The 57671-nt window shown below is 60.8% G+C and carries 48 protein-coding genes (2 of these 48 only partly in view); 20 read left to right on the plus strand and 28 right to left on the minus strand.

Features of this window, described 5'->3' with window-relative positions:
- From MST27_RS09355 to MST27_RS09380, 6 genes are all read right to left on the minus strand, one after another.
- Positions 1–70, minus strand: partial view of an EamA family transporter gene (locus MST27_RS09355; protein WP_243605689.1) — the 5' end (the start) only. It extends 839 nt beyond the left edge of the window; 70 of the gene's 909 nt are visible here — the first part of the coding sequence; it begins with the start codon at positions 68–70; its stop codon lies off the left edge, out of view.
- A 166-nt stretch (positions 71–236) separates the two neighbouring features.
- On the minus strand, positions 237–1517 hold the full coding sequence (locus tag MST27_RS09360; RefSeq protein ID WP_243605690.1) for a TRAP transporter large permease: 1281 nt from the start codon (positions 1515–1517) through the stop codon (positions 237–239).
- Entirely contained in the window at positions 1517–2044 is a 528-nt protein-coding gene (locus MST27_RS09365) for a TRAP transporter small permease (protein WP_243605691.1), read from the minus strand. Before MST27_RS09365 ends, MST27_RS09360 begins: the two co-directional genes overlap by 1 nt.
- Positions 2045–2102: 58 nt before the next feature.
- Positions 2103–3077 (minus strand): TRAP transporter substrate-binding protein, encoded by a 975-nt coding sequence (locus MST27_RS09370; protein WP_243605692.1) that lies wholly within the window; start codon positions 3075–3077, stop codon positions 2103–2105.
- A 79-nt stretch (positions 3078–3156) separates the two neighbouring features.
- Positions 3157–4050, minus strand: a complete 894-nt coding sequence (locus tag MST27_RS09375) for an SMP-30/gluconolactonase/LRE family protein (RefSeq protein WP_243605693.1) — start codon at positions 4048–4050, stop codon at positions 3157–3159.
- Between the two features lie 38 nt (positions 4051–4088).
- Positions 4089–4913 (minus strand): NAD-dependent epimerase/dehydratase family protein, encoded by an 825-nt coding sequence (locus MST27_RS09380; RefSeq protein ID WP_243605694.1) that lies wholly within the window; start codon positions 4911–4913, stop codon positions 4089–4091.
- A 424-nt stretch (positions 4914–5337) separates the two neighbouring features.
- Here MST27_RS09380 and MST27_RS09385 point away from each other — a divergent pair, with 424 nt between their 5' ends.
- Complete coding sequence (locus tag MST27_RS09385) at positions 5338–6489, plus strand: L-talarate/galactarate dehydratase (RefSeq protein ID WP_243605695.1); 1152 nt, start codon at positions 5338–5340, stop codon at positions 6487–6489.
- A 161-nt stretch (positions 6490–6650) separates the two neighbouring features.
- Here MST27_RS09385 and MST27_RS09390 read toward each other — a convergent pair whose 3' ends face one another.
- The 4 genes from MST27_RS09390 to MST27_RS09405 form a co-directional block, all read right to left on the minus strand.
- A complete protein-coding gene (locus MST27_RS09390; protein ID WP_243605696.1) occupies positions 6651–8174 on the minus strand; it encodes a tripartite tricarboxylate transporter permease in 1524 nt (507 codons plus the stop codon).
- 9 nt (positions 8175–8183) lie between these two features.
- Positions 8184–8672 carry a tripartite tricarboxylate transporter TctB family protein gene (locus MST27_RS09395; protein WP_243605697.1) on the minus strand — a complete coding sequence of 163 codons (489 nt, stop codon included), beginning with the start codon at positions 8670–8672 and terminating at the stop codon, positions 8184–8186.
- Between the two features lie 66 nt (positions 8673–8738).
- On the minus strand, positions 8739–9707 hold the full coding sequence (locus tag MST27_RS09400) for a tripartite tricarboxylate transporter substrate binding protein (protein ID WP_243605698.1): 969 nt from the start codon (positions 9705–9707) through the stop codon (positions 8739–8741).
- Between the two features lie 49 nt (positions 9708–9756).
- Positions 9757–11151: an enolase C-terminal domain-like protein gene (locus MST27_RS09405; RefSeq protein ID WP_243605699.1), complete on the minus strand. Its 1395-nt coding sequence runs from the start codon at positions 11149–11151 to the stop codon at positions 9757–9759.
- Positions 11152–11680: 529 nt separating this feature from the next.
- Between MST27_RS09405 and kdgD the strand changes: the two genes are divergently transcribed.
- The 7 genes from kdgD (at position 11681) to MST27_RS09440 (ending at position 20777) form a co-directional block, all read left to right on the plus strand.
- Complete coding sequence (gene kdgD, locus MST27_RS09410; protein WP_243605700.1) at positions 11681–12592, plus strand: 5-dehydro-4-deoxyglucarate dehydratase; 912 nt, start codon at positions 11681–11683, stop codon at positions 12590–12592.
- A 90-nt stretch (positions 12593–12682) separates the two neighbouring features.
- On the plus strand, positions 12683–14125 hold the full coding sequence (locus MST27_RS09415; RefSeq protein ID WP_243605701.1) for an aldehyde dehydrogenase family protein: 1443 nt from the start codon (positions 12683–12685) through the stop codon (positions 14123–14125).
- Between the two features lie 109 nt (positions 14126–14234).
- Positions 14235–15575, plus strand: coding sequence for a glucarate dehydratase (gene gudD, locus MST27_RS09420; RefSeq protein WP_243605702.1), 1341 nt, complete (start codon positions 14235–14237; stop codon positions 15573–15575).
- A gap of 105 nt (positions 15576–15680) precedes the next feature.
- Positions 15681–17234, plus strand: coding sequence for a galactarate dehydratase (gene garD, locus MST27_RS09425; RefSeq protein ID WP_243605758.1), 1554 nt, complete (start codon positions 15681–15683; stop codon positions 17232–17234).
- Positions 17235–17327: 93 nt separating this feature from the next.
- Positions 17328–18740, plus strand: coding sequence for an FAD-binding oxidoreductase (locus MST27_RS09430; RefSeq protein ID WP_243605703.1), 1413 nt, complete (start codon positions 17328–17330; stop codon positions 18738–18740).
- Positions 18741–18799: 59 nt separating this feature from the next.
- Positions 18800–19729: a 2-hydroxyacid dehydrogenase gene (locus tag MST27_RS09435; RefSeq protein ID WP_243605704.1), complete on the plus strand. Its 930-nt coding sequence runs from the start codon at positions 18800–18802 to the stop codon at positions 19727–19729.
- A gap of 133 nt (positions 19730–19862) precedes the next feature.
- The gene (locus MST27_RS09440) at positions 19863–20777 is read left to right on the plus strand and encodes an aldose 1-epimerase (RefSeq protein ID WP_243605705.1); all 915 of its coding nucleotides are present in this window, start codon (positions 19863–19865) and stop codon (positions 20775–20777) included.
- A gap of 200 nt (positions 20778–20977) precedes the next feature.
- Here MST27_RS09440 and MST27_RS09445 read toward each other — a convergent pair whose 3' ends face one another.
- The 5 genes from MST27_RS09445 to MST27_RS09465 all read right to left on the minus strand — a co-directional run bounded on the left by MST27_RS09445 (position 20978) and on the right by MST27_RS09465 (position 29709).
- Positions 20978–22231: an OprD family porin gene (locus MST27_RS09445; protein ID WP_243605706.1), complete on the minus strand. Its 1254-nt coding sequence runs from the start codon at positions 22229–22231 to the stop codon at positions 20978–20980.
- Positions 22232–22491: 260 nt separating this feature from the next.
- Complete coding sequence (locus tag MST27_RS09450; protein WP_243605707.1) at positions 22492–24750, minus strand: ATP-dependent DNA helicase; 2259 nt, start codon at positions 24748–24750, stop codon at positions 22492–22494.
- Positions 24747–26378 carry a VRR-NUC domain-containing protein gene (locus MST27_RS09455; protein ID WP_243605708.1) on the minus strand — a complete coding sequence of 544 codons (1632 nt, stop codon included), beginning with the start codon at positions 26376–26378 and terminating at the stop codon, positions 24747–24749. The genes MST27_RS09450 and MST27_RS09455 overlap by 4 nt, the downstream gene beginning before the upstream one ends.
- A gap of 142 nt (positions 26379–26520) precedes the next feature.
- Positions 26521–27909 (minus strand): oxygen-independent coproporphyrinogen III oxidase, encoded by a 1389-nt coding sequence (gene hemN, locus MST27_RS09460; RefSeq protein ID WP_243605709.1) that lies wholly within the window; start codon positions 27907–27909, stop codon positions 26521–26523.
- A gap of 177 nt (positions 27910–28086) precedes the next feature.
- Positions 28087–29709: a methyl-accepting chemotaxis protein gene (locus tag MST27_RS09465; protein WP_243605710.1), complete on the minus strand. Its 1623-nt coding sequence runs from the start codon at positions 29707–29709 to the stop codon at positions 28087–28089.
- 553 nt (positions 29710–30262) lie between these two features.
- On the opposite strand from MST27_RS09465, the gene galU reads away from it, so the two are divergent.
- A complete protein-coding gene (gene galU, locus MST27_RS09470) occupies positions 30263–31102 on the plus strand; it encodes a UTP--glucose-1-phosphate uridylyltransferase GalU (protein ID WP_243605711.1) in 840 nt (279 codons plus the stop codon).
- 49 nt (positions 31103–31151) lie between these two features.
- Here galU and MST27_RS09475 read toward each other — a convergent pair whose 3' ends face one another.
- Positions 31152–31574, minus strand: a complete 423-nt coding sequence (locus MST27_RS09475; RefSeq protein WP_243605712.1) for a VOC family protein — start codon at positions 31572–31574, stop codon at positions 31152–31154.
- Positions 31575–31645: 71 nt separating this feature from the next.
- Between MST27_RS09475 and gorA the strand changes: the two genes are divergently transcribed.
- On the plus strand, positions 31646–33004 hold the full coding sequence (gene gorA / locus MST27_RS09480; protein ID WP_243605713.1) for a glutathione-disulfide reductase: 1359 nt from the start codon (positions 31646–31648) through the stop codon (positions 33002–33004).
- Between the two features lie 52 nt (positions 33005–33056).
- On the opposite strand, the gene MST27_RS09485 is transcribed toward gorA, so the two are convergent.
- A complete protein-coding gene (locus MST27_RS09485; protein ID WP_243605714.1) occupies positions 33057–33545 on the minus strand; it encodes a copper chaperone PCu(A)C in 489 nt (162 codons plus the stop codon).
- Between the two features lie 149 nt (positions 33546–33694).
- Here MST27_RS09485 and MST27_RS09490 point away from each other — a divergent pair, with 149 nt between their 5' ends.
- From MST27_RS09490 to MST27_RS09505, 4 genes are all read left to right on the plus strand, one after another.
- Complete coding sequence (locus MST27_RS09490) at positions 33695–34063, plus strand: YidH family protein (RefSeq protein ID WP_243605715.1); 369 nt, start codon at positions 33695–33697, stop codon at positions 34061–34063.
- A gap of 2 nt (positions 34064–34065) precedes the next feature.
- Complete coding sequence (locus MST27_RS09495) at positions 34066–34440, plus strand: DUF202 domain-containing protein (RefSeq protein ID WP_243605716.1); 375 nt, start codon at positions 34066–34068, stop codon at positions 34438–34440.
- Between the two features lie 28 nt (positions 34441–34468).
- Positions 34469–35521 (plus strand): threonine aldolase family protein, encoded by a 1053-nt coding sequence (locus tag MST27_RS09500; RefSeq protein WP_243605717.1) that lies wholly within the window; start codon positions 34469–34471, stop codon positions 35519–35521.
- Between the two features lie 422 nt (positions 35522–35943).
- On the plus strand, positions 35944–36204 hold the full coding sequence (locus MST27_RS09505; RefSeq protein WP_243605718.1) for a DUF2790 domain-containing protein: 261 nt from the start codon (positions 35944–35946) through the stop codon (positions 36202–36204).
- A 706-nt stretch (positions 36205–36910) separates the two neighbouring features.
- Here the strand turns inward: MST27_RS09505 and MST27_RS09510 are convergent.
- Together MST27_RS09510 and MST27_RS09515 are read right to left on the minus strand one after the other, a co-directional pair.
- Positions 36911–37483: a helix-turn-helix domain-containing protein gene (locus tag MST27_RS09510; protein ID WP_243605719.1), complete on the minus strand. Its 573-nt coding sequence runs from the start codon at positions 37481–37483 to the stop codon at positions 36911–36913.
- A gap of 355 nt (positions 37484–37838) precedes the next feature.
- Positions 37839–38465: a LysE family translocator gene (locus tag MST27_RS09515; protein ID WP_243605720.1), complete on the minus strand. Its 627-nt coding sequence runs from the start codon at positions 38463–38465 to the stop codon at positions 37839–37841.
- A 99-nt stretch (positions 38466–38564) separates the two neighbouring features.
- Here MST27_RS09515 and pdxR point away from each other — a divergent pair, with 99 nt between their 5' ends.
- Positions 38565–40037, plus strand: coding sequence for a MocR-like pyridoxine biosynthesis transcription factor PdxR (gene pdxR, locus MST27_RS09520; protein WP_243605721.1), 1473 nt, complete (start codon positions 38565–38567; stop codon positions 40035–40037).
- 117 nt (positions 40038–40154) lie between these two features.
- Positions 40155–40778 carry a helix-turn-helix domain-containing protein gene (locus tag MST27_RS09525; RefSeq protein WP_243605722.1) on the plus strand — a complete coding sequence of 208 codons (624 nt, stop codon included), beginning with the start codon at positions 40155–40157 and terminating at the stop codon, positions 40776–40778.
- 87 nt (positions 40779–40865) lie between these two features.
- On the opposite strand, the gene MST27_RS09530 is transcribed toward MST27_RS09525, so the two are convergent.
- The 9 genes from MST27_RS09530 to MST27_RS09570 all read right to left on the minus strand — a co-directional run bounded on the left by MST27_RS09530 (position 40866) and on the right by MST27_RS09570 (position 52229).
- On the minus strand, positions 40866–41312 hold the full coding sequence (locus MST27_RS09530) for a Rid family hydrolase (RefSeq protein ID WP_243605723.1): 447 nt from the start codon (positions 41310–41312) through the stop codon (positions 40866–40868).
- A 103-nt stretch (positions 41313–41415) separates the two neighbouring features.
- The gene (locus MST27_RS09535) at positions 41416–42078 is read right to left on the minus strand and encodes a response regulator (RefSeq protein ID WP_243605724.1); all 663 of its coding nucleotides are present in this window, start codon (positions 42076–42078) and stop codon (positions 41416–41418) included.
- Positions 42018–44936, minus strand: a complete 2919-nt coding sequence (locus tag MST27_RS09540; protein ID WP_243605725.1) for a sensor histidine kinase — start codon at positions 44934–44936, stop codon at positions 42018–42020. Before MST27_RS09540 ends, MST27_RS09535 begins: the two co-directional genes overlap by 61 nt.
- Before the next feature lie 243 nt (positions 44937–45179).
- The gene (locus tag MST27_RS09545; RefSeq protein ID WP_243605726.1) at positions 45180–45932 is read right to left on the minus strand and encodes an alpha/beta hydrolase; all 753 of its coding nucleotides are present in this window, start codon (positions 45930–45932) and stop codon (positions 45180–45182) included.
- A gap of 13 nt (positions 45933–45945) precedes the next feature.
- Positions 45946–47556 (minus strand): MFS transporter, encoded by a 1611-nt coding sequence (locus MST27_RS09550; protein ID WP_243605727.1) that lies wholly within the window; start codon positions 47554–47556, stop codon positions 45946–45948.
- 2 nt (positions 47557–47558) lie between these two features.
- Positions 47559–49541, minus strand: coding sequence for an amidohydrolase (locus MST27_RS09555; protein WP_476756131.1), 1983 nt, complete (start codon positions 49539–49541; stop codon positions 47559–47561).
- The gene (locus MST27_RS09560; RefSeq protein WP_243605728.1) at positions 49531–50121 is read right to left on the minus strand and encodes a putative antibiotic biosynthesis monooxygenase; all 591 of its coding nucleotides are present in this window, start codon (positions 50119–50121) and stop codon (positions 49531–49533) included. Before MST27_RS09560 ends, MST27_RS09555 begins: the two co-directional genes overlap by 11 nt.
- Before the next feature lie 186 nt (positions 50122–50307).
- Positions 50308–50994: a hydrolase gene (locus tag MST27_RS09565; RefSeq protein ID WP_243605729.1), complete on the minus strand. Its 687-nt coding sequence runs from the start codon at positions 50992–50994 to the stop codon at positions 50308–50310.
- Between the two features lie 251 nt (positions 50995–51245).
- Entirely contained in the window at positions 51246–52229 is a 984-nt protein-coding gene (locus MST27_RS09570) for an alpha/beta hydrolase (RefSeq protein WP_275973161.1), read from the minus strand.
- 389 nt (positions 52230–52618) lie between these two features.
- Here MST27_RS09570 and MST27_RS09575 point away from each other — a divergent pair, with 389 nt between their 5' ends.
- The 4 genes from MST27_RS09575 to MST27_RS09590 form a co-directional block, all read left to right on the plus strand.
- Positions 52619–53266, plus strand: a complete 648-nt coding sequence (locus tag MST27_RS09575; protein WP_243605731.1) for a hydrolase — start codon at positions 52619–52621, stop codon at positions 53264–53266.
- A 499-nt stretch (positions 53267–53765) separates the two neighbouring features.
- Positions 53766–54659, plus strand: a complete 894-nt coding sequence (locus MST27_RS09580; RefSeq protein ID WP_243605732.1) for a pirin family protein — start codon at positions 53766–53768, stop codon at positions 54657–54659.
- Between the two features lie 603 nt (positions 54660–55262).
- Positions 55263–55913 (plus strand): hypothetical protein, encoded by a 651-nt coding sequence (locus MST27_RS09585; protein ID WP_243605733.1) that lies wholly within the window; start codon positions 55263–55265, stop codon positions 55911–55913.
- Positions 55898–57671, plus strand: the 5' portion of a protein-coding gene (locus MST27_RS09590) for a hypothetical protein (RefSeq protein ID WP_243605734.1). Its footprint extends 185 nt past the window's final position; only the first 1774 of its 1959 coding nucleotides appear in the window; the start codon lies at positions 55898–55900; its stop codon lies beyond the right edge, outside the window. The genes MST27_RS09585 and MST27_RS09590 overlap by 16 nt, the downstream gene beginning before the upstream one ends.

Consider the following 57671-nt stretch of genomic DNA (forward strand, 5'->3'; position numbering starts at 1 on the left):
CGAACGAGCAGGCCAGGGTTGCCAAGATCAGCACGGCGATATGGCGGGGAAAGGGCGCGGCAGTTTGCATGGAAAACCAATCCTTCTAATGCCTGTACTGAGTGCTACGCGTTTGGTTGCAGGATGGCTCGGCGTTAGGCGGCCAGTTCAAGGTCGGAGTTTGAGAATGCTCGTCAATGTGCAAAGTAAAACGCCGCCCGGGTGGGGCGGCGTCCTCGTACCCTGCCTGTCTGCGTTCAGAGCACCACGCTAGGCAGCCACAGCGAGATCATCGGGATATAGGTCACAGCCATCAGCACGGCGAACAGCGCCGCGTAGAACGGCAGCAGGGCTTTGACCGTGCTCTCGATACTGACCTTCCCGATGGCGGCACCGACGAAGAGTACCGCACCTACCGGTGGTGTGATCAGGCCGATACCCAGATTGACCAGCATGATCATGCCGAAGTGCACCGGATCGACGTCAAACGAGGTCACCACCGGGAGCAGGATCGGCGTGAGGATCAGAATCAGCGGCGCCATGTCCATCAGCGTGCCCAGTACTAGCAGCATGAAGTTGATGCACAGCAGGATTACGTAGCGGTTGTCCGACAGGGTCAGGAACAGGGTGGTGATCTTCGACGGTATCTGCATCAACGTCATGATGTAGCCGAAGCTGGCGGCGAAGGCGATCAGGATCATCACGATGGAAAGGGTGCGCACCGTGCGGTGCAGCATCTTCGGCAGCTCGCGCCACTTGTAGTCGCGGTAGATGAACATGGTCACGAAGAATGCCCAGACCACTGCCACGGCGGCCGACTCGGTGGCAGTGAACACGCCGGAGAGGATGCCACCAAGGATGATCACCATGGTCATCAGGCCCCAGAGCGCCTCGACGCAGATCTTCAGCGCCTGGCGCAGCGGCACCACTTCGCCCTTGGGGTAGTTGCGCTTACGGGCGAACAGCAGGCAGAGCGTGGCCATGGCGGTGCTGAGCAGCAGGCCCGGGCCGATGCCGGCGACGAAGAGCGCGGAGATCGACACGGTACCGCCGGCCGCCAGCGAGTAGATCACCGAGTTGTGGCTGGGCGGAGTCAGCAGCGCCTGCACCGAGCCGCTGACGGTCACGGCTGTAGAAAACTCCCGCGGGTAGCCCTTCTTTTCCATTTCCGGGATCAGCACCGAGCCGACCGAAGCGGTATCCGCCAGGGACGAGCCGGAGATGGCGCCGAAAAAGGTCGAGGCGGTGATGTTGACCAGCGACAGCCCGCCGCGGACGAAGCCGACCAGCACCCCGGCGAAGGCGACCAGGCGGCGAGCCATACCGCCTTCGGCCATGATCGCGCCAGCCAGAACGAAGAACGGAATGGCCAGCAGGGAGAATTTGTTCACGCCGCCGGCGATCTGGATCATCACGGCGTGCAGGGGAATATCGATCCACCAGGCGCCGGCCAGGGTGGCCAGGCCGAGGGAGTAGGCTACCGGGACGCGTAGCAGGATGAGGACGATGAAGCTGCCCAACAGGACGACGGCATCCATTACACGGACTCCTTGGACTCTTCGCGGGCTTCGTAATCGACGACCGGACGCTTGCTCTGGTCGCCGTACAACAGTTGCTCGATGACGAACAGCAGGGTGATGAAGCCGCCCAGCGGAATCGGCGCGTAGCTGACACCGACGCGCATCCAGGGCAGGGTGCTGAGGTACTGGTTCCAGGTGGCAATGCACAGCTTGTAGCCCCAGATCAGCATGAACAGGCTGATGGCCGCCATGGCCAGGCGCACGAACAGGATGATGAAGGGCTGGGCCATCGGCGGCAGGCGATCGCTGAGCACCTGCACGGCCATGTGCGCGCCGGCGCGGTAGCTGGCGGCGGCGCCGACGAAGGTGAACAGCACCATCAGCAGGATGGCGATGGGCTCGGGCCAGCCGAGGCCCTGGCCCAGAGCGTAACGGCTGAACACGCCCCAGGGGATGATCGTCGCCATGATCACGATCGCCAGGGCGGCAACGATGACGCAGGCGCGATAGATGGCGTCATTGACGCCCAGAACCAGGTTTTTCATGAAATTCCACCGGTTGCATCGCGACGGCACGGGCCGCCGCGATGCGCTTGCACGAGGATTACTGAACGGCTTCGATACGCTTGATCAGTTCGGCGTACGGCGCGCCGTACTTCTCGCGAACCGGAGCAGTCGCATCGTAGAAGGGCTTCTTGTCGACCTCGATGAACTCGACACCTTCTTCCTTGAGCTTGGCTTCGCTGCTGGCGGTCTTCTCGTCCCACAGCTTGCGCTCTTCCATCTGCGCTTCCTTGGCGTACTTCTTGACGATGTCCTGCTGTTCCGGGGTGAGCTTGTTCCAGGTGGTCTTGGAGATCACGATCGGCTCGGGCAGGATCAGGTGCCCGGTCAACGAGTAGTGCTTGGCGGCACGGAAATGGTTGTGCTCGAGCATGGTCGGTGGGTTGTTCTCGGCACCATCGACCACACCGCTCTGCAGTGCGCTGAAGATCTCGCCGGTGTCCATCGCCACACCCTGGGCGCCCATCGCATTGAGGGTGTCGATGAACAGGGGGTTGCCCATGACGCGGATCTTCATGCCCTTGAGGTCTTCCAGCTCGCGAACCGGCTTCTTGGTATAGAGGTTGCGCACCCCGCCATCCATCCAGGCGAGCCCGACCATGTTGAATTCGGAGTTGGTGATCTTGTCGAGGATCTCCTGGCCGATCTCGCCGTCGATGACCTTGCGCATGTGTTCGTTGTCACGGAACACGAAGGGCATGTTGAACGCGTTGACGTCCGGTACCACCGGCCCCAGGGTGCCGAGGCTGACACGGGTCATCTGCACCGCACCGATTTGCACCTGCTCGACCACTTCCTTCTCCGAGCCCAGCACGCCGCCGGAGAACATGCGGAACTTGAGTTCGCCGTTGGTGGCTTCTTCGATCTTCTTGCCCATGTTTTCCTGAGCCACGACGGTCGGGTAGCCGGCCGGATGGATTTCGGCGATCTTCAGGGTCATGGCTGCCTGAGCGGCGCTAGACAGGCAGAAGGCGAGGGGGAGTGCAGCGATGAGCAACTTGCGTTTGAAGTTCATGTGAGTCTCCGTCTTGTTGTTGTTGGTATGCAGCGTTGCGAGGGTCAGGCGAATGCCAGCATGACCTTGGGTAAAAGCCTTAGCGGATCTGTGGCTCCTCCAGTCCGGTGACACCGGCTTGCAGGGCGAATACGCCACCGGCCAGCGGCTGGTCGGAGAGATCGCCGCCCGGGCGAATGGAGGTCACGAACAGGGTGTCCAGCCTCGGCCCGCCAAAGGCGCACATGGCGGGTTTCTTGACGGGCACTTCAAGCGAGCGATCGAGGCGGCCCTTTGGGGTGAAGCGATGGATCAGCCCGGCGTCATTGCCGCAGATCCAGTAGCAGCCGTCGCTATCCACGGCTGCGCCATCGGGGCGGCCGGGGTACTGATTCATGTCGACGAACAGACGGCGATTGCTGGGCGTGCCGCTGTCGACGTCATAGTCGAATGCCCAGATGCGCTGCACGCTCGGATGAGAGTCGGACAGGTACATGGTGCGTCCGTCAGGGCTGAACCCCAGACCATTGGGTACGACGAAGTTGTCGAGTTGCACCGTGAGCGGCGTTGCGGCGACCTGGCCATCGAATCGGTAGAGCGCGCCGGCCGGAATACCAGCCGCCATGTCCATGACCATGGTTCCCGCCCAGAAACGTCCCTGGCGGTCGCAGCGCCCGTCATTGAAGCGCATGCCAGCGTGGCTATGTTGCACCGCGGCCAGGCGTCTGGCGTTCAGGCGGCCGTCGTCCTGCGGGGCGAGGGCATAGATGCCATCTTCCATGCCGGCAACCCAGTGGCCTGCATCCTGGCGAGCGATGCACGCGATCATCTGGTCGCCGACCCAGCGGGTGACGGAGGCATCCGACGCCTGCCAGCGCAACAGCTGGCGATTGGGGATATCCACCCAGTAGAGTGCCTGTTCGGATGCGACCCACACAGGGCTTTCACCCGTGGCGTTCTGCGCGTCGACTATCAATTCTGCTTTGCTTGCCATGGCGATTCTCTTGTTGTTGTTCGCGGCGTGGCGGTCAGTCAGTCATCGAACGGGCCGGCTTCGCAGAAGGCGCCGCCCTGGTAGATCAACGCCGGATCATTAGGCGCGTAGGGGGGCTGCTTCTCGATCTTCTCGCGGAACACCTCGGAGCTGTCCTGAGGCTCGAACCCGAGATGAGCGGCCATGTGGTTGTCCCACCAGACGTCCCGGTTCGCCGACGCGCCATAGACCACGGTGTGGCCGACATTGGGCGTGAACAGCGAGCGCTCGATGAGGCTGGTCAGGTCGCGGTAGCTGAGGTAGGTCGACATCATCCGGCGGTTGAGCGGCTCGGGGAACGAGGAGCCGATGCGGATGCTCACCGTCTCGATGCCGTAGCGATCGAAGTAGAAGCTGGCCATGTCCTCGCCGTAGGACTTGGACAGGCCGTAGTAGCTGTCCGGGCGGCGAGCCACGCTGGCGTCGATTTTTTCGGTCTGCTTATAGAAGCCGATGACATGGTTGGAGCTGGCGAAGATCACACGCTTGATGCCGTGCCGCCGTGCCGCTTCATAAATATGGAAGACGCCCTTGATATTCGCTTCGAGGATTTCCTCGAAGGGCCGTTCGACCGATACGCCACCGAAGTGCGCGATTGCGTCGACACCTTCGCACAGGGCGTGGACCGCAGCCTTGTCGGCGAGGCTGCATTGCACCACCTCTTCATGGTCGCCGGCAGCGGGCTCCATGGGGGCAATGTCGGAAAGGCGGATGATGGTGGCGTAGGGGCGAAGCGTTTCGCGCAACACCTTGCCCAGCCCTCCTGCGGCGCCTGTCAGCAGGAGGCGATTGAAGGGTGTGGGAGCGGTCGTCGTGCTTGTCATTATGGTCTGCCCGTCGCTTATTGTTTTGATGTCATCTGTTGTCGGATGACTTGGCTCGATTATTTGTAGCGAGCTGTTACTTGTCAAGCCGAACTTGGCCCTTTCAACAAGCGACTCGGGGCTGGCTGGCAGGCCGCAGAGGCGTGCAAAATCGCTCCTTCGTTCGATGAAGCCGCTATAACACGGCCTTTTTGCGGAGCCGCTCGTTATCCTGAGGCGCCGTGGCGTTTGGACGATATAGAACTAAAGTCGGGTGACGCCTGGGACGCATCCAGAACGCTCTCGGCCGGGATCATGGTCTATGGTCGTATGACGACTAGTCGAATCGTTCGGCTGGCATCTGCTTGCGCGTTCAGCAGTTTGGCGACTCGCGACATGCTCTTGCTCGCAGGGCAGCGCGCAGCAGAACCATACGGGAGGTTACATGAACGATGCGTTTTCCTGCGGCGATGGCGACCGTATCGCCTGGCTGCGTCTGAGAACCGTGGCCTTACCGCTACCCAACCCGATCAGCGACGCCAAGGTGCTCACCGGGCGGCAAAAGCCGATGACCGAAATCGCCATCCTGATCGTCGAGATCGAAACCCGCGACGGCTACCAGGGAATGGGGTTCAGCTATTCCAAGCGTGCCGGTGGGGCCGGTCAGTTCGCTCATGCCTGCGAAGTGGCGCCGAACCTGCTTGGCGAGAACCCCAACGATATCGCGAAGCTTTGGGACAAGCTCTGTTGGGCGGGGGCTTCGGTCGGGCGCAGCGGCCTCGCCACCCAGGCCATCGGTGCATTCGACGTTGCGCTGTGGGACATGAAAGCGCGGCGTGCCGGGCTCTCGCTGGCACGCCTGCTCGGCGCTCATCGCGACTCTGTACGCTGCTACAACACCTCCGGCGGCTTCCTTCACACGCCGCTGGATCAGCTGATGCGCAACACCGACGCCTCACGGGAGCAGGGTATCGGTGGAATCAAGCTCAAGGTCGGCCAACCCGATTGGGCGCTGGATTTGCTTCGGGTCGGTACGGTGCGCAACCACCTGGGCGACGGCTTTCCGCTGATGGTCGATGCGAACCAGCAATGGGATCGCCCCCAGGCGCGACGGATGTGCCGACGCCTGGAGCCGTTCGACCTGGTGTGGATCGAGGAGCCCCTGGATTGTCATGACGCCGAAGGGCATGCCGAGCTGGTTCGCCAGTTCGATACGCCGATCGCCACGGGTGAAATGCTCACCAGCCCGACCGAGCACTGGGAATTCATACGCCTGCGCGGCGCTGATTACCTCATGCCGGACGCACCGCGGGTAGGCGGCATCACACCCTATCTGCGGGTACAGACGCTGGCCGAGCAAGCCGGTATGACGCTCGCGCCGCATTTCGCGATGGAGTTGCATGTGCATCTGGCTGCCACCCATCTGCGCGAGCCGTGGATCGAGCATTTCGAATGGCTCGAGCCCCTGTTCGAAGAGCGGCTCGAAATCCGCGACGGTCGCATGTTGGTTCCCGGTCGCCCCGGGCTCGGGCTGACCTTGAGCGACCGTGTGCCCGGCTGGACGCTGCAACACGCCGAAGTGGGGCAGCGCGCCTGATCGCCCGCGCCGTGCTTCACATGCGAGTGCCTGTGTGTGAGGCGGCGTTGCGGAAGCGACCCCGGATCCAGGCCGGATCGTGCGACGCCGGTTGAGCGCGGCGGCCCAGGCGCAACGTGCACAGGGGCCTAAGCCCCTGTGCACGTCGAGCCGGCGCGCCATCAGGTACCTTGCAGTTTGCCGACGGCTGCCTTCTTGCGGCCGCGTAGGGCGCTGAACAGGTGCCAGAGCACCGAGGCCAGGGCGAGCATCAGGAAGGTCGCCGCGATGGGGTTGCTGAGGAACCCCATGAAATTGCCATCCGACAACATCAGGCCGCGCCGGAAATTGGTTTCCGCCATGGGCCCGAGAATGAAGCCGATGATGAAGGGTGCCGCCGGCATCCCACCTTTGACGAAGCCGTAGCCGATCAGGCCGAAGAGCAGGATCGTCCAGACATCGAACACGCGGCTGCTCAGGCCGAACGCACCGACTACACAGAGCACCAGGATGATCGGTAGCAGGATGTGCTTGGGAATCGCCAGCAGCTTAATGAAGATGCGCAGCCCGTAGAACTCCAGAACCAGCATCATCACCGAAGCCAGGATCAGCGCCGCGAAAATGGTGTAGACGAGCGCACCCTGGCTGACGAACAGCAGCGGGCCCGGCTGGATGCCATGGATCATGAAGCCGCCGAGCAGGATCGCGGTCACGGTGTCGCCTGGGATCCCCAGCGTCATCAGCGGAATCATGGCGCTGCCGATACCGGCGTTGTTGGCCGTCTCGCTGGCCACCACGCCCTCGACTGCGCCCTTGCCGAACTGCTCGGGATGCTTGGAGCGCTTCTTGGCGATGATGTAGGAAACGATGTTCGAGGTGCCCGCGCCGATGCCCGGCAGGATGCCGATCCCGATACCGATCAGGGAGGAGCGGAAGGCATTGGGAATCTGACCGAAGAATTCCTTGATCGAGAAGCCGAAGCCCTTGACGCCTTTCATGCTGACCGAGCCAACCTTGGTCTTGTGCATCGAGCGACCCGTCTCGGCGATCTTGATGACCTCCGCAACCGCGAACATGCCGATCATCACGGTCAGCATCGCGAAACCACCGTTGAGGTTGGGCGAGTCGAAGGTGAAGCGGCGAATGGCATCGACCGGTGCGATGCCGACGGTGGAGAAGGCGAAACCCAACGTGCCGGCGTAGATGCCCTTGAGCAGCGAGCCAGTGGACAGGGTGGCGATCAGGGTCAGCGAGAAGATCGCGATGGCGAAATATTCATGCGGGCCGAAGCGCAAGGCAACCTTGGCCAGCGACGGCGCGATGGACATCAGCGCCACGATACTGAACACGGTGCCGATGAAGGAGAACACCACGCCGATGCCAAGTGCCTTGATCCCCTGGCCCTTTTCCATCATGGGGCCGCCATCGAAGGTGGTGGCGATGGAGGCGGGCGTTCCGGGAATCTTCAAGAGGATGGCCGAAATCAGGCCGCCCGAGGTCGCACCGATGAACAGTGCGACGAGCAGCGAGAGGCCGGCGGCCGGGCCCATGGTGTAGGTCAGTGGCAGGCAGAGTGCGATCGCCATGGTCGCCGACAGGCCGGGCACCGCGCCGAACACGATGCCGACCGCCACGCCCAGGGTGATCAGAATGAAGATGTACGGTGAAAACACCGCGCCGAAACCGGCCTGCAGAAGTTCGAACATGGCCGCCTCCTAGAATTTCAGAAAGCCGGTGGGGAGCATCAGATCGAAGCCCTGCCGGAAGGTGAAGAAGATGGCGGCGGATGCCACGACCGCGATGATGACGTAGGTGATGTGATTGACCTTCTGCTCGCGTGGCGTGATCACGATGAACTGCACGTAAAGGTACAGCGCCGTCATGATCAGGAAGCCGACCTTCTGCAGAAGCGCGACGTAAATCGCGATCAACGCCAGCGTCTTGAACACGGTCGGGTAGTCGGGTGGGCTTTTTTCCTCCCCGGCGGCTTCGTCGTCAGGGTCGCTCGCCGGCGGGGTCGCGGTACGGGCAGCGAGCAATTGCAGAACGCCCAGCAGGCACAACCCGATGGCAAGGATGTAGGGCACCGTGGAGGCGTCGATGAAACCTTTGCGCGGAAGATTGATCGTGAGGAACAGGTAGAACAGGCCGGCCGCCAGCATCAGCGCACCGACCAGTAACTCCTTTCTCTTGTAGGTATCCATGGGGCGAGTCTCGTATCGGAAGGTAGTGGCCGGGCGGATGACAACGCCCGGCACCGGGTGCGAGGCTTATTTGCTCTGGCGCAGCTCATCCTTGTATTGCATGAAATCCTCGCGGGTCTTGCTCAGGCGCTCCTGTGACTCCTCGGTACCGTAATAGCTCACCGGCTGCTTGAACGTCTTGCGCAGCTCTTCAGCGTACTCGGGCATCTCGGTGATCTGCTTCACGATGCCCGCCATCTTTTCGATGATTGCCGGGTCGGTGCCATCCGGAAAAGCGACCACGTAGGGCTTGTCCATGACGAAATCGACGCCCTGTTCCTTGAAGGTCGGGATGTCGCCAAGCAGCTCGTTGCGCTCGTCGTTGGGCTGGCCGAGGGCGACCATTTCGCCGCTGGTGACGTAATCCTGCACCGAGCCATAGCTGATGGCCGCGAGGTCGATGCGGTCGCCCAGCAGGGCGACGACCTTCTCGGACACGGTCCCGGCGTCGACCATCTTCAGCTTGGTATCGGTCAGGCCTTCGAACATCAGGCCCTGCAGGTGGGAGTAGCTGCCCATCTCGGTGCCGTAGGTCACGCTGCTGGGTTCGGCCTTGGATTTGGCGATCAGGTCCTCGAGCGATTTCAGGCCAGAGCTTTTCGAGGCAACGAAGACCGCGCCCTTGTCCACGCCGGCGATGCAGCAGATATCGAAGGCATCGAGGCTGTCTTCGGTCAGGCCGGCCACTTCGTTGACGATCAGCTGGCCGGTGTGGGTGAAGAGAATGGTGTTGCCGTCCGGATCGGCCTGCTTGACCTGCTCGGCCGCCAGGGTGCCGCCGCCGCCAGCGACGTTGGTGATGACCATCGCCTCGCCGGTGAGTTTGGTGAAGTATTTGGCGATGGTGCGGGCGTTGAAGTCGGTATCGCCGCCGGCGTTGGCGATGACCACGACCTGTACCGGGCGGTTGGGCCAATCGGTCTCGGCGGCGAACGCACCGCTGACGGCAGTGGCCAATAGGGCGGAAACGAGGGAGGCGCTCAGTGCTTTTTTCATTGTTTGTCTCTCCGGTGGTTGGGGTTGCGTCGTCGATCGCTGCTTCTTCTTATGTGCGTCCCAGGCTTGGTCGCTTGGGGTCGTATGCCCAGCCGGGCACCAGGTACTGCATGGCCATGGCGTCGTCACGGGCACCGGTGGCGACCTTGTTGTAGAGGTCATGGGCGGCCATGATCCGGTCCATGTCCGGCTCGATGCCCAGGCCCGGTCGATCAGGCACCCGGATCTCGCCCCCGACGATCTGTAGCGGCTCGCGCGTCAATCGCTCCTGGCCTTCCTGCCATATCCAGTGGGTGTCGATCGCGGTAATGGCCCCCGGTGCGGCGGCGGCGGCGTGGGTGAACATCGCCAAGGACACATCGAAGTGATTGTTCGAGTGCGAGCCCCAGGTCAGGCCGAACTGCTCGCACATCTGGGCCAGCCGTACCGAACCTTGCATGGTCCAGAAGTGCGGATCGGCGAGGGGGATGTCGACCGACTCGAGGCGCAGCGAGTGGCCCATCTGACGCCAGTCGGTGGCGACCATGTTCGTCGCCGTGGGAATTCCGGTGGCGCGCTTGAACTCGGCCATGATCTCCCGACCGGAGTAGCCGTTCTCCGGGCCGCACGGATCCTCGGCGTAGGCAAGGATATGGCCCTTGCCTTTGCACAGCGCCACGGCTTCGGCCAGCGACCAGGCGCCGTTCGGGTCCAGGGTGACGCGCGCGTCGGGAAAGCGGCCCTTGATCCCGGCGATGGCCTGCATCTCCTCTTCGCCGCGCATCACGCCGCCCTTAAGCTTGAAGTCCTTGAATCCGTAGCGGGCACGAGCGGCCTCGGCCAGGCGAACGATGGCCTCGGGCGTGACGGCCTCCTGATGGCGCAGGTGATACCAGTCGTCCGGCGTGCCGTTGCCGGCGAGGTAGGGCAGGTCGGTCCGGGTGCGATCACCGATATAGAAGAGGTAGGCCAGCATGGGGACGCTGTCGCGCTGCTGCCCGCTGCCGAGCAATTCTGCGACCGGCACCTCGAGATGCTGCCCGAGCAGGTCGAGCAGCGCCGCCTCGACAGCGGTGACGACGTTGTCCAGGCGCAGATTGATCTCGTGGGGCTGCTTGAGCACGGCGGCTTCGGCGTCGGATGTCACCTGATGCTGGGTGTTCTGCGGACCACCGGCGCCACCCCCAATGATCGCCCGCCGCAGGGCGTTGAGGATGCGGTTGTAGCGCCCGATCTGCTGGCCTTCGACCAAGCTGCGCGTACGTTCGAGGGCTCGCCTGATGCCTTCACCGCCGGGCACCTCACCGAGTCCTGTCCGGCCAGCGCTGTCTTCGAGGATGACGAGGTTGCGGGTGAAATAGGGCGCGTGGGCGCCACAGAGATTGAGGAGCATGCTGTCGTATCCGGCCACCGGGATGACCTGCATTCGGGTAACGACGGGCGTAACGGAATTGGCGTCTGACATCGAGTCACGGGCTCCTGATTATTCTTGTGAGCGGTATCGACGGGAGGTTTCGATTACTGGGGTGAGCACCTGTCCAGGTGCGAGCCCGGGGCCGGTGCGCTCGGCGCCAACCGGCCGGAGCGCGAGAAGAGGCGAGAAGGTCTTCGAAGGCCAGGCAGTGTCGCGCTGAAGGGTGCGGAGTAGGTCATGGCTTTTTAAGCTCTGGTTGTTTTGTCATACGTCGTCGTATGACTTGCAGGGATTTTTAACAGCGTGGTTTCGGGATGTCAAATCGACGAAACATATGGGTCGGGCGCTGTGACCGATCAGTCGAACGTTGGTTCGCTCTCATCTGAAGCGGCGTCTATAAACAAGGTAGGACGCTTATCAATCATGTGTGGCGCCGCACGCTGGGCCGCCCGTGAGCGGGCCACAAGCCGCCGGGGAGAAAAATGCACAAAGCGGTAGCGTCCTGTTTAGTTGTACGATAACGTATCTCGAAGGCTGCGGCCCTACTCACACCCCGATAGCTTCATAGGATGTTCATACAATGAATCCACAAGAACTGAAGGCCATCCTCTCGTCTGGTCTGTTGTCTTTTCCGGTCACCGATTTCGACCAGCAAGGCAATTTTCATCGTGCCGGCTACATCAAGCGTCTGGAATGGCTGGCGCCCTACGGCGCGACGGCGCTGTTCGCCGCGGGCGGTACTGGCGAGTTCTTTTCGCTGACGCCGCAGGAATATCCGGAGATCATCAAGACCGCCGTCGACACCTGCGCCGGGCAGGTGCCGATCCTGGCGGGCGTTGGCGGCCCGACCCGCGTGGCCATCCAGATGGCGCAGGAAGCCGAGCGCCTCGGCGCCAAGGGCCTGCTGCTGTTGCCGCATTACCTGACCGAGGCCAGCCAGGAAGGGGTGGCCAAGCACGTCGAAGAGGTATGCAAATCAGTCGATATCGGTGTGGTCGTCTACAACCGCAATGTATGCCGCCTGACGGCGCCACTGCTCGAGCAACTGGCCGAGCGCTGCCCGAACCTCATCGGCTACAAGGACGGTCTGGGCGATATCGAGCTGATGGTCTCGATCCGTCGTCGCCTCGGCGACCGCCTGAGCTACCTTGGCGGCCTGCCGACCGCGGAAGTCTATGCCGCTGCCTACAAGGCGTTGGGCGTGCCGGTCTATTCCTCGGCCGTGTTCAATTTCATTCCCAAGACGGCGATGGATTTCTACAACGCCATCTCGCGTGACGACCACGAAACCGTCGGCAAGCTGATCGACGATTTCTTCCTGCCGTACCTGGACATCCGCAATCGCTGCAAGGGCTACGCCGTCAGCATCGTCAAAGCGGGCGCGAAGATCGCTGGCTTCGACGCCGGCCCGGTTCGCGCTCCGCTGACCGACCTGAGCCGTGACGAATACGAAGCGCTGGCCGCATTGATGGCCAAGCAGGGTGCTCAATAACGGCACGCCCGACCGACCCACTCGCCCATCCGCCACGCGCGACGGCTCATGCCTGCGCGTACCAGCGGACAACACGAAGGAGAGCGTTACGTGGCAGACGCAAAGCGTTATGACAACTACATCGATGGCCAATGGGTAGCTGGCAAGCAGTACCAGGCCAACGTCAATCCATCCGACCTGTCGGATGTCATCGGTGAATACGCCCAGGCCGATGCGGCTCAGGTCGACGCCGCCATCGCCGCCGCCCGCAAGGCCTTCCCTGCGTGGTCCACCTCTGGCATCCAGGCGCGCGCCGACGCACTGGAGAAGGTCGGCCTGGAAATCCTGGCGCGTCGCGAAGAACTGGGCGCCTTGTTGGCCCGCGAAGAGGGCAAGACCCTGCCGGAAGCCATCGGCGAGGTCGCCCGCGCCGGCAACATCTTCAAGTTTTTCGCCGGGGAATGCCTGCGTCAGGCGGGCGAGACCCTGCAATCCGTCCGTCCCGGCGTGAGCGTCGAAGTCACCCGCGAGCCACTGGGTGTCGTCGGCCTGATCACGCCCTGGAACTTCCCGATCGCCATTCCGGCCTGGAAGATTGCACCCGCGCTGGCCTACGGCAACTGTGTCGTCATCAAGCCGGCTGACCTGGTCCCGGGCTGCGCCTGGGCACTGGCGGAAATCATCTCGCGCGCCGGGTTCCCAGCGGGCGTGTTCAACCTGGTCATGGGCAAGGGCCGCGAAGTGGGCGAGGCGATCGTCAACGACACGCGCGTCGAAGCGGTCAGTTTCACCGGCTCCGTTGGCGTCGGTCGTGGCATCGCGGCGACCTGCGCGGCACGCCAGGCCAAGGTTCAGCTCGAGATGGGCGGCAAGAATCCGCAGATCGTGCTGGACGACGCCGACCTCAACGTTGCTGTCGAACTCTGCACGCAAAGCGCGTTCTACTCGACCGGCCAGCGTTGCACCGCGTCCAGCCGCATCATCGTCACCGAGGGCATCTACGATCGTTTCGTCGAAGCCATGATCGAGCGCGTCAAGAAGATCAAGGTCGGCTCGGCGCTGGAGCAGGGCGTGGACGTCGGCCCCGTGGTATCCCAGGCCCAGCTCGAGCAGGACCTGCGGTATATCGAGATCGGCAAGCAAGAGGGCGCTCGCCTGGCCTGTGGCGGTGAGCGTGTCAGTTGCGGCACCGAGGGCTACTTCCTCGCGCCGACCCTGTTCGTCGACAGCACCGCCGACATGCGCATCAGCCGCGAAGAGATCTTCGGCCCAGTGGCCAACGTGGTGAAGGTCAAGGACTACGACGCTGCGCTGGCGATGGCCAACGACACGGAGTTCGGTCTCTCGGCCGGCATCTGCACCACCTCGCTGAAGTATGCGAACCACTTCAAGCGGCACTCCCAGGCGGGCATGGTGATGGTGAACCTGCCGACCGCAGGCGTGGACTACCACGTGCCGTTCGGTGGCCGCAAGGGTTCGTCCTACGGGTCACGCGAGCAAGGCCGGTACGCCCAGGAGTTCTACACCACGGTGAAGACCACCTACATCGGCTGATCGACCGAGGTCGACCGGGGCGGGTGCGCTTCATGGCCAGCGCCCCGGTTGGCCACTTCGATTCGCTCCACCCGCAACGCGGACCATAAGAACAAGTAGAGAGACGCATATGAACAACGCAAATCAGGGTGCACCGGTCATCACCGAACTCGAGGTGGTTCCGGTTGCCGGTCAGGACAGCATGCTGCTCAACCTGAGTGGCGCTCATGGTCCGTATTTCACCCGCAACATCCTCATTCTCAAGGACAGCGCCGGCCACACGGGGGTCGGTGAAGTCCCGGGTGGCGAGGCGATCCGCAAGACACTGGAAGATGCCAAGTCCATCCTGCTCGGCCAGTCCGTCGGCAACTTCAACGCACTGCTGAACCAGGCGCGCAAGGCGTTCGCCGATCGCGACGTCGCTGGCCGCGGCCTGCAGACCTTCGACCTGCGCATTGCCATCCACGCCATCACCGCCATCGAGTCGGCGCTGCTCGACCTGCTCGGCCAGCACCTCGAGGTTCCAGTTGCCGCTTTGCTTGGCGATGGTCAGCAACGCGACGAAGTCGAGATGCTCGGCTACCTCTTCTTCATCGCCGATCGCAACAAGACCGACCTCGGTTACCGCGATGAAACCGGCGCCAGCGACACCTGGTTCCGCGTGCGCAACGAAGAAGCGCTCACGCCGGAAACCATCGTGCGCCAGGCTGAAGCGGCCTATGAGCGTTACGGCTTCAAGGACTTCAAACTCAAGGGCGGCGTGTTGCCGGGCCAGGAGGAGGTCAAGGCAATCCGCGCGCTGGCTGAGCGCTTCCCCGACGCCCGTATCACCCTCGACCCCAACGGCGCCTGGTCACTGGCTGAGGCGATCGACCTCTGCAAGGACCTGCATGGCGTGCTCGCCTATGCCGAGGACCCCTGCGGTGCCGAGAACGGCTATTCCGGCCGCGAAGTCATGGCCGAGTTCCGCCGCGCCACGGGGCTGCCGACCGCGACCAACATGATCGCCACCGACTGGCGGCAGATGGGCCACACCATTCAGCTGCAATCAGTCGACATTCCACTGGCGGATCCGCACTTCTGGACCATGAGCGGCTCGGTGCGCGTGGCGCAGATGTGCAACGACTGGGGCCTGACCTGGGGCTCGCACTCGAACAACCACTTCGACATTTCGCTGGCGATGTTCACCCACGTGGCCGCCGCCGCACCGGGCAGGATCACCGCGATCGACACCCACTGGATCTGGCAGGACGGCCAGTACCTGACGCGCGACCCGCTGAAAATCGTGGGCGGCAAGGTGGCAGTGCCGGCCAAGCCGGGGCTCGGCGTCGAGCTGGACCGCGACGCACTGCAGCAGGCGCACGAGCTGTATCTGTCGAAGGGCCTGGGTGCCCGCGACGATGCGATCGCCATGCAGTACCTGATCCCGGACTGGACGTTCAATAACAAGCGGCCCTGCATGGTTCGCTGACGGAATGCAGGCTGCCCGCGGCGGATGGCTTCGGCCGTCCACCCCTCGGCGGCAGGTCGCTCACAACAACAACCGGGCCAACCGGAGACCGAGATGAACGAAAGCGTGCAACTGATTCCCCACCAGGATTCCCCCCGCTGCATCCGTTTGAACGAGGCGGACAACGTCGCCGTGGTGGTCAATGACGGCGGCGTGCCGGTCGGTGCGCAGTTCGAAGGCGGGCTGGTCACGGTCGAGGCGGTGCCGCAGAGCCACAAGGTCGCGCTGGTGGACATCGCCGAAGGCGAAGCGGTGCGCCGCTACGGACAGATCATCGGTTATGCCCTCGAACCCCTGCGTCGTGGCAGCTGGGTCAAGGAAACCCAATTGAAGATGCCAAGCGCACCGCCGCTGGACAGCCTGCCGCGCGCCACCGCCGTGCCGGCCGGGCTCGACCCGCTCGAAGGCTACACCTTCGAGGGTTACCGCAACGCCGACGGCACCGTCGGCACGCGCAACATCCTCGGCATCAGCACCACGGTGCAGTGCGTCACCGGTGTGCTTGAACACGCGGTCAAGCGCATCCGCGCCGAACTGCTGCCCAAGTATCCGAACGTCGATGACGTGGTCGCGCTGACCCACAGCTACGGCTGCGGCGTGGCGATCAACGCCCGCGACGCCTACATACCCATCCGCACCGTGCGCAACCTGGCGCGCAACCCGAACCTCGGCGGCGAAGCGCTGGTCATCAGCCTCGGCTGCGAGAAGCTGCAGGCCGAGCAGGTGATGCACGAGGGCGATCCTTCGGTTGACCTGCGTGACCCCTGGCTGTACCGCCTGCAGGAATCGAACACCGGCTTCGGCGAGATGATCGAGCAGATCATGGCGCTGGCCGAAATGCGACTGAAGAAGCTCGATCAGCGCCGTCGCGAAACGGTGCCGGCGTCTGAATTGGTGTTGGGTATGCAGTGCGGCGGCAGCGACGCCTTCTCCGGCATTACCGCCAACCCGGCACTGGGCTATGCCGCGGACCTGCTGGTGCGCGCCGGGGCCACGGTGATGTTCTCGGAGAACACCGAGGTGCGCGATGCGGTGTACATGCTCACCGCCCGCGCCGAAACGCCGGAGGTCGCCGACGCGCTGATCGCCGAGATGGACTGGTACGACCGTTACCTGGAGCGCGGCGCCGCCGACCGCAGCGCCAACACCACGCCGGGCAACAAGAAGGGCGGGCTGTCGAACATCGTCGAGAAGTCCCTGGGCTCCATCGTCAAATCAGGCAGCGGCGCCATCAACGGCGTGGTCGGGCCGGGCGAGCGGGTCGAGCGAAAGGGCCTGATCTTCTGCGCCACCCCGGCGTCCGACTTCGTGTGCGGCACGCTGCAGCTGGCCGCCGGGATGAACCTCCACGTGTTCACCACCGGGCGCGGCACGCCTTATGGCCTGGCGATGGCGCCGGTGGTCAAGGTGGCGACGCGCACTGAACTGGCCGAGCGCTGGCCGGACCTGATCGACATCGACGCCGGGCGCATCGCCAGTGGGCGGGCGAGCATCGAGGAGCTCGGCTGGGAGCTGTTCCACTACTACCTGGACGTCGCCAGCGGCCGCAAGAAGACCTGGGCCGAGCAGCACCGGCTGCACAACGACATCGTGCTGTTCAACCCGGCCCCGATCACCTGAGGTGGCGCCACAGAACCCATCGTCAAGGGCGTTCGTCCAACGCCCCGACTCCATGCCAGGAACGCCTTCCAGGCGGTTCCAGTCGGAGGTGCCATGAACGCCCAGTCCCTCCTGCACGCCCTTGAAACGGTCGTCGGCCCTGCGGGAATCGTCTGCGACCCCGAGCAGATGGCCAGTTACCTCAGTGACTGGCGTAACGCGTACCGGGGCGCCGCAGCGCTGGTCGTGCGGCCGGCGACGACCGAGCAAGTGGCCGCGGTGGTGCAGATCTGCCACGCGCACCGCGTCGCGCTGGTTCCGCAAGGTGGCAATACCGGCCTGTGCGGCGGATCGATTCCGGACGACAGCGGCACCCAGGTCGTACTGTCGCTGACCCGCATGACACGCATCCGCGAGATCGATACGGCGAACGAAACCATTACCGTCGAGGCTGGCGTCCTGTTGCAGCACCTGCAGGAGGCGGCAGCGGCGGTCGACCGACTGTTTCCGCTGTCCCTCGGTGCGCAGGGCAGTTGCACGGTCGGCGGGAACCTGGCTACGAACGCCGGTGGCACGGCCGTGCTGCGCTACGGCAACATGCGCGACCTGGCGCTCGGGCTCGAGGTCGTGCTGCCTGATGGTCGAATTTGGAACGGCCTGCGCGGACTGCGCAAGGACAATACCGGCTATGACCTCAAGCATCTGTTCATCGGCTCCGAGGGCAGCCTGGGCATCATTACTGCCGCTGTGCTGAAGCTCTACCCGGCGGTGCGCAGCATCACCACCGCCTGGGTCGCCTTGCCCGACGCGCGTTCGGCCGTCGAGCTGATCGGGTCGATCCGCGCGCTCTGCGGGGACCGGCTGACCGGCTTCGAGCTGATGTCACGACAGAGCGTCGATTTCGTCCTGCGCCATGTCGGCCGGTGCAGCGACCCCTTCGCCGAGGTGCATCCCTGGTACGTTCTGATCGAGCTGAGCGATACCCAGCCGGATGCGCCGCTCAACGACCTGCTCGAAGCCGGGCTCGGCGCGGCGCTTGAACGTGGCTGGGTGCTCGATGCCGTGCTGGCTGGTAACGAGGCGCAGGTGGCGGCGCTGTGGGCGATGCGCGAGGGGATTTCCGAAGCGCAGAATCACGAGGGGCCGAGCCTGAAACACGACATCAGTGTGCCGGTCAGCCGCATTCCCGCCTTCATCGAACGGACCGACGAGGCGCTGCTCGAGCGATTTCCCGGCGTGCGGATCGTCGCCTATGGGCATGTCGGCGACGGCAACCTGCACTACAACGTCAGCAAGCCGCCGGGCAGCGACGACGATGCGTTCAAGGCGCAGCAAGCGGCGATTTCCGAGATCATCTACGCGGCGACGGCGGCGTTGGACGGCAGCATCAGCGCCGAGCATGGGATCGGACAGGCCAAACGCGACGCGGCAAGACGCTACAAGGACCCGCTGGAGCTCGAACTGATGCGCGCCCTCAAGCGCACGCTCGACCCGGAGGGTCTGATGAATCCGGGCAAGGTGTTCTGAGACGCACCCCGGGCCCTCGGCAGATCCATCAATCGCACCGCACTGACTCGAGGTATCTTGTGACCTGCATCCTTCAGCTTGGCCCCCTGACCGACCGATTCAACCGTGCGCTCGCCGCCGAACATGAGGTGCTGCGACTCTGGGAAGCGGACGCCGACGCCATGCTCGATCAGCACGGCAACGGTGTCGACATCGTCGTGACCTCGGCACGATTCGGCTGCACCGCATCGCTCATCGACCGACTGCCGAACCTCCGGGCAATCATCAGCTTCGGGGTCGGTTATGACGCGATCGACGTAGCCGCCGCCCGCGCGCGGCAGATCGCCGTCAGCAACACGCCGGACGTGCTCAATGAGTGCGTGGCCGATCTGGCGTTCGGGATGCTCATCGATTGTGCGCGGCAGATGTCCCGTGCGGACCGTTTCGTGCGGGCGGGCGAGTGGCCCTCCGGTGGGTTGCCGCTGGCGAGCCGCGTCAGCGGCAAGCGGCTTGGCATCGTCGGGCTCGGGCGTATCGGTGAAGCCGTCGCCAAGCGCGCGAGCGGTTTCGACATGCAGGTGCGCTATCACAACCGCCGGCCGGTCGAGGGCTCTGTCCATGGTTATGAGCGGGACCTGGTCGAGTTGGCGCGCTGGAGTGACTTTCTGGTGCTGACCTGCCCGGGCGGGGAGAGCACACGAAACCTGATCGACATGGCCGTTCTCGAGGCGCTGGGCCCGAAAGGCATGCTGATCAACGTGGCCCGCGGCTCGGTCGTCGACGAGCCAGCGTTGGTACAGGCGCTGCTCGATGGCCGGCTGGGCGGTGCGGCGCTGGATGTCTATGCCCATGAGCCGCATGTACCCGACGCGCTCATGGCGCTGCCCAATGTCGTGCTCTTGCCGCATATCGGCAGCGCCACCGAGGAGACGCGGCTGGCCATGGAAGAGTTGCTGTGGGCCAATCTGCGCACCTTCCTGGAGCGTGGTGAGGTGCTGACAGCCGTCTGAATGTACCGACCGGCGCATCGCTGCAAAGCGATCCAGCCTGGCGTCGGATCGTGTTCGTTTCATTCCTGGCGCCGTCCCGCGTCGCGCCAAAAGCGCCGCCGGCGGATTGCGCCCGTTATCGGAGCCATGCTGCATGAACGAGGCACAAAGGGTGATGACCGAGATCGAGTTGATGAAGGGTGCGCTGCGGTTGGCCGTACGTCCTTCACTGGGTGGGGCGATCACGCGCCTCAGCTTCGATGGCATCGACCTGCTGCGCCCCTGGGATGGCTCCGATAGTGTGCGCCGGGCCGGTTGCTTCGTCCTGGCGCCATTTTCCAACCGAGTAGCCGACGGCGCCTTCGAGCACGAGGGGTGCCGGTATTCGCTTCGCAGCCTTTCACCAGAGCATTCGTTGCCAATTCACGGGGTTGCGTGGAAGCGCGCCTGGCAGGTCTTGGAGCAGGGCAGCGACAGCCTGGTGCTGAGTTACAGCCATCGCGCCGTGGGCGAAGCCGCACAGGATTGGCCGTTCGATTTCGATCTCGAGCACCGCCTGCAGCTGACCGATGAGGGCGTGATCTTGCGGTTGTCGCTGCGCAATGTCGACCGGCGCTCGATGCCCGCCGGCCTGGGTTGGCACCCTTACTTCCTGCGTCACGATGCCTGTGAATTGAGTTTCTCAGCGCGCGCTGTCTGGGAGAATGACGCACGCAACCTGCCTGCGCGGCGCACACCGGTTCCCGCGAGTTGGGACTTCGCGACACCGCGGTCCCTGGGTGAACCGGCTCTGGACAATTGCTTCGTCGGACGTGAAGGCCCCGTGTCCATCCGCTGGCCCGGGCAGGGCGTTGCATTGCGTATGGAGCCCGAAGCGGCCCTCGATCACCTCGTGGTCTTCACACCTCCAGCGGACATGGGCTTTTTCGCGGTCGAACCGGTGACCCACGCCAACAACGCACTCGGTATGGACAATCCTGACGCGCACGGGATGCGTACCCTCGGCGCGGGTGAAGCACTGCAGGTCGGCTGTCGGATTAACTTGGCACGCATTCCGAAGGCTCCGTAGGTCGAGAAGAAGCGGATCGCGTTCAATAAGTCGGTCATCAGTCGGCAGAAATCGCCGAACGGTGAAGTGCGCCTTTGTGGTCGCCTGCTTCCGGACCTTGGGTGTTGCCCAGGTTCATCCAAAAAAAGCCCGTCACGAGGACGGGCGAAAGTTTCCGCAACAGGAGTGAGGAGCGTTGCGTCCAGCGTGGTGGATGACGCTTACAGAATCGACAACGGGTATTGGATGATGAGGCGGTTCTCGTCCAGGTCACGAGTGTTGACCTCGGAGCGATAGCTCGAGTTGCGCCACTTGAGGTTGAGGTTCTTTGCCGGGCCGCTCTGGATGGTGTAGGCCAGTTCGGTTTCGCGGCCCCACTCTTCGGCGTCGTCTGTGGTGGCCGTGCGGATGTTGTCGCCGCTGATGTAGCGGTTCATCAGGGTCAGGCCGGGGATGCCGACGGCGGCGAAGTTGTAGTCGTGGCGCAGCTGCCAGGAGCGCTCGTCAGGGTTGTCGTAGCTGTTGTTGAAACTATCGTTGGCGAGGGTGCCGCCGCTGGTGCCGTTGACGCGCATCCAGGTGTCGCCGCTGACCTTCTGCAGGCCGACGTAGAAGGTGTTGCCGCCGGTCCTGAGGCCGAACAGGCCGGAGTAGGTCTTGTTGTCCAGGTTGCCGGCGCGCGCGCTGCCGTCGTCCTCGCCCTGGAAGTAGCCGATGTTGGCGGTCAGGGCCAGGTCGTCGCCCAGCGGCTGCACATGCAGCAACTGTACGTACTGCTGCTCGTAGACATCCTTCAGCTCGGCGGTCCAGAGACCGACGGTGGTGCGCTTGTCGTTGAAGGCGTACTCACCGCCTACGAAATTGAAGCGATCGGAGGCGCCACCGGCGAAGCTCATGTCTTCCATGCTGGCATCGTCGCGCGGGCTGTTCTGGCGGAACTGGCCGCCGTAGAGCGTCAGGCCGTCGATTTCCTTGGAGGTGACCATGCCGCCCCGGAAGGTCTGCGGCAGCGAGCGGCCGTCGTCCGAGCGCAGGATCGGCAGCACCGGCATCATCTCGCCGACCTTCAGCTCGGTGTTGGAGAACTTGGCCTTGGCGGCGACACCGAAGCGGCCGTAGTCATCGGCCGGGCGGCCGTCCGTATGGCGCGGCAGCAGGGCAGTGCCGTAGGTGCCGCGGCCGCCGTCGAGCTTGACGGCCAGGCCGGCGAGCACGTCGACACCGAAGCCGACCGGGCCCGGGGTGTAGCCGGACTGAACGTTGAGGATGAAACTCTGGGTCCATTCTTCGGCCTTGGAGCGGTCGTCGATCGCGTCGTCGCGGAACTCGCGGCCGATGTAGAAGTTGCGCGCGGTGACGCTTGCCTTGGTTCCGTCGAAGAAGCCGTCTGCCGCGTTTGCCGCCACGGGGATGCCGAGTGCGAGCGACAGGGTGCCAGCCATGACAGCGGCCGACAGGGGGTTGCGTGGGGTCATTGTTGTTGTGCTCCCTTTTTTGAGTTATCCGCCCCGTGCGGCAATGCCTGGCCGAGGCGGAATATCGCGTGGCCGCTTGAAACGGCAGATCGATGACACACATCAGTCGTCATACGACGCTAGGGATTATGGCCAGGCAGTCATTGTTGTCAACGCAATTTGTAAAGAATTGTTTGGCTTCAGACATTGGTCTAATACGAACTAGAGAAGCCTGACGCCGCGGGTTGCGGCCGCTCGCCGATACGAACAGCGTCAACTGATCAGGCGGGACAAGCCCACCACGCTGGAAGCAGTCGTCGGACCTCTGGGCGCGAAAAGCGGTCATCGATCAGATGGACGACACCGGCATCGTCGGTCGTGCGAATGACCCGGCCAGCGGCCTGGACCACTTTCTGCAGCCCTGGGTAGAGATAGGTGTAGTCGTAGCCGGACCCGAACAGCCGGTCCATGCGTGCCTTCATCTGTTCGTTGATCGGGTTGACCTGCGGCAAGCCCAGCGTTGCAACGAAGGCACCGATCAGGCGTCGGCCGGGCAAATCGATGCCTTCGGAAAATGCACCGCCAAGAACGGCGAAGCCTATCCCTCGTCCGTCCTCGGTGAACCGCGCCAGAAAGGCCGAGCGCGCCAGCTCCTGCATGCTGCGGGTCTGCTCCCAATGGGGCAGCTCAGGGTGGCGGGCGCCCAACAGGGCACTGACCTGCTGCAAGTATTCGAAGCTGCTGAAAAAGGCGAGATAGTTACCCGGGCGCGCCTGGTATTGCTCGGCAAGCAGGTCGACGATTGCCTGCAACGAGGCCTGTCGATCGCGATAGCGGGTGGAAATGTGCCGTGCCAGATGCACTTGCAACTGCTCGGCGCGAAAGGGTGAGACGACGTCGATCCAGACCCGCTTCGCAGGCACGCCCAGGGTGTCGGCGTAGAAACGCTGCGGCGTGAGGGTCGCGGAGAACAGCACGCACGAGCACGCTTCTTCAAAGCGCGGCCCCAGGAAGGGGGCGGGGAGAACGTTGCGAATGCACAGTACCGACGCCTCCGTGATGCGACGATCTGAGGACGGTACCAGCGTACTGTCAATGAGCGAGTGCTCGCCGAAGGTTTCGGCCAGGCGGCAGAACTGCATGGCATCGAAGTAGACCCGCTGCAACGCCGGATCGACCTCCGCTGCTTGCTCACCCAGGTACTCCGTCACGGCGCTGACCATCTGCTGCAAGGCATTGAGGAGTTTGCCGGGAAGCTCCGGGAGCACCTGGTAAGGCGCGCTCTGCAAGCGCTGCGCCTCGCTCCAGCAGCGCACCACACGCTCCACCGGTTTCTTCAGAACGTTCGGAACTAATCGGCGTAACCCTTTGAATTCACGAAGATCGAGTTCCGCACTGTACATCGCTCGGCCGCGCTCGAGCAGATTGTGCGCCTCGTCCACGAGCACACCGATTCGCCACTGATTGACCTGCGCCAGGCCGTGCAGCAGGGCGCTGCCATCGAAGTAGTAGTTGTAGTCGCCTACCACGACGTCGGCCCAGCGAGCCATCTCCTGGCTCAGATAGTAGGGGCAGACCTGGTGAGCAAGCGCGACGTCCCGCAGCGCGGCTCCGTCAAGAAGCGGCTGCCTGGCGGCCTGGGCACGCGCGGCGGGCAAGCGGTCGTAGAAGCCGCGCGCGAGTGGGCAGGCATCGCCATGACACGCCTTGTCGGGGTGCTCGCAGGCCTTGTCCCGCGCGATCAGCTCCAGGACTCGTAACGGCTTGGCTTGGTGCTGCAGGCTCGCCAGTGCATCGAGCCCCAGTTGCCGTCCGGAGGTCTTCGCGGTCAGGAAGAACAGCTTGTCCAGCTGTTGCCCCGGGCACGCCTTCAGTTGCGGAAAGAGGGTGGCGAGCGTCTTGCCGATGCCGGTGGGCGCCTGCGCCATCAGGTGCGTACCGGTGCAGGCCGCCTTGTAGACGGCTTCTGCCAGCTGACGCTGGCCGCTTCGGAAATCGCCATGGGGAAATCTGAGGGTCCGCAGTGCCTGGTCCCGTTCGGCACGATGGGCCATTTCCTGTCTGGCCCAGGCAATGAACTGCTGGCACTGGGCATCGAAGAAGGCCTGCAGCTGCGTCGCGCTGAAGGTTTCGACCAGCAGCGTTTCCTTCTGGCTAACCACGTCGAAATAGACCAGCGCGATCTCCAGTGTTTCCAGCGCGCGGGCTTGGCACAGCAGCCAGCCGTACACCTTGGCCTGAGCCCAATGCAACTGGCGATGGTTGGCCGGCTGGCGGTCCAGGTCGCCGCGATAGGTCTTGATCTCCTCGAGCCGGTTCCTCGCCGGGTCGTAGCCATCGGCACGTCCACGAACGAGCAGGTCGCCATGACGGCCCTCCAGCGATACCTCTCGCTCGTAATCCGCGCCCCGGCGGTTGGTGACCGTGAGGTGGCCAGCCATGCCTTCCAGGGCCGTAGGCGAGGGGGTGAAGCGCAGGTCCAGGTCGCCCTGTTTGGCGGTGAATTCACACAAGGCGCGCACGGCGATGCGGTAGTTCACGCCGCGTTCTCCGTCCATTGCACATAGCAGACGGCGATGGGCACCTGATGTTGCAGCGCAAAGTCGATCCAGCGCTTTTGATTGTCCTGCAGGCGGTCGCCGGGGCCCTTGACCTCGACGAGTCGATAACGGCGCTCGGCGGGCCAGAACTGGATCAGGTCCGGCAACCCGCTGCGGTGAGCCGGCACGTCCTGCAGGATGCGCTGGAAGAAGGCCCGCAGATGCTCGGCAGGTATGCAGTGCAACGCCAGCTCGAGAAGATTTTCATCGAGCAGGCCCCAGCTGACGAACTGGCACTGCAGCCCGAACTTGTCACGGAACACCCGCCGAATGCAGTCGCGGTATTCGTCGGTGCCGAGCATGTCCAGACATGGCCTGAACAGCTCGGCGCGGCGCGTGAAGAAATCGGAGCGTGCGAGATCGGCCGGGGCTGCGTGGAACGGGTGGAAGAACGCACCTGGCACAGGTGCGAAGATCACGTGCCAGCAGAGCAACCCGAGCAGGGAGTTGATCAACGCATTTTCCACGTAGTAGACCGGTGCCTCGTCGCGCGTCAGATGCTCGCGCACCGCATGCTCGACGCTGGTTTCGGGCCGGGGCAGTGCCAGATCGAGACGCTCCGGTTGCCTGGCCTGTACACGCCGGGCAACGGCCTCGCCGAGGCTGCGTTTCAGTCGGGGCAGGATGCGTTGCAGCTGCTGGGCCTCGTGCTCGCTTTCCGGCGCGGCCTGTGCTGAGAGCGCCAGATGCAGTGCCGCTTCGGGTTGATCGCAGCGCTCCAGAACGCGGATCGCTCGTTCGCGCGCCGTCGGGTAGCGGTTGTCGGCATGCAGGCGCAACGCGAGCGACAAGTCGCCTTCGCGCTCGCATTGCCGGCCAAGGGCCAACAGCAGTTTGCCGCGGCGGTTTTCCAGCCACTCGTTGGCATAGGGTGCGGTCGGCACATCAGTCAGCACCTGCTCGACTGGCTCGCCCGCCTCGAACCGCTCCCGGCAGTGATGCAGGTGCAAGTAGGCATCCACGTCGGCGCGGGCATGGAAGACACGAGAAGCGCTGGAGAAAGGGACCTGCTCGTAGCGGAATATGCCGAGGTCCGCGAGCACGAACTCGGACCAGTCCTGATGGATGTTGCCGAAAAACATCAGGCGGACCCGATCGCAGAGTTCGCCGATGGTAAGCCCGAACGCCTGATCGTCGAGCCCCTGGCACCAGCTCGCAAAGGGTCTGGCTTGGGCGTGCTCGAGCTGAAGCGCCTGGAACAGATCGGCCTTGCGCTGTGTCGTGCTGCCGAAGATGCGCTGCAATTCGTCCTTCTTCAGCAAGGCGAACAGCTGGGTGAGATCCAGCGCCGGGTTGGCCTCGACCCAACCGTGCTCCAACAACGCCGGTGCAGCCTCAAGCGGGCAGCCAATCTCGGCATAGCGCAGCTTGCTCGCACGGAACAGGGTGCCCTTGCGCATCACCATTCGAACGAGAAGCGCTTGTGACGCCTGCGGAACCAGGGGAAAACGGTCGAGAAACGCACGCTCCTCGTCATTCAGCAGATCGCCATGGCGTTCGCCGACCCACGCCAGTACCTGGCGAAAGTTGTCGAGGTAATAGAAGGGATTTTCCAGGGCCTGGCGCATCGAACGTCCGGTTCGGTCGTACTGGGCGTCGCGGCCCATAGGGCTGGCTATTTATACAGTTGTCGAGTGCTTTGGCAACACCCGGGCGATAGGTGGCAAACATCAGTGGCATGACCTCCCGCAGTGCAGGAGGCTGGGTGGGTCAGACCGTTCGCGAGAAGCGCCCACGCTGCTCGCCGCCGAGGTAAGCATCGAAGGCCATGGCGACGTTACGCATCATCAGATGCCCCTGGGGCAGCAGTGCAAGCGCGTCGTCGTGGATCTCGACCAGCCCATCGGCGACATGCTCGTCGAGCTTGCCGAGGGCGTCGGCGAAGTAGTCGCGAAAGTGGATGCCGTAGCGCTGCTCGATCTCGGCGAAGTCGATGTGGCCGTGGCACATCAGCGAGATGATCACGTCGCGGCGCAACCGATCGTCCTCACTGAGCGTGTAGCCGCGATGCACCGGCAGCAGGCCTTCGTTCAGACGCGCGTAGTACTGCGACAATTCCTTCACGTTCTGGCTGTAGCTGTCGCCGACCTTGCCGATCGAGGATATGCCCAGACCGATCAGGTCGCAGTCGGCGTGGGTGGAATAGCCCTGGAAGTTGCGCTGCAGCGTCCCTTTCGCGCGGGCGAGGGCGAGTTCGTCATCGGGCAGGGCGAAGTGATCCATGCCGATGTAGACGTAGCCGGCCTCGGTCAGGCGGCGGATCGTCAGTTCCAGCAGCTCCAGCTTGCGTTCCGGTGGCGGCATGTCTTCGGGACGGATCAGCTTCTGCGCGCGAACCAGCTCGGGCAGATGCGCATAGCTATAGGCGGCGATCCGGTTGGGGCGGATGTCGATGATCTTGTCGAGCGTGGTGTTGAAACTCTCCACCGTCTGCAACGGCAGGCCGTAGATGAGGTCGACGCTGATCGACTTGAAGCGCGCCTCGCGCGCCGCCTGGACCAGCTCGCGGGTTTGTTCCTCGGTCTGGATGCGGTTGACCGCCACCTGCACCTCCTCGTCGAAATCCTGTACGCCAAAACTCAGGCGGTTGAAGCCCAGCGCGCGTAATTCATGGATCTGCGACGGGGTGACGGTGCGCGGGTCGACCTCGAGCGAAAATTCGTGCTCGTCACTGTCGTCCATGTTGAATGCCGCATGCAGCGCGGCCATCAGGTCGGCCAGTTGCGCGCTGGTGAGGTAGGTGGGCGTGCCGCCGCCGAGGTGCAGCTGGGTCAGTTTTCGTGAGCGGTCGAACAACGCGGCCTGCATCTGGATTTCACGCTTGAGGTAATCCAGGTACTCGGCGGCGCGGTCGGTCTTGTGGGTGATGATCTTGTTGCAGGCGCAGTAGTAGCAGAGGCTCTTGCAGAACGGGATGTGGATGTACACCGACAACGGCTTGGGTGCAGCAGCCTCGTTGGTCGACTGCGCCGCGCTGCGATAGTCGTCCATGGCGAAGGCCTGATGGAACTGGGGCGCGGTCGGGTAGGAGGTATAGCGAGGACCGGGACGGTCATACTTCTCGACCAGGGCGCGGTTGAAGCTCGGCGTTTGGTCCATGTACGGGTTCACCTTGATTGCATGAATGTGACTGGCGGGCGGAGTGCCTGCGACAACGTGGCGCGAATTATCGCCTTTCCATTCGGGGTGCCGGCCTGTCCCAGATCAAGAACCCGGCAGGCCGAAGGCTTCCGGCGCCGGGCGGTCGGCCAACAGGAGTGAGCTTCCCAGCCGAACTCAGAATCGGAACCGCCCGACCAAGCGGTTGAGCTCGGCCGCCAACTGAACCAGTTCGTCGCTGATGGTTGCCGTGCGCGAGGCGTCGGCGAGCGTCGTGTCGGCGATGGTGCTGATGGTCGTGATGTTGCGATTGATTTCCTCGGCGACCGCGCTCTGTTGCTCGGCGGCGGTCGCGATCTGCGTGTTCATGCCGTTGATGGTATCGACCTCACCGGCTATCAGATTGAGGCTCTGCGCCGTCCTGGAGACGCACTCCGATCCCGACTGCGCCCGCACCTGCGCCCCTTCCATGGCGCGCACCGCATCGCGCACGCCTTGCTGCAGCTGCTCAATGGTGCGCTGGACCTCTTCGGTGGATTTCTGCGTGCGCGCGGCGAGGGTACGCACCTCATCGGCCACGACAGCGAAACCTCGTCCTTGCTCGCCCGCACGCGCCGCCTCGATTGCGGCGTTCAACGCCAGCAGGTTGGTCTGTTCGGCAATGCCGTTGATGACGTTCAGGACCATGCCGATGCTCGCGCTGTCAGTCTCGACCCGGCGGATGACGCTGGCCGCGTGCTCGATATCGCTGATCAGCGCCGCGATGCCGTCCAGCGCTTCCTGGGCGCGCATCACGCCAGCGCGGGACTCGGCATCCGCGCCGCTGGAGGCCGATGCGGTCTGGTTGGCGTGACGGGCGACCTCCTGCACCGTCGCGCTCATCTCGTTCATCGCCGAGGCCACCATGTCGGTTTCACTGCGCTGCTCCAGTACCGCGCCATGGGTCTTTTCGGCAACGCTGGAAACCCGCTCGGACACTTCATTCAATTGCCGTGTCACACCGGCGACGGCCTCCAGGCTGGTCCGAAAGCTGAGGATCATGCAATTGAAGGCCTGGCCCATCGCACCTACCTCGTCCGGCGCCTGTACCGCAACCGTGCGGCTGAGATCTTCGTCGGCGGTGATGGCCTCCATGGTGTGACGCATGGCATTGATGCGGCGGATGACCACGCGGCGAATGATGTAGCTCATCAAGACCAGTCCGATCACCAGCAGGAGTGCTTGGATCGCTGCCGAGACGAGGAGGTTGCCATGCACCTCGCCGTCCAGCGCGGACAGATCATAGCTGATGCGCACGGCGCCCATGATGGTGTCCTGCGGCACCTGATGGCAGGTCAGACAGTTCGTGCCGCGGTAGTCCTGCTGGGCGTGGATCGGATTGATCACGGTCAGCACCCGGCCGTTTTCGCCCGGCGCAACCTGGACGATGGCTTCGCCCGCGAGCGCGCGTTGGTCCAGCGCATCCTTGGGCGCCTGGTGTGCAAAGCCGGGACCGAACGTCGCGGCCACCGGTTCGCCGCGCACGATGCGTGCATCGATGATCCCGGGACGGGCGAGGATCTTCTCGCGCAGCACCTCGCGCTGGGCCATGGTGCCGGTCAGCATCATGGTGTTGATACTGTCGAAATAGGAGTCGGCGGTGTCCCGAGTCTGCTGTTCGACCACCTGCAGAATCAGTCGCTTCTCGGCATTGAATGAATACAAGAGCGACGCTGCGAGCACCAGACTGAACACCGATAGCAGGGCCAGGTTGATCTTCGACTGCACGGACATTCGCCGTGCCGGGGGAGTGCTGTTCATCCAATTCCTCAGGTACTGCTCGTTGGCGAAACCAACCCGAAGGGTTTGTGCGATGCCGATCGGGGCGCTGACGTGCCTCATCGAGGCCGCGCGTCAAGCTCCGACGGCCACGAGAAGGCATAACGCCACTATCCAGGCGCCGGATATCCTAGACCCTGTTGCGCAAGCTGGCGGCATGGAGCGCGACGAACCGAAGGCAATCTGAGCTTTGTATGATCTGGATCAGTAAAAAGCGGCGCAGCCGGACCTTCCGCCGGCACTTCCGGTGGTCGTACGCGCGTTCGGATCAAGTGCGGAGGCCTGCCGAGCGATCTTTTCTGTCGCGCCTCTTGGCAATCGGCGCGGTCGGGATCAGGCTATGCACCTGAGCCGTGTCAATGGCCGCCGGTCGGAGAAAATGGGCCTGCGGAATTCGCCACGACCGCGGTCGAACCCCTCATCGTTTCGGTGGTCGTAGCCTCTAGTCAGCCGCTGTCGGCGGGACGTGCAGGTACGACTGCTGGCCGATCCAGGCGCAGTGCATCAACTGGAACCTTCCTCTTCAAGGACTCACATGATCAAGAAATGCCTTTTTCCTGCGGCCGGATACGGCACGCGCTTCCTTCCTGCGACCAAGGCCATGCCCAAGGAAATGTTGCCGGTAGTAAACAAGCCCCTGATCCAGTACGGGGTTGAAGAGGCACTGTCCGCCGGTCTGAACCAGATCGCGATCGTCACCGGTCGCGGCAAGCGTTCCCTGGAAGACCACTTCGACATCAGCTACGAGCTCGAGCATCAGATTCGCAACACCGACAAGGAAAAGTACCTCGTCGGCATTCGCCGCCTGATCGACGAGTGCAGCTTCTCCTACACGCGTCAGGTCGAGATGAAAGGCTTGGGTCACGCGATTCTCAGCGGTCGCCCACTGATCGGCGACGAGCCTTTCGCGGTGGTCCTTGCGGACGACCTATGCATCAACCTCAATGGCGACCCGGTCCTGGCGCAGATGGTCAAACTGTACAATCAGTTCCGCTGCTCGATCGTCGCGATTCAGGAAGTCCCGCCGGAGGAGACCAGCAAGTACGGTGTGATCGCCGGCGAGATGATTCGCGACGACATCTTCCGTGTCAGCCACATGGTCGAGAAGCCGAAGCCGGAAGACGCGCCGTCCAACCTGGCGATCATTGGGCGTTACATCCTGACTCCGGACATCTTCGACCTGATCGAGCAGACCGAGCCGGGCAAGGGTGGCGAAATTCAGATTACCGACGCACTGATGCGTCAGGCGCAGGACGGCTGCGTGCTGGCCTACAAATTCAAGGGTCAACGGTTCGATTGCGGTTCGGCCGAAGGCTATATTGCGGCGACCAACTTCTGCTATGAGCACTTCTACCTGACCGGTAAAGCGTTCTGATCAACGTTTATCGGTACCAGAGAGCCACCTTCGGGTGGCTCTTTGCGTTTCAGGGAACGGGCATATCCTGCGCGCCCGGGCCCAATGGTTGGCCGTAGCTGAACTCGACGTAGTTGCCCGCCGGATCGCGAACGCCGCAGTAATAGCCCACCGGATAGGGCTCGTCGCGCGGCTCCCAGATCAGGCAACCGGCCTCGCGTGCCAGCGCGGCGATTGCATCAACGTCGTCACGGCTGGCCAGCGCAAAGCCGAAGTGGCTGTAGTCGTTGGCGGCCAACTGACGGTCCGTGCCACCGGGCATGATCACGAAGATGAAGTCTCGTTCCTTGCCGGGCTCCGACATCCAGACGATCCGCGAGCCCTTTCCGGCTCGTTCGTGGAAGACGTGCATACCGCAGAATCGCTCGTAGAAATCGATACAGGCGTCCAGATCCGGCACGTGCAGGGCAAGGTGGGTAAGGGCAGGGCGCATGCGGCACTCCTTCGATGATCGACCCGGGGGCCTGGGTTATGCTGTGCGTTCTACACGGGAGACAACTGTACATGGCTTACGACTTCGATCTATTCGTCATCGGCGCGGGCTCCGGCGGCGTCCGTGCGGCGCGCTTCGCCGCCGGTTATGGAGCGCGCGTTGCGGTGGCCGAGAGCCGTTATCTGGGCGGCACCTGCGTCAACGTCGGCTGTGTGCCGAAGAAGCTGCTGGTCTACGGGGCGCACTACGCCGAGGACCTGGGCCAGGCCCAGGGCTACGGCTGGAGCATCGATGGTGCGACCTTCGATTGGAAAACCCTGATCGCCAACAAGGATCGTGAGATTCAACGCCTCAATGGCATCTACAAGAATCTGCTGGTCGACAGCGGTGTGACCCTGCTCCAGGCGCACGCTCGCGTGACCGGCGCGCACAGCGTCGAAGTCGACGGTACGCAGTACACCGCCGAGCACATTCTGGTCGCCACGGGTGGCTGGCCCTTCGTGCCCGAGTTTCCTGGTCGCGAGCATGCCATCACTTCGAACGAGGCGTTCTATCTCGAGGCGCTGCCCCGCCGGGTGCTCGTCGTGGGCGGCGGCTACATCGCCGTCGAGTTCGCCTCCATCTTTCACGGCTGCGGTGCGGACACCACGCTGTTGTACCGTGGCGAACTCTTCCTTCGCGGCTTCGACGGGTCGCTGCGCGATCATCTGAAGGACGAGATGATCAAGAAGGGTGTCGATCTGCAGTTCAACAGCGACATCGCAACGATCGACAAGCAGGCCGATGGCAGCCTCCTGGCCACACTTGAAGACGGCCGCACACTCGAGGCTGACTGCATTCTGTACGCCACCGGGCGCCGCCCCATGCTCGACGGGTTGGGCCTGGATGCGCTGGACGTTGCCCTGGACTCACGGGGTTTCATTGCTGTCGACGAGCAATTCCAGACATCCGTCCCGTCGATTCTTGCGATCGGCGATGTGATTGGCCGCGTGCAACTGACGCCCGTCGCGCTCGCTGAGGGTATGGCGGTCGCTCGTCGACTGTTCCGGCCGGAGGAATACCGCCCGGTGGACTACAACTGCATCGCCACGGCGGTGTTCAGCCTGCCGAACATGGCGACCGTGGGGCTGACCGAAGAACAGGCGCGTCTGCAGGGGCACAGGGTCAAGCTGTTCGAAAGCCGCTTCCGGCCCATGAAACTCACCATGACCGACAGCCTGGAACGCAGCCTGATGAAGCTTGTAGTGGACGCCGACACTGACCGCGTCCTGGGCTGCCACATGGCCGGCCCCGACGCGGGGGAAATCATGCAGGGCCTCGCCGTAGCGATGAAAGCCGGCGCCACGAAGCGGGTATTCGACGAAACCATCGGCATCCATCCGACCGCCGCGGAAGAGTTCGTCACCATGCGTACCCCGACGGGCATCTGAAAGGCGGAAGAGGGTAGCGGGGCGGCGTGCCGCCCCAGGGGCCGGCCGCCCGTCAGTGATGCGAGTGTGCGGCCCCAGTGTCGCCCTCAGGCGCCTGGTCGCGGATGGTCACCTCGGTCTGTACCTCGCCACCGTCTCGGAAGATCAGCGTCAGTGGGAAGCGATCGCCCGCGACCAGCGGCTCGCTGAGATTGAAGAGCATGACGTGATAGCCGCCGGGCTTGAACTGCACCTCGCCACCGGCCGGCACGTCGACACCCTCGACGTGCTCCATACGCATCAGGTCGCCGTCGTGTACATGAGCATGCAGTTCTGCTTTCTCGGCACGAGGCGTTTTCACACCCACCAGTCGATCTGCCGTATCGCCTGGATTGCGCAAGGTGAAGTACACCGCGCCAGTCGGAGCCGTCGGCGGCATGGCGCGTGACCAAGCCTGACTGGCGGCGAGATGCATCGAGTGGTGGTCGTGCTGATGATCATCAGCCGAAGCGTTCAGCCAGACGGCTGCGAGCAGGACGGTGGTTGCCAGGCGCGCCAACATGCGGATCTCCAGTGCGGGAAAAGGGGCCGGAACGATACCACGACGCGATAGCGCGCATCCGCATGGCATCGGAGCGACGGAACCTGCACGGCACGCGCGTTTCTGTTTGAATGAGGCCTTACAGATCCCACTGGAGATGCATCGTCAAAATGGAACGCAGTCGCTGGAGTCGTCGATTGCTATCGGGCGGAAACGAACCCGATCCGCGGTTCACACTCGCCAATGAACGCACCTTTCTCGCCTGGATCCGAACTTCTCTCGCGCTGCTGGCGGGTGGCGTTGCGGTCGAAGCCTTCGCGGGTGACATCTTCATCCTGGAGATCCGCAAGGTGCTCTCCATTTCGCTGCTATTGCTGGCGATGTTCATCAGCTCGACGGCCTGCATCCGCTGGTTGACCATCGAGCGTGCGATTCGCCACCAGGGACCCTTGCCGTTTCCCTTGCTGATCCCGATCCTTTCGATTGGCGGCACCTTGGTGACCTTGATCCTGATCGCCTACATCGTGCTGCGAAGCTGACCATGCACATCTCGTTTCGCCGCCGGCTACAGCCCAAACCCCCGCCGCCACCGTTGCACGAGGATCCTGGGCTGCAGCCGGAGCGCACGTCCCTGGCGTGGGGGAGGACACTGCTCACATTGATCACCGTCAGCGCGCTCTTCCTGCGCTGGATGCCGTATCACGGTGTCTTCGTCGGCATGCTCGTGGCCGTGTCGCTCCTCACCGCATTGGGTATCTGGTTGACCCAGCAACGCCGCTACAACCGCAGCTCCACCGGACTCAAGAGTGGCCGTATCCAGGCGGACCTGGTGTCCGTGCTGTGGCTCGGCGCGTCAGTGGTGGCGTTGAGCGTGCTGGGGCTCTATACCGTACTGTTTCTGCCCATCTCGTCCTGATGGCATCCGATTTTTACAGAGGTTTTGAATGACCACCGCCAACCAGCAATTCGCCAGCGACAACTACTCAGGCATCTGCCCAGAGGCTTGGGAGGCCATGGCCCGCGCCAACCAGGGCCACGACCGGGCCTACGGCGATGATCAGTGGACCGCGCGCGCGGCTGACCATTTCCGCCAGCTTTTCGAGACCGATTGCGAAGTGTTCTTTGCCTTCAACGGCACGGCGGCCAACTCGCTGGCGCTGTCCTCGCTGTGCCAGAGCTACCACAGCGTCATCTGCGCCGATATCGCGCATATCGAAACGGACGAGTGTGGTGCGCCGGAGTTCTTCTCGAACGGTTCCAAACTGCTGGTAGCGCGGTCGGAGGAGGGGAAGCTGACGCCCAATTCGATCCGCGAGATCGCGCTCAAGCGCAAGGACATCCATTACCCGAAACCGCGTGTGGTCAGCATTACCCAAGCGACCGAAATTGGCACCGTCTACCAGCCCGACGAACTCAAGGCGATCAGCGCGACCTGCCGAGAGCTGGGCTTGCACCTGCACATGGACGGCGCACGTTTCGCCAATGCCTGCGCGCACCTGGGTTTGTCACCAGCGGAACTGAGCTGGAAAGCGGGTGTGGACGTGCTCTGTTTCGGTGGCACGAAGAATGGCATGGCGGTTGGCGAAGCCATCCTGTTTTTCAACCGGGACCTGGCCGAGGATTTTGAGTATCGCTGCAAGCAGGCCGGCCAGCTGGCGTCGAAGATGCGATTCCTCTCGGCTCCCTGGGTCGGTTTGCTCGAAGGCAACGCCTGGATGCGATACGCCGAGCATGCGAACCGGTGCGCTCAGCTGCTGGCGTCGTTGATCCGCGGCGTACCGGAGGTCGAACTCATGTTCCCGGTGCAAGCGAACGGGGTGTTCGTCAGCATGCCGCCCACGGCGCTCGACGCGTTGAGAAATCGCGGCTGGATGTTCTACACCTTTATCGGCGTAGGCGGTGCACGGTTCATGTGCTCATGGGATACCAGCGAAGCGCGCGTGCGCGAACTCGCTAGCGACATTCGCGATGTGGTCATGCAGCATCGCGCCGTGTGATTGATGTAAGTACACCGGTGCGCGGCCATCCAGCAAGGCACCGGTCTGACGGGTAGCCAAACCCAATTCGCCAGTACTGACTGCCAGCGTTTTCTGATCGTTGCAGCATAGATTGCGACGACGCTCCCACCTGTGAAGGCCTCTTGGTCGGCTCCATCAGGAGCGCGCCCATCCTTTCGTATCGGGCTGGTTCAGCTCGAATACCGAGTCGCTTCGATGCCCCCGGTTGCCGTATCGCATCGGTGAGAAACCGGGTGATTCGTGGCCCCTATAGCCGCGATAGGAGCCCGCAATTATTAAGCACGCCGATGGGCACTACTGTTCGTTTCGATTTATCGATTTGTTCATCAACTGTTTGAATAGGCCCCGTACAAAGCAGTCATTCAGACAACTTCTCTCTAGACATGAACAGGTGAATCAAGATGAACAAGTTTTTCTACGTAGCAGTACTTAGCGCCACAGTTGCAACTTCGGCTTTCGCCAAGAGCGATCGCTCGGATGAGGTGGCCGATCCGGTGAAATACCATTATGGGATGAACCTCGACGTCGAGCGGGTTATTTCCGTAACCGATACCAGCGATAAGGCAGGTGTTGTACCCGTCACCATGGTCTATGAAGACAGCCAAGGGAACGTCAAGTCCATCGAGTTCAGCCAGGTTGGTCGTTTTGGAAGTGGAGGCTAGTTGTGAATCAGCTGAAGCTGAATCGAGCGCGTTCAGCTTCAGTTCATTGTTTCAGCTAAGCCGCATTGATCAAGTGGCATCGATGCAGGGCTGCAATTTCAGGCCGATGCGAAGGCAAGCGAGAGCACTTTAGTCAAAGTGCAAGCCGACGCCTTTGATAGTGCCAAGTCGTTTGATTTTTACATTCTTTCCTGGAGCAGCATAGCTCTGGCGATCAGAGGACATATCAATGAAGCTTAAATTGATGGCGTTATTTTACGTAATGTTCGTAATAACTGCATGCGCGCCTATCGCGCCTAAGGGGCAAGGTGAAACTGAATCTGCCCGCACTAGAGAAGTTTTCTTGAAGGACAACATTGAGCTGAAGCACGGCCAATCTTACGATGAGTGGAGGAAAGGGTTGCCAGCCTATTGGAACTAATGGCAGCTGACGGCCGCGCCCTAGGCGCGTCTAGTGGGCACCCGTTGAACAATAAAAGGTGCTTGTTAATGAACTATGTAGACGCCTTCGCAACGGTACTCGATGGCATTAGCCGCCCACCTCATGGAACGGTGCGCCTTTATCGGCTCCCTGGCGGCGTTCAGCTGCCTCTGAGCCGATATGGGGCGCGCGTTTGGCATGACGGCATCGAAGCATTCCAAGCATGGGGCTGCAGAAGTGTTAAAGACATGAAACTTCATGCATCCCGGATCAATACTAACTTTCTCAAGGCGACGAGCTAACCAAGCCTGACTGGGATGTATATAACTTTCGCCAGGTTTGCGGTGACAAGCCCGTTTCACGCCTAAATACACGACAAAAGTGCGCTTGATCGCAAAAGCCATGACTTAAAGCGACGTCGCATAAGGATTGCTCTGAGCGAAGCATATTCTGTTGCGCTGCTTTCACACGCGCGGCCGCTACGTATATCGACGGCGTCATGCCAGTCGTCTGTTTGAACGCATGCGAGAAATGGCTGACGCTCAAGCCCAGTAACGAGGCAAGTTTGGTTGTCCTTATACTACTGCTGATATTCTCGCTTATGAACGTGTCTACTCGTAGGATCTGCCAGCGCGCCAGTCCTCCCCGGGTTTTATATGAAGGTTGTTTGTTCTGTTTGGCAGCCGCCAGCAAGCTAATCGCCTGCTTAATATACGTCGAAGCGATGTCGGGGTTACGGTAAATCGCTTTCTCCGTCTCCATCAGTAACATCAATAACCGTCTTGCTTGTTTTGCGTGGACAGGGCGACCGGGGGCGTTGTTGTTTGTTGAGGGCTCCGTATCGATACGTCCGTTCATGGTTCAAGCTCCTAACCGAGGTCGACTGTCAATGTCAGATGTTTAATACGGTGTTCTCGTTATCACCGGGGGCAAAAAACAGGGTCTCAAGCACTCTCCAATGCCATAGCTGTCGTCCGGTTTTATGCACAAGGTGACCGGTAACGCAATTAGCAAAGGCTGCGCTTCCGAAATCAAACTATTATTGATCAGCTAGGTAAGAATCACGTTACTGCGATCTGTCCAGGAAAAGGACTATCGGAACTCTGAATTGACCATTTTATTAACGAGTGGGGTATTCAGATTTGATCAATGTTACCAAGGGATCTGATGGCAGGCCTGCCGCCATCTGCGGAAATTCTCGAAATACTGAGTGCTAGGCAAGTGCACTTTTCCCCATCGCCAATCCAAATATTATCAACACCGATCCGGTGAGTCTTTTACCCCAGATAGCTGCACCGGGTTTGGCCAGACGATGAGATATTCCTTTAGCGCCTATGGCGTAAGCGGCCGAGACCATAAACTTGACCAGCAGGAAGACTAGAATCAGGCCCAACAGCGTGGCGAGACTGGCTTCCTGGGGGGCGCCAACAAACTGAGGCAGCAGTGCTGAGAAGAATAGGATCGCCTTTGGATTGCTGATGCCGACCATGAATGATTTTGCCCAGAGTGATGACAGGCGCTCGGACAGTCCTTGGTCTTTGGCGATCAAGCCACCGCGAACCAGGTGTATGTGCTGAATGCCCAACCAAACCAGGTATCCCGCGCCAGCAAGTTTGATTATCACGAATACGGTCGGGTTGGCTGCCAGCAGTGCATCGATGCCGAGAAGAGAGAGACCGGCAAGTGCAGCAATCGCGAGTAAATCGCCGGTGAGTATCCATAGGGCACGACTCACGCCATGTATTAGAGCGTTATTAACCAAAAAGATGGTCGAAGGGCCAGGTGAGCCAACCTGAGCCACCGCAATCAATACAAACAGCAAATAGTCGAAACTCGACATGGGAAACCTCTAGGCGACTCCGTCACAGAGAAAACGCTACACTAGAGGCAAAGTGGTTCAGTCAATAGGGCCATTTAAACGAAACGGGTATGGACCATTATGGTCAAAGGAAAGGCGACACTCGCGTTGGAGCTTCCCCTCCCGGAAGAGGGAACTGCCAACACAAAACAGGAGCGGGCTTACCAGGCTATACGTGAAGCCATTCTGAATGGTCTGCTGCAGGCGGAGGATCGCTTGCCGTCCACGCGGGCGCTTGCGCAGCGTTGGGGTGTTGCTCGCGGCACCTTGGAAAGCGTGTATGAACGCTTGCAACTCGAGGGCTATATCCTTCGCCAGGTTGGCTCGGGCAGTCGAGTAAGCGCGGTCATGCCCGACAGTTACCTGAAAGCGGTGATTGATTTTGGCGTTACCAGCACGCCAATCGGGGAAGTACCAACTAGCAATCCGACAGAGTCTGTACGCTCGGAGACGGTGCATAGGGCACAGGTAGGCATGCCGTTCGTAGCTCGCCTCGCCAATCCGCAGTTGATGTCACCCGCCGAATGGGCTGCACATTTACAACGGGCCATGGCCAGGATGACACCGGATCAGATGTGCAACGCCGAGCCCCAAGGTGCGCTGGCATTGCGGCAACAGATCGCACGGTATTTGCGCAACCACCGCGGTATCGCTTGCCAGGCGGAGCATCTGCTGATTACCAATGGTATCCGCCATGCAATTGACTTGGTGGCGCGGGTCGTACTGCAGCCCGGCGATCATGTGGTCGTGGAGGATCCCGGCTATCCCGCCGTGCACCGAATCTTTGCCGAAGCCGGTGCATCGTTGGTGTATGCGCCCATTGATGAGCAGGGCCTGGACCTGAGCAGTGTTCCCGAGGCAGTTCACTGCCGATTGGCCTATGTAACGCCGGCGCACCAGTCGCCACTTGGGGTGATCATGTCGGCCACGCGTCGTCTGGAGCTGCTGGATTGGGCGCAGCGGCAGGGTGGCTGGATTATCGAGGACGACTACGACAGCGAGTTCAACTACCACCGCGCACCATTGCCAGCATTAAAGGCCATCGATTCAGTGCAGCGGGTGGTCTATTGCGGCAGCTTCAATCAGGCGCTGTTCTCCAATTTGCGCCTCGGTTATTTGATGGCGCCTCCGCAGTTGCACAATCAAATTCTCGCCCTTTGGCATACGGTCGGTCGTAGTGTTGGCGTTTCTGAACAGTTGGGCTTGGCGGCTTACATGCATGGTCCGGCGTTTCTTCGTCATCTAAGGCGCGCCCGTCAGGAATATCTGACCCTGCGTGACATCGTGCTGGACACCTTGCAAAAGCATGCAGCGGGACGTTATCGCATCAGCGGCGAGCATGCAGGCTTTCACCTGATCCTGTGGCTCACAGCCGATCAGGACCAGGATCTGTTAATTGAAGCGGCGGCAGAGGTCGGTATACGGCTACAACCCCTCCGTGGGTACTGTCAACAAAATCAATTGGAACCTGCCTTTGTGCTGGGTTTCGCAGCCCTTACTCGTGCCCAGGCAAAAACTGCATCACTTAAGCTTGCTTACCTGCTGCAGGCTTGATGCGATGCCGCGCCGTGCAAAGGTGGGGCATGGGGGCCAGGACAAATTCCAATTTATCCGTACCCACACTTTCGAGGGGGTATCGAGCCCCCAATAGTTGGCTTTGCGCAGTCTCGGTTGAACAACATCATGAGCGTCGGACAGCCGGAGACCGACATCATGAACATGATGCCCCAAGCCCATGTCAGCTTTCCTGCGAACTCGGACGTTCCGTTAACTGACGTGCCCTGCGAGGCGGTGCCAGCGGAGCGGGTGGAAGTGCTGTTGAAGCTACTAGCCGAATGCTTGGCCATGGTGGATCAGGACAACGAACGCGCGTGGATACGGCTCTCCCAGGCCATGGAACTGCTTCAACCAACCGCACGGACGCTACATAGGCCATTAGGAACGACGGGCGGCCTCGCAAGTTGGCAGATTCAGCGTGTGGACTGCTTCGTCGACCAACACCTAGACAGCCCAATCCGCACGCCCCAGCTGGCGAAGGTACTTAACCTGAGCGTCAGCCATTTTTCGCATGCTTTCAAGCAAACGCTTGGCGTTGCGCCGTTAGTTTATGTTGCCCGCCGGCGGATCGAGTCGGCACGGGAGATGATGTTGGCAAGCCCTTCGTCGCTTGCGGAAATCGCACTCAGCCACGGTTTCTGCGATCAGTCGCATTTTAGCCGTACCTTCCGCCGCGAAACGGGGCTGACGCCGCAGATGTGGCGGCGAATGTTCTGTAAAGCCGGGGACACGAAGTAACGGCGTAGCGCGGCGCTTCAACGGTACATGGCACAGACCGCAAATATCAGCGGCGCGGGTTGCTGTTGGGGTCTTTTGTGCCTTTGGTTAGCTGGCGGTTTCCGCGGTCAAGGTAATCTCGACCAATTGCTCTGGAAACAGCAGCTGAGGGGTGCATATCAGCCTGCTCTTGCAGCTGGGCCAGAACTTGCCGTAGACCTCCTTTCGCACATGTTCAACCACGCGCGCTGCCTCCCTCAGGTCGACCACATACAGGACTTCCTCGATGACATCGTCCAAGTTGGCATCGAACAGCCTCAACAGCTTCTGCGCATTGGCGTAGGCAACGCGCAGCTGAAGTGCCATGTTCGAACAGTCAGCAAGCAGTCCATCGGCATCTACGCTCGCCGGACCGACCAGATCGCCAGTCGTGCCGTGGCTCATCTGGCCAGTGACGTATAGGCGATTACCGATTTTTTCGACCTCGCCGTAGCCGTATATGGGGCGCCAGTAGGGATCGAGATACCCCAATGTCTTGATTGGGCCTTCCTTCATCTTGCTCACTCCGATCACAGGCGGCGTCTCGGCTAAGATGGCTGAATCTACCTATGACCGATTGGATCGATCCGTTCGCTTTGTATGGATCTACTGGCAAAGTTCAGAGTTCGACGAAACCGCGTTGGACGCCTATGGCTACTGCATGGGTACGGTTATCCGCTCCGAGCTTTTCCATGATGCTGCGAAGATGACCTTTAATGGTGTCCTCGGATATTTGCAGATGCATGGCGATCGCCTTGTTCGTCTTGCCTCGCGCGACACACTGCAATACCTGTATTTCCCGAGCGGTTAGGCAATCCTTATCGAGGTGTCCGGCCAGTTCGGCTGCGATCTCCGGAGGGAAATGTCGTTTGCCGGCGGCCAGTAAGCGGATGGTTTCAAGCAACTCCTTGCGCAATGTGCTTTTGAGCAAATAACCCATGGCGCCGGCCTTGATCGCATGCAGGGCACGCACGTCGCCCCGGTAGGTGGTGAGAATGGCGATGCGCGCAGTTGGGCATTCCGAACGAATCGCACTTATAGCCTCGATACCGTTCATATCCGGCATCTGCAAGTCCATCAGGGTCACGTCCGGACGCAGCGCCGTAAATTTAGCCAATGCATCGCGGCCATCTACCGCTTCGGCGACGAGCAACATATCTGGTTGGCCCTCTAGAACCGCCGCGATGCCTTCGCGCAATAACGGGTGGTCGTCGACCACCATCACTCGGATGGGTTGATCTGTTTGCACGCCGATCTCCTTGCCGATGTAAGCCGATGCCATCCGCGCTCCAAGGGCCCGGGTGGCCGTTGATAGGCGCACGCGCCGGGCAGCACGAGCCTGACTTCGGTTCCGTGCGGTTGTGCAGCACCTATAGTCAGGCGCCCGCCGATTCGCTGCGTGCGCTCCCGCATCCCACAGAGGCCCCAATGTTTTTGACGTCCGGTTTCCAGGTAGGCCGGCTCGATTCCCTTACCGTCATCGGTGACGCGCAGTTCAAAGGCACGCCGCGTGTAGGTGATCTGCAGGGTCACATGCTTGCCTTGCGAGTGTCGGAACGCGTTGGCTATCGCCTCATGTCCGATGCGATAAAGCTCTTCGCGCGCGATGGGCTGCAAGGGCTGCCGAGCCCCCTCGGCGCAAGCGCTCAGCTCGACCGCGGTGTGCTGTTCGAATTCTCGGGCCGCAGCGATAAGGGCGGCCAACAGGTCAGCTGGCGGTGGGTGAGCGCTGCGCAAGTTGAATACCCGGTCGCGGCCGTCAGCGAGTACCTGGTCTGCGCGGTCCAGGGCTTGTTCCATCTTGCTGCGCGCGGGGTTCTCGTCAGGGATAGCCTGAGCCACCGCCTGGAAGCGCAGCATCAGCCCTTGCACGCCTTGCAGCAGCGTGTCATGCAATTCACGAGCAATTCTTTCGCGCTCGGCATGACGCTCTTCCAGGCGGGCACGTAGTTGTCGCGCCGAGTGACGCAAGCTTGCGCGGTAAAGACACCACAGCAGTCCAATCAGCAACGCCGCGCAGGCCAGCAAAAAGAGCGGGTTGAGGTAGAACACTTGCGCGACGGAGAAGCTCAGCGTGGCTTCATCGAGACTTGCGACACCATCGTGATTGAGCGCAACGACTCTGAACCGATAGTCACCAGCGGCCAATCCGGTATAGGTCGCTTGGCGCTGAACGCCAGCGTGGTGCCAGTCGTTGTCGAAGCCGTCGAGGCGATAACGAAAGTGCATCGCTTCGGGCACGGACAGGTTCAGCGCCGTGTAGCTGATCTCGACGCGCTTGGCGTCAGCCCCCACCACGGGCTGCTGTGCGTCCACTTCGGTGCCGTCGACGCTCACGGATTCGATCAGCACCTTCGGCGCTGAGCCTTGTGAAGCACGCTGGTCTGGATCGATGCGGATTACGCCCTTGCTGGTGGCGAACCAGAGCTGGTCGTCGCTTCCTCGTACACCAGTCGGCAGGGCCAGTACCCGATGGGGATCGTTTGCCAGACCACCTATCATGTCGTAGGTACGATAGTGGATGACATGATTGATGTCTGCTTTGGCTCGCGCCAGCTCCGCGGCTGGCAGGTGAAAGATCCCGGATTTTCCATGAATCCAAAGATCGTTACCTGGCGCGCCCTGATCGGCCGAAGGCGTAGGGATAACTGCGTAAACGTTATCAAACAAGCCGTTGTCCGGCAGTTGCAGGCTGTAGAAGCGGCCGCCATCGAAATAGGCCACGCCACGCTGACCGCCAACCCAGCCGAAGCCGTCTCGCATCGAGATGGCGGTTACATGTCCGATCCGCAAGCCGTCGGCTTTTCCCCATCTGCGGACGTTATCGCCATCACGGGAGACGAGCAGATTGTCACGATATCCAAACCAGAGCCGTCCGTTGAGATCGGTGGTGGCGCTGACGGGCATCGTCTGGCTCGGCTGCAGGGAGTCGGCAGGCATCTTCGACCATACCCCGTCGCGCCAGACAAACAGGCCCATTCGGTTGATCGATACCCACAGGGCGCCTTGTGCATCCAGCGCCATGGCGCGTACCGATGATTCAGGTGGCACCTCGACAGGCAATTGCGCAACCTTTTCCAACTGCGTGTTGTTTGATCGCCAGATGCCGTTGGGCCCTGCCATCCAGACACATCCCGCTTGATCGGTCATGGCTGCACTGACCGGCGGTGGCATATCGAGCACGTGCACGTCGGAGGAATAGAGTCGCATCGATTGGGTATTGGCGGTTCCTGCCCAAAGGCTTCCGTCGGCACCGGCTGCGAGCGCGAAGCCTATTGCATGTTGCGGCAGCGATGCGGCCGTTACTGCCCGTGGTCGAAAGCGGTCGAGGCCGGCGTTGGTGCCAGCCCAGACGTTGCCTTCAGAATCTTCGAGCAGGGGCCAGATGAAGTCCGAACTCAAACCGTCGCGTTTGCCATAGCTGGCCATCGCTTGATCGTCGGCCAGCTGTGTTGCGTTTGGTCTTCGGACATGCCGAATGCCGCTACCGACTGTGGCGACCCATAGTGCACCGCGGTGATCGAACAGCAGCCCGTTGGCACCGTTGGTCCCGGTGTTCACTAACAGCGTTTCGCCGCTCTGCGGATCGTATCGCTGCAGCGCACCGCCATAGCGGTCGGCCAGCCAGATCGAGCCGTCCCTCGCCTGGGCTATCTGGCTCGTCGACGGTGCGGTTACACCTGAATCAACAAACGTTTCGGAGCCTTGTGGCAGATAGAACAGTTTTTCCTCGTTGGCGGCCCAGACCACTCCGTCACGATCGACGAAAACGGCGCGCGCCTGGCTACCAGGGAAGCCCCAACGGATCGAGATGTGCCGCCAGTGCTTACCGTTGTAGCGTGCCAGCCCGTCGTTGGCGGCCGCCCATATATTGCCTTGCGGATCTTCAGCCAGACCGTAGATGACACCAGTCGGCAGTCCTGGTTGTGTTAGGTGGACATCCATTCCTGCGGGCCTGATCAAGCGAAGCCCCCCTTTGCGCAAGCCGACCCATAACCCGGCGTCGGTGGCCAATAAGGCAGAGACGATCCCCAAAGCTTCGCCGTTAGGCGGCTGGTACCGAACGAAACGTATGCCATCGAAACGTAGCAGCGACTCGTTGCTCCCTAGCCACAGGTAGCTATCGCGGGTCTGTGCCAAAGCGCCGACCTGGCTGGGTCCATTGTCAGCTGAGGTCCACCGGTGATGTTCCATGTGATCCAGGCTGCGCGCAGAGACGCACGGGCCGCAGAGTAGTAGAACGAGCACCACCCACTTTCGCCATCGGCGATGTGAGTGGCGGGGCACCGCTTTGCGCGTGATAGCTTTACCTTGCGCGTGTTTATGCACCGGGTGGGATGTTCGATCGGTTGATGGGGTCATGCTTGTGCCTGACACAGGTAATCAAAATCGTCCTGATTGAGTCTGCGCCCATTCGATCGAGTAATCTGCCACTTCTTCCCAGTTGGACTCGGCGATCAGCCAGTGGCTGTGGCCGGCAAAGCACTTATAGGCAATAGGTGCGATCGAGCGATGATGATGACGATAGTTGGAGGCAACCAAACTTGCCCGAATGCTTCGGTCGTTCGCACCGGCTAGCAGCAACAGGGGCGGACGGTGATCATTGGCAAAGTCGACCTTGCTGTCGATACCCAGTGCAGCCTCGTAGAAGATCCGTGCGGGCGCCTTGACCACATGCCGCTGGAATTCCATGAGCCGGTCGGAGTCGGGCACGGTCTGGGCTACTTTCCGTGCGAAGCGTTCGAAACTCAGGTCGACCTGCCGGTGCAGGCCGGCTCTGAACAACACCGGTAGCAGATCAAAAGCCAGTAGCCAGGGGCGAATGCCGCGCGGTGGTACCGGCGCGATTGCAATGCCGGCTCTGCCGTAACCACGATCGATCAAAAGCTGCACGATCAGTCCGCCAAAACCATGGCCAACCAGCAAGGGCACCTGGGGCATGCCGCTGATGATGGTGGTGTAATGCTCGACGAGCCGGGATAGGCCGAGACCAAACGATCGTGCTGACCCGTCCTCCTGCGGTGGCCACGGCAGCGCAATGCAGTTATAGCCGCAGGCCGTGAAGCGGCTTTTGAAACGGTCCCAACTGGCTGTCGTCAACCAGGCGTCGTGGATGAAAACCACCCGTCTGTTCAAAGGAGGTGTCCTGTTAGGAAAGGTCTCGATTGCCCGACGCGGGTGTGACCAAATGCCTGATTCGCACTGCGACGCCGGCAGTCTGATAGCGCCGGGCTGCGGCTTCGATACGCTGTTCGGCGCGGGTGACACGGTGATGATGGCGCAGGTGCTCAAGCCAGGATTCGTCGAAGAAGAATTCCTGCCAGCGGCGCGGGTTCTCACTGTCCTGCATCAGGCCCCAGGAGTACGATCCATTGCGTTGGCGCATACCACGAACTTGCAACATGGCCTGGCGAAACGCAGCGACCCGCTCCGGTGCGATGTCGTAATCGATCGTCACCATCACAGGCCCGCGTTCCTGATCATGGTCATCGCTCAATACGGGTAGCGGCCAGTGCAGCGACGGTGCCAGGTCATCCGCGTCTGTCACCGGTAGCCGGAAGCGTAAGGTCAGGATAATACCGAGTAGCAATATCGTGCCCGCGCTGAGCAAGGCAATGACAATCGAACTATGGCTGGCAACCAGGCCCCACAGTGCGCCTCCGGCGGCCATGCTGCCAAAAAATACCAATATATACACTGACAAGGCGCGTGCCCGAACCCAGTTCGGCACCGACGTCTGTGCCGCCAGTTGTAGGCTGGACAACACTGCAATCCAGGCAGCGCCGCTGAGCATCATCACGGGGATGAGCGCATGGAGCGTGCGCAGCGACGCCAGCGCGAGCAGCACCAAGGCGTAGATTACGCTTGCTCCAGCAACCAAGGTATCCGCGCTCAGTTTGCCCCGTATCCGTGGCAGCAGCATGGCGCCGACGACCGCGCCGATGCCAACGCTGCCCAGCAGCAGACCGAAATCGGCTGCGCTGCCCTGCAGCTCACCGCGTACGATCAAGGGTAACAGTGATATGCCAGCACTGGCGCCGATGAAAAACGCTGCCGCCCGCACCAACACCGCCTGCAACGGCTTTGAGCTGCGGCTGTAGCGCCATCCGGCACGTATGGCACCGAGCAATCGCTCGGCAGGGAAAGCTACCGTGGCCGGCTCGCGCCTCCACGAGGCGAGCACTGCGATGACCGCAAAGAACGACAGCGCATTCAGTCCAAACGTGGCCCAAGGGCCGCTCAGGCTGACCAACACACCGGCGATGGCCGGGCCCAGGGCTCGGGCCACATTGATACCAAGGCTCGACAACGAAATGGCCGACTGCAGATCGTCTTTTCCGACCAGCTCAGGCGTCAGCGCCGACCACGCCGGCATCATCAATGCGGTGCCAATGCCCATGCCCAGCGTGAGCAAAAGCAAGAGCGTTACGCTCATCAGCCCGCTCAAGGTCAGGAGCGCCAGGGTCATTGCCACGGCGGCCATCCATAATTGCACGCCGAGCAGGTAGCGGCGCTTGTCGACAATGTCTGCCAGCGCGCCAGCTGGCAGCGCCAAAAAGAACATTGGTGCAGAGCCTGCAACCTGTACCAGTGCCACGCTCAACGGGCTGGCCGAAAGGGAAGTCATCAGCCAGCCGGCGCCAACCTCGTGCATCCAGGTGCCAACGTTCGAGGCGATACTGGCCAGCCACAGCCAGCGAAAGGTCGGGTGGCGAAGGGCACTCCAAGGCGAAGACTTAGCGATGATCGTGGTGTCCATGGTCAGAAAGCGAAGCAGGAGCAGCCGAAGGCGCCCCAGAACCCTTGGTAATCGCTGACCGGGACCGACGAGGTACGCACCCGATCATGGCTATGGGCATGTACTGCACAAGGTCCTGAGCACTGATGCACCTTGGCCAGTGAAGGGGACTGGGGTCGCCAGTGCCCTGGCACTTTAGCCACCGGCGACCAATCTGGCGTGACCGGCAGCGGCGCAGGTGCCAGCCGGTCGAACTCACCGGCACCGTAGACGACCTTGCCATCGACGATGGTCAGTACCGATTCGATCCACTTGATTGCTTCTTCCTCGACGCTAAAAAAGTCCGCCGACAACGCCGTCAGATCTGCCAGCTGGCCCACCTTGATCTGTCCCTTCTTGCCTTGCTCACTGGAGAACCAGGCGCTGCCGTGGGTGAACAGTTGCAAGGCTACCTCGCGAGACAGACCCTCCGGATACAAGGCGAGACCGCCGACGGTGCGCCCACTGACCAGCCAGTAAAGCGAGGTCCAGGGGTTATAACTGGATACTCGCGTGGCATCGGTGCCGGCACCCACCGGTACGCCTTCGGCAAGCATCCGTTTGATCGGCGGAGTCTGTTCTGCGGCCTGTTTGCCGTAGCGATCGACGAAGTATTCTCCCTGGAACGCCATACGGTCCTGAATCGCGACGCCACCGCCCAGCGCTCGCACACGTTCGATATTCTTCGGCGTGATGGTTTCGGCATGATCGAAAAACCATGGTAGGCCGTCGAACGGGATGTCGCGGTTGACCTTCTCGAACACGTCGAGCATGCGGGAAATGGATTCGTCGTAAGTCGCGTGAAGTCGGAACGGCCAGCGCTGTTCGACCAGATGCCGCACTACCGGCTCCAGCTCCTGTTCCATGCTGGCCGCCAGCTCTGGTCTTGGCTGCAGAAAGTCCTCGAAGTCAGCAGCGGAGAACACCAGCATCTCGCCCGCGCCGTTGTGGCGGAAGAAGTCCGAACCGTCGCCAGGCTTGACCATGTGGCTCCAGTTCTTGAAGTCGGTCAGTTCTTCCTTGGGCTTCTGAGTGAACAGGTTGTACGCGATGCGCACCGTTAATTGGTCCTGCTCGGCCAGCTCACGGATCACCTGATAGTCGTCGGGGTAGTTCTGGAAGCCGCCGCCGGCATCGATGGCACTTGTGACGCCGAGCCGATTGAGCTCCCGCATGAACTGGCGGGTCGAGTTGACCTGGTACTCCAGCGGCAGGGATGGCCCCTTGGCCAGGGTCGAATACAGGATCATCGCGTTGGGCGTGGCCACCAGCATGCCGGTTGGCTCGCCGTTGGCATCACGCTGGATTTCGCCGCCCGGTGGGTTCGGCGTGTCACGGGTGTAGCCCACCACCCGCAGGGCCGCGCGATTGAGCAAGGCTCGGTCGTAGAGGTGAAGAATGAATACGGGTGTGTCGGGCGCGACCTTGTTGATTTCTTCCAGTGTCGGCATGCGTTTTTCGGCAAACTGGAATTCATTCCAACCACCCACCACACGCACCCACTGAGGTGCCGGCGTGCGTTCGGCCTGATCCTTGAGCATCTGCAGGGCATCGGCCAGCGACGGCACGCCTTCCCAGCGCAGTTCGAGGTTGTAGTTCAGGCCCCCGCGGATCAGATGTAGATGAGAGTCGTTGAGGCCCGGAATGACGCAACGGCGGTGCAGGTCGATGAGCTGGGTCCCCTCGCCACGTGTCGCCATCACCGTGGCGTCGTCGCCAACGGCGAGGAAGCGTCCATCCTTGATGGCAACTGCAGTGGCCTGTGGTTTATCACGGTCAACGGTGTGTATACGGCCGTTGAAGAGAATGGTATCGGCGGTCATGTTGCCTCCTCGATTAGTGGCGAAAGATCGGCCGGCAAAACTCGCGAAGGGAAGGGCAGACCAGAGCATCCCGGCAGCGCCCAGTGCGGAACTGGCGGCGATGAATTGGCGACGGCTGTCGCGGGTGCGGTCTTCAGTGCTCATGTTCGTTGCTCCTTGCGTTGTTTAACCAGCCCGCGAATAGCCGCGTGGCCAAAGGCATGAACAGGTACACCACCAGCAGGACAATGCTGAGGGTGATCAGCGCGTTGCTGAGCAGGAATGTGCCCAAAATGGGTTGCCAGGCGAACAATGGCTGCCAGAGTTGTGGCACGAGCAGGCTCAGCGGCAGGATTACAAGAAAAGTCACGCACGCCTGCTTCCAGCGCGGTGGCCGTTGTTCACCATCGGCCGGCACAAACCAGAATTCGTTGAGGGTACTGATCTCGGTCTGGTCACCATCGGCTAGCAGCGGTTCCGCTTCTTCAATCAACTGGCGCCGTTGTGCCGAATCGAGCCAGGTCCGTAGCCGTTCTGGACAGCTGAAGCGCAACACACAGGTGAACAGTGGCAGGCCGTCGCGGGTACTGCGGATGACGTCGGCCCCTAGATGACCTGCGCATTGACTGGCGATGGCGACGATGCGTCTTAGCCATTCTTCGTAGGCTTGCTCCTGTCCGCGCCGTACACGATGACGAACCACTAGCGTGACGGTTTCGGCGGGTTCTGCTGCACCAGTGTTCATGTTCAATAGCTCCCGCGGTTGCCGGTAGGCAGCGGACTCGCCGACGAGGCTCGACTCGCAAACCTCGTCGGCGGGAGGTTGATCGGCGTAGAGATCGGCAACTGATGGCTTCAGAGCACGACCCGTCAGGGTTGTATGGGACGATAGAAGCGGGCCGGGGCCAGACCACCGCTCCGGCCCGAACGGTCAGATGGGCGCGGCTACCGGCGCCAGAGTTGGACCATGGCTGACGCGCTCGTCTGCCTTGTGCACCATGGTGTAGGCGTAATCGATGCCCATGCCATAGGCGCCAGAATGCTCCTTGGCCACGGCCATCACTTCGTCATAGGTGTCGCGGTTCTTCCAGTCACGCTGCCACTCCAACAGCACCTGTTGCCAGGTCATCGGGACGACGCCGGCCTGGATCATGCGCTGCATGGAGTAGTCATGCGCTGCCTGGCTGGTACCACCGGACGCGTCGGCGACCATGTAGATTTCATAACCGGCGTCGTGCATGGCGGACAAGGCAAATGTGGTATTGCAAACCTCCGTCCAAAGGCCTGAAACGACGATCTTGTTGCGGCCGTTGCGCTGAAGGGCGTCGCGCACTTTCTGGTCGTCCCAGGAGTTCATCGAGGTGCGTTCGAGAATCGGTGCGTCAGGGAAAACGCCTAGCAGCTCGGGATAGGTGTGGCCGGAGAAGCTCTCGGTTTCGACGGTAGTGATGATGGTTGGAATCGAGAAAATCCGGGCGGCCTTGGCCAGACCGACGACATTATTCTTCAGCGTCTGACGATCGATGCTCTGCACGCCGAAGGCCATTTGCGGCTGCTGATCGATGAAGATCACTTGGCAGTTATTGGGCGTCAGTACTTCGAGTTTGGGGTTGGTCATTCTGGTCACCTTCGTTATCGGTAGCGATTGGGTTATGGCCAGGTTGATGCTCTCTCGGTAGTGACGAGCATCCAGCTGCGCACGCGGTCTCTGGCCACGACTCCGGTTGGAGTCGTGGCCAGAGGCGTGTGCGCACTATCGCAGTGGGGTGGTTGGTGTGAATTGAACCGCTGTGCGGTTCTGGGACGGTCATGCTGTTAATGCATTCTTGAAGTACAGATGTTGGCCTCGGCAGCAGGCAGCATGGACGGTCATTCCAGATGCTGCTTCAGCGCCATGCCTGCCTGGGCCATGGCCAGGCGAACGGCTGGTACATCGCTCAGCACGTTGAGCAGTCCGTAGTCGTGGATCATGCCGTTGTAGCGGGTTGCGACGACGGGCACGCCGGCCGCGTCCAGCTTGCGGGCATAGGCCTCGCCCTCGTCACGTAGCACGTCCATCTCCGCCGTCTGCACCAACGCCGGCGGCAGACCCTGAAGGCGCTCCACAGGTGCACGGAGCGGGGATGCGTACACATCGTCACGCTGGCGCGCGTCGGTGGTGTAGTTGTTCCAGAACCATTCCATCATCGGCTTGGTGAGAAAATGCCCTTCGGCGAACTGGTTGTAGGAGGCATTGTTGAAGTTGGCATCGGTGACGGGCCACAGGAGCAACTGGAACCTCAATGCCGGAGAGCCTTCGTCCTTCGCTTTCAGGGCGACCACCGCTGCCATGTTGCCGCCCACACTGTTACCGGCAACCGCCAGCCGCTGGCCATCGATGCCAATCTCCTCGCCGTGCTCGGCGACCCAGCGGGTGGCGGCATATGCTTGGTTGATTGCGGTGGGGTATTTGGCTTCTGGCGATGGGGTGTAGTCGACATAGACTGCTGCCGCACCAGACGCCAGCACCAGGTCATAGATCAGCCTCGCGTGAGTCGGATAGTCACCCAGTACCCAACCGCCACCGTGGAAAAACATGAACGCTGGCACCACACCGCTACTGTTCGCTGGACGTACCAGCGTTAGCGACAGCGTCTGCCCGTCGATCGCGATGCTTTTGTTTTCAACCTTTACGCCGGAAAGGTCGAGGTTCACGGACGCCTGAGCGTCGGTCAGAACAGCCCGGGCCTCTCTGGGCGTCATTTGTTCCAACGGAGTTCCGCCGCCCTTAGCCAGGGCTTCAAGAAAACCTTGCGTGGTGTGTTCGACGCCGGGGCTGCCTGCGGCGAATATTTTGGTTGAAATAACTGACATGACTAGCACTCCCTGAGTGAGTTGTTTGACGTTCACGAACGTGCTCCTAGAAGGCCTCGAACAGCTGCGCTGCGAGTTGATGGTCCAGACTTAAAGTTCCGGCCAAGCCAAATTTTGGCGCTCATCGACCAAGCGCAGCACGGCGATCCTCGCCTGCGAATTGATGGATGACTTGGATGGTTCTGCAGTGATGGAACGAACGTGTGCTTATTTAGTAGCTGGGGGAGGGGAGAAGGGCCGCGAAGGGTTTGGCCGACCATGTTCGATTGCCGACCACAGATTCATTCAAATCTCGGATTGTCATCCAATGAAAGTCGTGGGCGTTTTGCGACAGTGTGCGGGCACACTACGAAAAACCTCAGTACACAATCGAATTGGAGGATCAGTTCATGACGTTCCGTAACGGCCTAACTTCGCTTCTTCGTCCGGAAGACTCGGTACTCGTACTTATCGACCACCAGCCGTTCCAACTCGCGAACTTGAACAGCCACGAGCCGCTGATGGTGATTAACAACTCGGCGGGTCTGGCAAAGGCGGCCAGGGCATTCAAGGTGCCGACCATCCTCACGAGCGTTCTTGCTGCTCAGGGCGGCGTTATCTTCCCTCAGATTACCGACGTGTTCCCTGACCAAGAGGTAATTGACCGGACGCTGATAAATACCTGGGAGGACCCTAAGGTAGTCGACCTGGTCAAGGCGACTGGTAGAAAGCAGCTGATCATTGCCGGGCTGTGGACTGAAACATGTGTCGCCATGCCGGCAATTCAAGCTGCTGGAGAAGGCTGGGACGTGACGGTAGTCACCGATGCATCGGGTGGCGTCTCTGTCGAGGCACACGAAGTTGCCATTCAGCGAATGATAGGCGCCGGTGTGACCATGATGACTTGGTTAGCGGTGGCTTCCGAGTGGCAGCGTGATTGGGCCCGAACCGACAGCCTTGAAGGAATGATCGACGTCATGAAACAGCATACCGGTGGAAGCGGTATCGCCTTCATGTGGGAGCAGCAACTACTCAATACGCCGGTGCCTCAGCCGTAGAGTAGGGAAAGGCGAGGCCCCGTACCAGAACATCGCAAGGACGCGGTCGGGGCAGCGAGTTTGGTCATGCCTCTCTATGAATTTTCCGGTATTTCGATGTCTCGAGAGCATGCTGATGCCGTTAAAAGGTTTTCCCGTGGATATGGTTATTGATGTATCCAAAAGTCAGTTTGAGGCCAGCCACTAATGTGGCCTTATATTAAGGAAGAACTATTCGCCCGAGCCGAGTCCGTTGATACGCATGTCGTACCCTCGGAAACCGTCTATATATTGTCAGCTGGCAGGAGCATGACGGCTCGACGACTGCCAAGGTCCAGAACTATGCGTGGGCTGAGTCGCTTGCATGCAACCTTGCCCAATGGGCAGATGCTCCAGATGACCGGGACATATGAAGACATAAGCCCCATTTAGGGCCGGTGTCTGGAGATTTCTCCGATGCGCCAAGATGCTGCGATGACTTCTGTGCCGTCAACGACGGAGTTCGATCAGGGGAAATGAAATGATTAAGACGATTATCGAGCAGCGGCGTCGCAGTCTCGGCGGTGGCCTGCATGTGGGCCGTGTATTGCCGTTTGCCAAGCAGCGCATGGTGGGCCCGTTCATATTCTTCGATCACATGGGGCCGCTCGATATCCTGCCTGGGGTGGGCGCCGAATTCGATGTCCTCCCACACCCACACATAGGTCTGTCGACTGTGACGTACCTGTTTTCTGGCAACGTAATGCACCGGGATAGCCTTGGTTACGAACAGGCGATCCGACCCCAGGAAGTCAACTGGATGACGGCGGGGCGCGGCATTACGCATAGCGAGCGGTTCGAGCACGGCCGAACGCATGGCGATCATTTGCACGGTATTCAGGCTTGGGTAGCGCTGCCGGCAGAGCAGGAGGAGATCAGTCCATCTTTCACCCATCACTCAGGTCTCGACCTGCCGCAATGGGACCACGACGGGGTGATCGGGCAACTCATCGCCGGCAGCGCCTATGGCTTGACTGCCGGAGCCGAAACACATTCGCCGCTGTTCTACGCGCATCTCGAAATGGCCGCCGGCGCCACCGCCGAGATCCCGAGTGGCTATGAAGAGCGCGCCTTCTACATTGCTACCGGGGCGGTAGAGTTTGCTGGAACGCGTTACGAAAGTGGCAAGATGTTGGTGCTCGGGTCGGCAGCTTCACGCGTACGGGCGGTGGAACACTCCCGGGTGATGGTCCTCGGCGGAGACTCGGTGGGAGAACGCTACATTTACTGGAACTTCGTTTCCTCCTCGAGCGACCGTCTCGCGCAGGCGGTATCGGACTGGAAGGCAGGAAAGATGAAGCTGCCAGACGCCGACGATACGCAGTTCATCCCATTGCCGGACGAGCCAATGCCCAGACTGCAAGCGTCCCGCTGAGCATAGGCCGGTTGTGGATGTTGTTGTAATCAGCAGCAGATGTAGCACCTGAGATGCCTAACAGTGTCCGCTAAGGAATGGTTCACAGAGCCACATGGATGACAGTTATTGGTGCCTCGCAGACTGCCGTCATTTCTGCGGCAGTCTCCGAAACTGCGCAGGACACGATTAGCGCAGGCATATCCGCTCAAGGTAGTGAGCCAGATCCGAGCTGACGGTGAGGCTGCGAATTGGCAAGAAGTAGGGCGAACTGAAAATACGAAAAGAACGGAATATTAAGGCTTTGATTTTTCTGCAAAATATAAAATTTTGTATCTTTCAATACTGCTGGGGAAAAGTAAAAGCTATGTGGTAGCGCTGTAATGACTCTGCCATGAACTAAATATCAAAAATGGTAGATGATGCCATCTACCAATATATATAGCGATGCGGCATATACATGACCAGCCTGGAATAAATGGAGGTTTTTTTATTAGTAAATGGTCTAGGGGTCTTGTTATCATCTGATATCTTGTCAGAGGGCCATCTCCACCTGTACGACACAGTACTTATAAGAGAGATCACCATGGACCCATCTATTCCTTGTGCTAGGGAGGATGGGTTGTGGTCAGGCGCAATTCTAAGGTTTCAAACTTTACCAATCGTGGCCAGAATTTTGGGAATTCATGGGTAGTCTATAGCCATAAAGCTCGAAGAAGCCTTACGATTGTTAACGACATTGAGCTATGCTACTGGCTTATATTTTTGGAGTTTCAGCCAGGCGTACTTAAGTTTAACCTTCATCCCGCATTCCGTATATTACCAACCAAAACGCCACGAAAAATCCTACTGACATCCGAAGCTACTCTCGTAGACGGAGCGTTAGAATGGCATTTACTTTATTCTCCAGAAAAAATCAATTTTGACTATCTGGCCGAGCTGAGAGAGTACGCCAACAGTTGTGGTGCAACGCTGCGCGAATATACACCAGCGACTATCATTCCGCACAAATATAAAATAATGCCTCTGCTGAAGGTATGTGCATGTTTGGCAGCTGGAAAAGAATATTCTCTTCCGCCAGAAATAGTAAGCAAGGCTCAATTTTACATCAGGCAGCGCGTCAGAGGTCGCATGAGTGATCTCTACGAGCAACTACGAGATTTTGACACGGCAACGGTGCACTATCTTGTTGCAAGAATGTTTGTCGAGGGTCGTCTTAAAGTTGAGTTGTCACCGTATTTTTTCAGTCCCAGCACCGAATGGGTGAACGCATGAATGTTCGTGGGCGCTTAAAGGGTATCAATCTAGAAGAACTGATGCATGTTAATCCGGAGGCACTTCAAGAAAATATTAGAGAGGTGTTTGCCAATAGATTGACTGTTATTCGGTTAATCAACCAGGGTAGAACAGGGAACTTCATCTATCGTCGATGTGGTATCTCGAACTCCGAGCAAACTCGACTAGCTAATAGATTTCTCCAGCGTGACCCTGAAGGTAGATATTTTGGCGATCGTGCCCTGATTCCCCAGATGCGTACAACAGAGTATCGGAGGAATGCGCCTGTACAGCCAATGAGAAGCCAGCAGCAGGGTGGTTTGAGCGGAGTTCTTAAGCTGACATTAGAAAGGCATCCTACAGTTGCGACTGAAATTTCTAATTTCATTCTCCGATTTCACAGTGACTTTTCTGGTCAGAAATTTGATCGAAAATTCATTGCAGCAAAATTCAGATCGATACTGAAGGAGTCCGGTGTTACGGAAGATGAGTGGCCATTTAACCATAAAGGGTTAGGTCAAAGGACGATTGAGAAATATATTAATGAAATCCTGCGCAGCGATTTCATGTGTGCTGCTTCGACGCTTGGAGAGTTTGGCGTAACACATGCACAAATAGGTAGTGGGGAGCAAGGGTTGATCAGCCCCAGTCTACCATTTGACGTAGTGCAACTGGATGCCTACAAAGTCGACCAAATGTGCATAGTTAAAGCGGAGCCACTGCCCGGAATTCACACATCAAGAGTTATAGATCGTTTTTGGCTATTGGCCGCTGTGGATACCGTGTCAACGGGAGTGCTTGCTGCGAGATTCGTGTTTAGCAGCGAGGTAAGGGCTCAAGACGTAGAGGATGTTTTGATCAGCGCTTTTCTGGGAAATTGGAAACCACGCGACGAAGCTGAGTTGCAAAACTTATCCTATGTTCCAGGTAGTGGAATGATTGGCTATGTGCTTCCGGAAACGAAGGGAGCGCTGTGGGGGGCGCTTTTTTTAGACAATGCGATGGCGCATCACGCGGACAAGATCAAGATTAAGCTAAAGGAATTGATTGGCTTCTCCGTAAGCTATGGTCAACTTAAACGACCTGAACGGCGATCCATAATTGAAAACACTTTTAAGCAGATTGCAGAACAAGTCATGCATCGGAGCCCGTCAACAACTGGGAGTGGACCCGGATTTGGCCGAGCAACTGATGCCGAAAGTAATGCAGAAAAATATGAGATATTTGTGGACGAGGCTGAATGTCTGCTCGACGTTTGGTTGGCTAACTTAAATGTAACCCCCAGGTCCGGCTCTACCTTCTCAATGAGTCCTGTTGAATTGATTCGAGCGCATTTGAATAATTATAAAGTGCCAATTTACCTTCCGACGGCGCGGGAAGAGAGCCTTAACAAAACTAAGCTAAGCCTGGATGTTGAATACTGTATTGTCAGAGGAAGTGCCGAGTCAGGAGTGGCCCCGCACATCACTATCGATAAGGCTCGGTATACCAACAAGGTTCTATCAAGGTCGCTGGGGTTAGTAGGGCAGCGACTGCTCGTCAAAATTGACCCCAAAGACCTTCGGCAAGTGGAAGCGATTCTTCCCAATGGGCTATCGCTGGGTAGCCTGAGCGTATTGGGCTACTGGTCTAAGACTGCCCACAGTCGAATCACACGGAAGCTGATCAATCGTGCACTCAGGGACAGAACGCTGGAAATAACACGAAAAGACGACATTGTAATGTCCTTTGTAGATAACCTCTTGAGGAAGCGGAATA

This window comes from Stutzerimonas marianensis (assembly GCF_022810315.1).
Lineage (GTDB): Bacteria > Pseudomonadota > Gammaproteobacteria > Pseudomonadales > Pseudomonadaceae > Stutzerimonas > Stutzerimonas marianensis.

Coding starts and splice junctions, on each gene's coding strand:
- MST27_RS09485 (WP_243605714.1), bottom strand. CDS start 33,545: ATGTTGGCGCGCCTGGCAACCACCGTCCTGCTCGCAGCCGTCTGGCTG.
- MST27_RS09535 (WP_243605724.1), bottom strand. CDS start 42,078: ATGGCATCGGCTTACATCGGCAAGGAGATCGGCGTGCAAACAGATCAA.
- MST27_RS09515 (WP_243605720.1), bottom strand. CDS start 38,465: ATGTCGAGTTTCGACTATTTGCTGTTTGTATTGATTGCGGTGGCTCAG.
- MST27_RS09370 (WP_243605692.1), bottom strand. CDS start 3,077: ATGAACTTCAAACGCAAGTTGCTCATCGCTGCACTCCCCCTCGCCTTC.
- MST27_RS09555 (WP_476756131.1), bottom strand. CDS start 49,541: ATGAGCACTGAAGACCGCACCCGCGACAGCCGTCGCCAATTCATCGCC.
- MST27_RS09390 (WP_243605696.1), bottom strand. CDS start 8,174: ATGTTCGAACTTCTGCAGGCCGGTTTCGGCGCGGTGTTTTCACCGTAC.
- MST27_RS09510 (WP_243605719.1), bottom strand. CDS start 37,483: ATGAACGGACGTATCGATACGGAGCCCTCAACAAACAACAACGCCCCC.
- MST27_RS09570 (WP_275973161.1), bottom strand. CDS start 52,229: ATGTCAGTTATTTCAACCAAAATATTCGCCGCAGGCAGCCCCGGCGTC.
- gorA (WP_243605713.1), top strand. CDS start 31,646: ATGGCTTACGACTTCGATCTATTCGTCATCGGCGCGGGCTCCGGCGGC.
- MST27_RS09440 (WP_243605705.1), top strand. CDS start 19,863: ATGAACGAGGCACAAAGGGTGATGACCGAGATCGAGTTGATGAAGGGT.
- MST27_RS09495 (WP_243605716.1), top strand. CDS start 34,066: ATGCACATCTCGTTTCGCCGCCGGCTACAGCCCAAACCCCCGCCGCCA.
- MST27_RS09465 (WP_243605710.1), bottom strand. CDS start 29,709: ATGAACAGCACTCCCCCGGCACGGCGAATGTCCGTGCAGTCGAAGATC.
- MST27_RS09560 (WP_243605728.1), bottom strand. CDS start 50,121: ATGAACACTGGTGCAGCAGAACCCGCCGAAACCGTCACGCTAGTGGTT.
- kdgD (WP_243605700.1), top strand. CDS start 11,681: ATGAATCCACAAGAACTGAAGGCCATCCTCTCGTCTGGTCTGTTGTCT.
- MST27_RS09565 (WP_243605729.1), bottom strand. CDS start 50,994: ATGACCAACCCCAAACTCGAAGTACTGACGCCCAATAACTGCCAAGTG.
- MST27_RS09360 (WP_243605690.1), bottom strand. CDS start 1,517: ATGGATGCCGTCGTCCTGTTGGGCAGCTTCATCGTCCTCATCCTGCTA.
- MST27_RS09490 (WP_243605715.1), top strand. CDS start 33,695: ATGGAACGCAGTCGCTGGAGTCGTCGATTGCTATCGGGCGGAAACGAA.
- MST27_RS09580 (WP_243605732.1), top strand. CDS start 53,766: ATGATTAAGACGATTATCGAGCAGCGGCGTCGCAGTCTCGGCGGTGGC.
- MST27_RS09375 (WP_243605693.1), bottom strand. CDS start 4,050: ATGGCAAGCAAAGCAGAATTGATAGTCGACGCGCAGAACGCCACGGGT.
- MST27_RS09430 (WP_243605703.1), top strand. CDS start 17,328: ATGAACGCCCAGTCCCTCCTGCACGCCCTTGAAACGGTCGTCGGCCCT.
- MST27_RS09455 (WP_243605708.1), bottom strand. CDS start 26,378: ATGCGCCAGGCCCTGGAAAATCCCTTCTATTACCTCGACAACTTTCGC.
- MST27_RS09505 (WP_243605718.1), top strand. CDS start 35,944: ATGAACAAGTTTTTCTACGTAGCAGTACTTAGCGCCACAGTTGCAACT.
- MST27_RS09475 (WP_243605712.1), bottom strand. CDS start 31,574: ATGCGCCCTGCCCTTACCCACCTTGCCCTGCACGTGCCGGATCTGGAC.
- MST27_RS09530 (WP_243605723.1), bottom strand. CDS start 41,312: ATGAAGGAAGGCCCAATCAAGACATTGGGGTATCTCGATCCCTACTGG.
- MST27_RS09500 (WP_243605717.1), top strand. CDS start 34,469: ATGACCACCGCCAACCAGCAATTCGCCAGCGACAACTACTCAGGCATC.
- MST27_RS09405 (WP_243605699.1), bottom strand. CDS start 11,151: ATGTCAGACGCCAATTCCGTTACGCCCGTCGTTACCCGAATGCAGGTC.
- MST27_RS09445 (WP_243605706.1), bottom strand. CDS start 22,231: ATGACCCCACGCAACCCCCTGTCGGCCGCTGTCATGGCTGGCACCCTG.
- MST27_RS09380 (WP_243605694.1), bottom strand. CDS start 4,913: ATGACAAGCACGACGACCGCTCCCACACCCTTCAATCGCCTCCTGCTG.
- gudD (WP_243605702.1), top strand. CDS start 14,235: ATGAACAACGCAAATCAGGGTGCACCGGTCATCACCGAACTCGAGGTG.
- MST27_RS09365 (WP_243605691.1), bottom strand. CDS start 2,044: ATGAAAAACCTGGTTCTGGGCGTCAATGACGCCATCTATCGCGCCTGC.
- hemN (WP_243605709.1), bottom strand. CDS start 27,909: ATGGACCAAACGCCGAGCTTCAACCGCGCCCTGGTCGAGAAGTATGAC.
- galU (WP_243605711.1), top strand. CDS start 30,263: ATGATCAAGAAATGCCTTTTTCCTGCGGCCGGATACGGCACGCGCTTC.
- MST27_RS09400 (WP_243605698.1), bottom strand. CDS start 9,707: ATGAAAAAAGCACTGAGCGCCTCCCTCGTTTCCGCCCTATTGGCCACT.
- MST27_RS09575 (WP_243605731.1), top strand. CDS start 52,619: ATGACGTTCCGTAACGGCCTAACTTCGCTTCTTCGTCCGGAAGACTCG.
- MST27_RS09395 (WP_243605697.1), bottom strand. CDS start 8,672: ATGGATACCTACAAGAGAAAGGAGTTACTGGTCGGTGCGCTGATGCTG.
- pdxR (WP_243605721.1), top strand. CDS start 38,565: ATGGTCAAAGGAAAGGCGACACTCGCGTTGGAGCTTCCCCTCCCGGAA.
- MST27_RS09550 (WP_243605727.1), bottom strand. CDS start 47,556: ATGGACACCACGATCATCGCTAAGTCTTCGCCTTGGAGTGCCCTTCGC.
- MST27_RS09385 (WP_243605695.1), top strand. CDS start 5,338: ATGAACGATGCGTTTTCCTGCGGCGATGGCGACCGTATCGCCTGGCTG.